Origin of the sequence: Streptomyces sp. CB02923, assembly GCF_001905005.1 — a bacterium.
Taxonomy (GTDB): Bacteria; Actinomycetota; Actinomycetes; order Streptomycetales; family Streptomycetaceae; genus Streptomyces.
Window position 1 is genome coordinate 1 of sequence record NZ_LWKZ01000015.1, and the last position, 42,428, is coordinate 42,428.

General features: G+C 73.2%; 34 protein-coding genes. 14 read left to right on the forward strand and 20 right to left on the reverse strand.

Features of this window, described 5'->3' with window-relative positions; translation table 11 throughout:
• Positions 1-223: 223 nt before the first annotated feature.
• Entirely contained in the window at positions 224-1,345 is a 1,122-nt protein-coding gene (locus tag A6A06_RS17900) for an ADP-ribosylglycohydrolase family protein (RefSeq protein ID WP_073762307.1), read from the reverse strand.
• 219 nt (positions 1,346-1,564) lie between these two features.
• On the opposite strand from A6A06_RS17900, the gene A6A06_RS17905 reads away from it, so the two are divergent.
• The gene (locus A6A06_RS17905; protein WP_073762308.1) at positions 1,565-1,825 is read left to right on the forward strand and encodes a hypothetical protein; all 261 of its coding nucleotides are present in this window, start codon (positions 1,565-1,567) and stop codon (positions 1,823-1,825) included.
• 37 nt (positions 1,826-1,862) lie between these two features.
• Here A6A06_RS17905 and A6A06_RS17910 read toward each other — a convergent pair whose 3' ends face one another.
• From A6A06_RS17910 to A6A06_RS17920, 3 genes are all read right to left on the reverse strand, one after another.
• Positions 1,863-4,859 carry a tetratricopeptide repeat protein gene (locus A6A06_RS17910; protein WP_073762309.1) on the reverse strand — a complete coding sequence of 999 codons (2,997 nt, stop codon included), beginning with the start codon at positions 4,857-4,859 and terminating at the stop codon, positions 1,863-1,865.
• An 83-nt stretch (positions 4,860-4,942) separates the two neighbouring features.
• Positions 4,943-7,630, reverse strand: a complete 2,688-nt coding sequence (locus A6A06_RS17915) for a bifunctional FO biosynthesis protein CofGH (protein ID WP_199930958.1) — start codon at positions 7,628-7,630, stop codon at positions 4,943-4,945.
• 201 nt (positions 7,631-7,831) lie between these two features.
• On the reverse strand, positions 7,832-8,656 hold the full coding sequence (locus tag A6A06_RS17920) for an LLM class F420-dependent oxidoreductase (protein ID WP_073762311.1): 825 nt from the start codon (positions 8,654-8,656) through the stop codon (positions 7,832-7,834).
• Between the two features lie 203 nt (positions 8,657-8,859).
• On the opposite strand from A6A06_RS17920, the gene A6A06_RS17925 reads away from it, so the two are divergent.
• On the forward strand, positions 8,860-10,404 hold the full coding sequence (locus A6A06_RS17925) for a CehA/McbA family metallohydrolase (protein ID WP_199930959.1): 1,545 nt from the start codon (positions 8,860-8,862) through the stop codon (positions 10,402-10,404).
• A gap of 48 nt (positions 10,405-10,452) precedes the next feature.
• Here A6A06_RS17925 and A6A06_RS17930 read toward each other — a convergent pair whose 3' ends face one another.
• Positions 10,453-10,812 (reverse strand): DUF6415 family natural product biosynthesis protein, encoded by a 360-nt coding sequence (locus tag A6A06_RS17930; protein WP_073762312.1) that lies wholly within the window; start codon positions 10,810-10,812, stop codon positions 10,453-10,455.
• 154 nt (positions 10,813-10,966) lie between these two features.
• Between A6A06_RS17930 and A6A06_RS17935 the strand changes: the two genes are divergently transcribed.
• The 3 genes from A6A06_RS17935 (at position 10,967) to A6A06_RS17945 (ending at position 14,180) form a co-directional block, all read left to right on the forward strand.
• Positions 10,967-12,313, forward strand: a complete 1,347-nt coding sequence (locus A6A06_RS17935) for a hypothetical protein (RefSeq protein WP_073762313.1) — start codon at positions 10,967-10,969, stop codon at positions 12,311-12,313.
• The gene (locus tag A6A06_RS17940) at positions 12,310-13,068 is read left to right on the forward strand and encodes a GntR family transcriptional regulator (RefSeq protein ID WP_073762314.1); all 759 of its coding nucleotides are present in this window, start codon (positions 12,310-12,312) and stop codon (positions 13,066-13,068) included. The genes A6A06_RS17935 and A6A06_RS17940 overlap by 4 nt, the downstream gene beginning before the upstream one ends.
• Positions 13,069-13,151: 83 nt before the next feature.
• Positions 13,152-14,180 carry an NAD(P)/FAD-dependent oxidoreductase gene (locus tag A6A06_RS17945; protein WP_073762315.1) on the forward strand — a complete coding sequence of 343 codons (1,029 nt, stop codon included), beginning with the start codon at positions 13,152-13,154 and terminating at the stop codon, positions 14,178-14,180.
• A 71-nt stretch (positions 14,181-14,251) separates the two neighbouring features.
• Here the strand turns inward: A6A06_RS17945 and A6A06_RS17950 are convergent, their stop codons facing one another.
• Complete coding sequence (locus A6A06_RS17950; protein WP_073762316.1) at positions 14,252-14,911, reverse strand: TetR/AcrR family transcriptional regulator; 660 nt, start codon at positions 14,909-14,911, stop codon at positions 14,252-14,254.
• A gap of 156 nt (positions 14,912-15,067) precedes the next feature.
• On the opposite strand from A6A06_RS17950, the gene A6A06_RS17955 reads away from it, so the two are divergent.
• On the forward strand, positions 15,068-16,225 hold the full coding sequence (locus tag A6A06_RS17955) for a serine hydrolase domain-containing protein (protein ID WP_073762317.1): 1,158 nt from the start codon (positions 15,068-15,070) through the stop codon (positions 16,223-16,225).
• A 62-nt stretch (positions 16,226-16,287) separates the two neighbouring features.
• Here A6A06_RS17955 and A6A06_RS17960 read toward each other — a convergent pair whose 3' ends face one another.
• The 8 genes from A6A06_RS17960 to A6A06_RS17995 all read right to left on the reverse strand — a co-directional run bounded on the left by A6A06_RS17960 (position 16,288) and on the right by A6A06_RS17995 (position 26,558).
• Complete coding sequence (locus A6A06_RS17960; RefSeq protein ID WP_073762318.1) at positions 16,288-17,865, reverse strand: APC family permease; 1,578 nt, start codon at positions 17,863-17,865, stop codon at positions 16,288-16,290.
• Positions 17,866-18,112: 247 nt separating this feature from the next.
• Positions 18,113-19,588 carry an aldehyde dehydrogenase family protein gene (locus A6A06_RS17965; RefSeq protein WP_073762319.1) on the reverse strand — a complete coding sequence of 492 codons (1,476 nt, stop codon included), beginning with the start codon at positions 19,586-19,588 and terminating at the stop codon, positions 18,113-18,115.
• A gap of 77 nt (positions 19,589-19,665) precedes the next feature.
• Positions 19,666-21,396, reverse strand: a complete 1,731-nt coding sequence (locus A6A06_RS17970; protein WP_073762320.1) for an N-acyl-D-amino-acid deacylase family protein — start codon at positions 21,394-21,396, stop codon at positions 19,666-19,668.
• A 35-nt stretch (positions 21,397-21,431) separates the two neighbouring features.
• On the reverse strand, positions 21,432-22,556 hold the full coding sequence (locus A6A06_RS17975) for an LLM class flavin-dependent oxidoreductase (RefSeq protein ID WP_073762321.1): 1,125 nt from the start codon (positions 22,554-22,556) through the stop codon (positions 21,432-21,434).
• A gap of 142 nt (positions 22,557-22,698) precedes the next feature.
• Positions 22,699-23,640, reverse strand: coding sequence for a TIGR03619 family F420-dependent LLM class oxidoreductase (locus A6A06_RS17980; RefSeq protein WP_199930962.1), 942 nt, complete (start codon positions 23,638-23,640; stop codon positions 22,699-22,701).
• A 177-nt stretch (positions 23,641-23,817) separates the two neighbouring features.
• Complete coding sequence (locus tag A6A06_RS17985; RefSeq protein ID WP_073762322.1) at positions 23,818-24,201, reverse strand: thiol-disulfide oxidoreductase DCC family protein; 384 nt, start codon at positions 24,199-24,201, stop codon at positions 23,818-23,820.
• Between the two features lie 145 nt (positions 24,202-24,346).
• The gene (locus tag A6A06_RS17990) at positions 24,347-25,150 is read right to left on the reverse strand and encodes an alpha/beta fold hydrolase (protein WP_073762323.1); all 804 of its coding nucleotides are present in this window, start codon (positions 25,148-25,150) and stop codon (positions 24,347-24,349) included.
• A gap of 181 nt (positions 25,151-25,331) precedes the next feature.
• Positions 25,332-26,558, reverse strand: coding sequence for an amidohydrolase family protein (locus A6A06_RS17995; protein WP_073762324.1), 1,227 nt, complete (start codon positions 26,556-26,558; stop codon positions 25,332-25,334).
• A gap of 352 nt (positions 26,559-26,910) precedes the next feature.
• On the opposite strand from A6A06_RS17995, the gene A6A06_RS18000 reads away from it, so the two are divergent.
• The 3 genes from A6A06_RS18000 to A6A06_RS18010 all read left to right on the forward strand — a co-directional run bounded on the left by A6A06_RS18000 (position 26,911) and on the right by A6A06_RS18010 (position 31,066).
• Entirely contained in the window at positions 26,911-29,853 is a 2,943-nt protein-coding gene (locus tag A6A06_RS18000; RefSeq protein WP_073762325.1) for an AfsR/SARP family transcriptional regulator, read from the forward strand.
• Between the two features lie 211 nt (positions 29,854-30,064).
• Positions 30,065-30,424 carry a laminin G gene (locus tag A6A06_RS18005; RefSeq protein WP_073762338.1) on the forward strand — a complete coding sequence of 120 codons (360 nt, stop codon included), beginning with the start codon at positions 30,065-30,067 and terminating at the stop codon, positions 30,422-30,424.
• Between the two features lie 351 nt (positions 30,425-30,775).
• Entirely contained in the window at positions 30,776-31,066 is a 291-nt protein-coding gene (locus A6A06_RS18010; RefSeq protein ID WP_073762326.1) for a hypothetical protein, read from the forward strand.
• 82 nt (positions 31,067-31,148) lie between these two features.
• Here A6A06_RS18010 and A6A06_RS18015 read toward each other — a convergent pair whose 3' ends face one another.
• Positions 31,149-31,580 (reverse strand): pyridoxamine 5'-phosphate oxidase family protein, encoded by a 432-nt coding sequence (locus A6A06_RS18015; RefSeq protein ID WP_073762327.1) that lies wholly within the window; start codon positions 31,578-31,580, stop codon positions 31,149-31,151.
• A gap of 176 nt (positions 31,581-31,756) precedes the next feature.
• On the opposite strand from A6A06_RS18015, the gene A6A06_RS18020 reads away from it, so the two are divergent.
• Positions 31,757-33,361, forward strand: coding sequence for a class I adenylate-forming enzyme family protein (locus A6A06_RS18020; protein ID WP_073762328.1), 1,605 nt, complete (start codon positions 31,757-31,759; stop codon positions 33,359-33,361).
• Positions 33,362-33,499: 138 nt separating this feature from the next.
• On the opposite strand, the gene A6A06_RS18025 is transcribed toward A6A06_RS18020, so the two are convergent.
• Together A6A06_RS18025 and A6A06_RS18030 are read right to left on the reverse strand one after the other, a co-directional pair.
• The gene (locus A6A06_RS18025) at positions 33,500-34,195 is read right to left on the reverse strand and encodes a hypothetical protein (RefSeq protein WP_073762329.1); all 696 of its coding nucleotides are present in this window, start codon (positions 34,193-34,195) and stop codon (positions 33,500-33,502) included.
• Between the two features lie 141 nt (positions 34,196-34,336).
• Positions 34,337-36,010 carry a FadD3 family acyl-CoA ligase gene (locus A6A06_RS18030; protein ID WP_073762330.1) on the reverse strand — a complete coding sequence of 558 codons (1,674 nt, stop codon included), beginning with the start codon at positions 36,008-36,010 and terminating at the stop codon, positions 34,337-34,339.
• 297 nt (positions 36,011-36,307) lie between these two features.
• Between A6A06_RS18030 and A6A06_RS18035 the strand changes: the two genes are divergently transcribed.
• From A6A06_RS18035 to A6A06_RS18045, 3 genes are read left to right on the forward strand one after another with little or no spacing between them, the layout of a single operon-like run.
• The gene (locus A6A06_RS18035; protein ID WP_073762331.1) at positions 36,308-37,459 is read left to right on the forward strand and encodes a lipid-transfer protein; all 1,152 of its coding nucleotides are present in this window, start codon (positions 36,308-36,310) and stop codon (positions 37,457-37,459) included.
• Positions 37,460-37,477: 18 nt separating this feature from the next.
• Positions 37,478-38,038, forward strand: coding sequence for a Zn-ribbon domain-containing OB-fold protein (locus A6A06_RS18040; RefSeq protein WP_443333756.1), 561 nt, complete (start codon positions 37,478-37,480; stop codon positions 38,036-38,038).
• A complete protein-coding gene (locus A6A06_RS18045; RefSeq protein ID WP_073762332.1) occupies positions 38,035-38,811 on the forward strand; it encodes an enoyl-CoA hydratase/isomerase family protein in 777 nt (258 codons plus the stop codon). The genes A6A06_RS18040 and A6A06_RS18045 overlap by 4 nt, the downstream gene beginning before the upstream one ends.
• A gap of 88 nt (positions 38,812-38,899) precedes the next feature.
• On the opposite strand, the gene A6A06_RS18050 is transcribed toward A6A06_RS18045, so the two are convergent.
• Together A6A06_RS18050 and A6A06_RS18055 are read right to left on the reverse strand one after the other, a co-directional pair.
• Positions 38,900-39,406 (reverse strand): hypothetical protein, encoded by a 507-nt coding sequence (locus A6A06_RS18050; protein ID WP_242440802.1) that lies wholly within the window; start codon positions 39,404-39,406, stop codon positions 38,900-38,902.
• A gap of 8 nt (positions 39,407-39,414) precedes the next feature.
• On the reverse strand, positions 39,415-40,011 hold the full coding sequence (locus A6A06_RS18055) for a hypothetical protein (RefSeq protein WP_199930960.1): 597 nt from the start codon (positions 40,009-40,011) through the stop codon (positions 39,415-39,417).
• A gap of 229 nt (positions 40,012-40,240) precedes the next feature.
• Between A6A06_RS18055 and A6A06_RS18060 the strand changes: the two genes are divergently transcribed.
• Complete coding sequence (locus A6A06_RS18060; protein ID WP_073762335.1) at positions 40,241-41,098, forward strand: hypothetical protein; 858 nt, start codon at positions 40,241-40,243, stop codon at positions 41,096-41,098.
• A gap of 80 nt (positions 41,099-41,178) precedes the next feature.
• Here A6A06_RS18060 and A6A06_RS18065 read toward each other — a convergent pair.
• On the reverse strand, positions 41,179-42,428 hold a 1,250-nt coding region (locus A6A06_RS18065), incomplete at its 5' end, for an outer membrane protein assembly factor BamB family protein (protein ID WP_199930961.1).

Here is a 42,428-nt window from a genome sequence, read left to right on the forward strand (position 1 = left end):
GCGGGCGGTCGGGCGGCGCGGGCGGTCGGGCGGCGCGGTTCCGGCGCGCCGCCCCTGGGTAACCCCCAGCCGGGGGGATGATTCCGTTCGATTCGCCCCGGTGGACGCGCGGTACGGACACGCGGTACGGACACGCGGTACGGACACGCGGTACGGACACGCGGTGCGGACGCGCCGTACGGACAAACGCCCCACCCCACCCCACCGCCCCGCCCGCCCCGCCTCAAGCCCGCGGGTACCGTTCCAGCCACCCCGGTGCGGAGTTCCCCGGTCCGTGCAGGGCCGGGCCCTGGGTCATCTCCATGGCGAAGTCGTCGGCGATCTGGAGGATCGTCGCGCGGCCCTCCACCTCGGCCAGCCACATGGGCGGCAGTGCCGTTTCGCCGTGCAGCGTGCCCAGGAGGTTGCCGCAGACCGCGCCGGTCGAGTCGCTGTCGCCGCCGTGGTTGACTGCCAGCAGGAGCCCGTGCCGTACGTCTTCGGCGACCAGCGCGCAGTACACGCCGATCGCCAGGGCCTCTTCGGCGGTCCAGCCCTCGCCCAGCGTCTCCACGCGGGCGGCCGTCGGCATGCCCTGCCGTACGGCGCCCAGCGCCTGCTTGAGCGCTTCGCTGGTCTCCTCGTGGCCCGGCCGGGTGGCCAGGTGGGCGAGGGACTTCTGCACGGCGCTGTCCAGGTCCTCGCCCCGGGCCAGCGAGTGGGTGATGACCGCGAGGGCGCCGGCCGCGAGGTAGCCGGTGGGGTGGCCGTGGGTCTGGGCGGCGCACTCGACGGCGAGCTGGAAGACCAGCTGCGGCTCCCAGCCGACCAGCAGCCCGAACGGCGCCGACCGCATCACCGCGCCGCAGCCTTTGGATTCGGGGTTCTTGGGCTGCTCCAGCGTCCCCATCACCTCGTCGCCGAGCCCGGACAGACAGGACCGGCCGGGTGCCCGCTGCGCGTACAGCCACTCCTCGCGCGCCAGCCAGCCGTCGTCCTTCTTGCGCTCGTCGGGGCCCCAGTCGCGCTGTGTCGCGGCCCAGCGCAGATACGCGCGGTGCACGTCGGTGGGCGGGTGCCAGGCGCCGGTGTCGCGCCGCACCTGGGCCCGGATCAGGCCGTCGACGGTGAAGAGTGTCATCTGGGTGTCGTCGGTGACCGTGCCGCGCCGCCCGAAGGCCGGTACGTAATCGGTCACGCCCTCCTGGCCGTGCGCGTCGCGGATCGTGTCCAGCGAGTCGAATTCGATGCCGGCGCCGAGCGCGTCACCGATCGCCCCGCCCAGCAGGCAGCCGCGTACCCGGCTGCGGAAGTCCTGCTGTTCGGTGCGGCCCCAGATGGCCGTGCCGCCTGCCGCTGCGCTCACTTCTGTCCCTCCCCGTGGCCCACCACATCCCTTACGGGGTCCTTACGCTCCCCCTGCCGCAGCACTGTAATCGACCAAGAAGGGTCAACTCCGGGCAAGGAACGCTATGCGAACAGTCACCCCGGAGGAGGCTTTTGATCACTACGGTCCCGATCAGCACAGTCGTGCCCCCCGCACACCGAGGCCATACGTCCCGCGCACCGGGGGAATGCTCCTTCCATGCCCGAGTTCGAGTGGGACCGCACCGCCATGGCCGTCGTGGCCTGCGCCCTGGCCGGTGACAGCGACGGCGCCGTGGAACTCCTCCGGCCGCTCTCCCAGCGCGACGTGTGCCAGATCACCGTCCGGCTCGCCGCGATGGCCGCCGATGCGCTCATCTCCGCCGCCGAGGACACCGGCGGCGACCGCGCGGAGGCACTGGCGCAGTGGCAGCAGTGCATCCTCCAGCACGAGGCGGAGACGGAGACGGGGGACGGGTGAGCGCCCGGCGGGGCGGGTGAGCGCCCGGCGGGACGGATCACGGTGAGCCGGGGCCCGCTTCGGCCATCCTCTGCAGGAGTACGCGGTGGAGGTCGGCCAATGGGCCGCCGCCCGGCACGTCCGGGTCCAGACCCGGCCCCGGATACGAGCCCGGCCCCGTATCCGGGCGCGGCTCCGAGCCCGCCCCCGGACCCGGCCGGAGCGCCGCCAGATCCCGCAGCCCGAACTCCGTCTCGGCCACGCGATCCCAGGGCGCTCCCTCGCCGAACAGAACGGTGAGCACGGTGTGGGCGCCGGTCCAGTCGGCGAGGGCGCAGCGGCTGACGAGCGCGACGACGGCGGGGCCCGTGGAGTCGTCGTCGCTGTCCGGCGGCCGGACCTCCCCGGTCTCGTCCCGCAGCGCCTGCCAGGCGGGTGCCGCGTCCCGCAGCCCGCGCTCGGCGCTCGCGAGCTGCGCGGCCTCGTACCGGACCGGCAGCTCTCCCGGCGCGAGTCCGGTGGCTTCCGCGACGGCTTCGCGTGCCGCGTCGAGCCTCCCTGACCTGCGCAGGCACCCCGCTCGCCCGGCCAGGAAGACGGCCCGGGGCGCGTTCGGCACAGCGGCCCGGCCGGCACCGGCACCGGCACCGGCACCGATGTCGGCGGCAGCGGCAGCAGCAGCCGCAGCGGCGCCCGCGGAAGCAGAAGCGGCGTCGGCAGCGTCCGCGGCAAGGGCCCGGTCGTAGTCGGCCAGCGCTTCCGCCTCCGCGCCCCGCAGCTGATGTGCCTTGGCGCGGCAGGCGAGATGCCACGGGTTCGCCGCCCCGAGGGTCACGGAGAGGGTGAGGTTCGCCACCGCGTCGTCGAGCCGGCCCGTGCGGAGGGCGATCCTCCCCCGCGCCGCGGCGGCCCACGCGTACCGCGGGTTGACGGCCAGCGCCCTGTCGAACTCGGCCAGCGCCTGCGTGTGCCGCCCCATCGCCGAGTAGGCCATGCCCAGCTCGGCCATCGCCCAGGCGTACCCGGGTGCGATCTCGACGGCGCGTTCCAGGCCCATCAGCGCCTCCTCGTAGCGGCCCAGGCGGCGCAGGCAGACGGCGCGGCTGCCGTGGGCCGGGGCGTGCTGCGGGAACAGTTCCAGCGTCCGGTCGAACATGGTCAGTGCCTGTTCGTACCGGCCCATGAGCCGGGTGACCTCGCCGATCTGGAAGGAGGCCACCACCTCACCGGGGTCGATGTCCAGCGCGCGGGTGTAGTCCTCGGCGGCGCGCTCGAAGTCCCGTACGTAGCGGTGCGTCAGTCCGCGGCCGACCAGCGCGTCCACGTCGTCCGGCGCCAGCTCCAGGCTTCGGTCGAAGTCGGCGAACGACTGCTGCCAGCGTTCCGCCTTGCGGTGCTCACGGCCGCGGAGCCGGTGGATCCTCGCCTGCTCCGGCACGTCCACGCCGGACCGGGCGAGCATCGCCGTCAGGGCCTTCACCAGGCCGTCCGGTGCGTCGAGGCCGGCGGTCAGCCGTGTGCCCCACGTACGGGTCTCGGCGGAGTCCGCGTCGTCGCCCGCCTGCCGGACGGCCTCCCCGACCAGGCGTACGGCGGCGGGTACGTACTCGGCGGTGGCCGTCGCCTCCGTCAGCGCCGCGGGCAGGAACGCCCGCGGGTCGGCGCACAGACCGTGGTAGATCTCCCGCAGCCGGAACTCCCGCCACCGCTCGTCCCGGCGGCACGGGCCCGCGCCCCTGCCGTCCGCGCACTCCTCCCGGCCGCGGCGCGCCGCCTCCGCCAGGCGTCCGTGCCGCTCGGCCCAGGCGCGTGGCGAGCGGTGGCGCTGGAGGCGCAGCATCGCCGTACGGACCACCTCGTGGTACTGCCAGCGGCCGTCGCGGCCGGTGACGAAGGGCAGCGTGCACAGCCAGCCGAACCGGTCGGCGGCGTCCGCGTCCACCGCGTCCCGGTAGACGTCCTCGTCCAGGTGGCGCGGCAGGGCGGCGGCCAGCGCGGCTTCCCGCCGTACCGGGTCGGTCTCCCACTTCAGGAAGCGTTCGACGGCGGTGTCGCTGGGGTCGTCGACGGCGTCCGCCGCGCGGGGACGGTTCCCGGCGAGCGTCGATACGAGCACCGGGAGGCCGCCGGAGAGCCGCAGGATGGCTGCGACCGTGTCGGCGTCGGTCACGTCCCGGGCCGCCAGGTACCGCCGCGCCTCGTCCTCCGTGAAGGCGTCGAGCGGTACGTCCGTGACGTGCTCCAGGTGGTCGGCCCAGCAGCGCCGGTCCAGTGGGTCCCGGCCGGAGAGGGTGACCATGACGTTCTGCGCCAGCGGCCCGTAGCGGTCGCTGAAGAGGATGTCGCGCAGCCAGGTGTCCAGCAGGGGCCCGGTCGCCTCGTACGTGTCGAAGAAGAGCGCCACTACGGGTGCGGCGTCGGCGGCGGCGCTCAGTTCCCGTACGAAGACCGGGGTCAGCACCTCGACCGGTGACAGGACCAGCTGGACGTCGTCGTGGTTGCGCAGCCGTGCGCCGATGCGGCTGCGCAGCCGGTCCGTGCCCCGGGCGAGCCGGGTGGTGTCCATCGCGCCGGCGAAGGGTGCGACGCCCGGGATCAGGCCGATACCCGCCACGCCCGCCTGCGCGATGATCATGCTGCCGGGTGAGGGCGGCGCGTCGTCACCCGGTTCGTCCGGCCCGGCCAGCGCCGCCTCCGCCTCCTGCCGCCGCTCCCGGTAGGTGGCCAGCAGCTTGTCGAAGGGCTTCAGCGGGCTGCCCTGGCGGGCCAGCCGGTCGCTGATCTCGGCCATCGCCTCGGGGACGCCGTGCACCGACTCGTCGGCGTACACGGTCAGCGCGCCGAGCTCGCGTGCCATCTGCTCGAACCGCTGCACCAGGGAGGTCTTTCCGACGCCTCCCTGGCCGTGCAGGTGGTGCAGGAAGCGGAAGTCGGGGTCGGCCGGGTCGCGGGCGAGGTTGCCCCGGAACGCGGCCAGTTCGTCCTCGCGGCCGACGAACCCGTCTCCGCGCCGGGCACGGATCAGCTCCTGGCGTGAGAGCCGCCTGCGGTCCACCGCTCACCTCCCGGCCCCGCGCTCCCCCGGCGGGCCTCCGGGCGCAACCGTAGCGGGAGACGGCCGCGCCCGGCCCCTCCCCGCTACTCCACCACCGGCAGCAGCTCCGGCAGGTGCCCGTCCGAGGCGAGCGCCGCCGCCTCGCGCTCCGCGTCGACCGGCCCGTACGTCGTCGTGCGGGCGCGCGACGGGCGGCCCGCGGCGTCCGCGATGGCGACGAGGTCCTGGATGGAGCGGTACGACCCGTAACTGGAGCCCGCCATCCGGGAGATGGTCTCCTCCATCAGGGTGCCGCCGAGGTCGTTGGCGCCGGAGCGGAGCATCTCCGCGGCGCCTTCCGCGCCCAGTTTGACCCAGCTGGTCTGGATGTTGGTGATGTGCGGGTGGAGCAGGACGCGGGCCATCGCCGTCACGGCGCGGTTGTCGCGGGTGGTCGGGCCGGGGCGGGCGATGCCGGCGAGGTAGACCGGCGCGTTGGTGTGGATGAACGGCAGCGTCACGAATTCCGTGAACCCGCCGGTCTCCTGCTGGATCTCCGCGAGCAGCCGCAGGTGGCCGAGCCAGTGCCGGGGCTGGTCGACATGGCCGTACATCATCGTCGAGGACGAGCGGATGCCCAGCTCGTGGGCGGTCTTGACGACCTCGACCCAGGTGGCGGTGGGCAGCTTGCCCTTGGTCAGCACCCAGCGGACCTCGTCGTCGAGGATCTCGGCGGCGGTGCCGGGGATGGTGTCCAGCCCGGCGGCCCTGGCCTCGCTCAGCCACTCGCGGATGGACAGGCCGGTGCGCGTCGCGCCGTTGACGACCTCCATCGGCGAGAAGGCGTGTACGTGCATCCCGGGGACGCGTTCCTTGACGGCGCGCGCGATGTCGAAGTACGCCGTGCCGGGCAGGTCGGGGTGGATGCCGCCCTGCATGCAGACCTCCACCGCGCCCACGTCCCAGGCCTGCTGGGCGCGGTCGGCGACCTGGGAGAGGGACAGGGTGTAGGCGTCGGCGTCCGTGCGGCGCTGGGCGAAGGCGCAGAAACGGCAGCCGGTGTAGCAGACGTTCGTGAAGTTGACGTTGCGGGTGACGATGTACGTGACGTCGTCGCCGACGGTGGCGCGGCGCAGGTCGTCGGCGATGCCGCACAGCGCGTCCAGTGCCGGGCCGTCGGCGTGCAGCAGGGCCAGCGCCTCGGCGTCGGTGAGCTTGGTCGGGTCGTCGGCGGCCTGCGCCAGGGCGGCGCGGACGTCCGTGTCGATGCGCTCGGGCGCCATGCCGGGGGCGGCGGCCTCGCGCAGCGCGTCCCAGTCGCCGTACACCTCGTCGAAGTCGTCGCGCCGGTCGGCGGTCCGGCCGTCCGTGTCGATGGTGCGGTGCAGGTCCGTACGGCCCGTGGAGCTCATCGAGAAGCCCTCGTCGGGCTCCTGCCAGGGGCGGCCCTCGACCTTCGCGTCCGGGCGGGCCAGCCCGGTCTCCGGGTCGGCCAGGGCCCGTACGTGCGGCAGCAGGCGCGGGTCCAGCCAGGGTTCACCGCGCTCGACGTACTCCGGGTAGACGGCGAGCCGCTCGCGCAGCTCGAAGCCCGCGGCGGCGGACTTCTCGGCCAGCTCCTCGATCCGGGGCCACGGCCGCTCGGGGTTGACGTGGTCGGGCGTGACCGGGGAGACGCCGCCCCAGTCGTCGATGCCCGCCTCGATGAGCAGCGCGTACTCGGAGTCGACGAGGTTGGGCGGCGCCTGGATGCAGCCGGACGGGCCCAGGATGTGCCGGGCGACGGCGACGGTGGCGGCCAGCTCCTCCAGCTCCGCGTCGGGCATGCCGCGCATCGCCGTGTCCGGCTTGGCGCGGAAGTTCTGCACGATGACTTCCTGGATGCCGTGGTAGGCCCGCTGCACCTTGCGCAGGGCGAACAGCGACTCGGCGCGCTCCTCGTGGGTCTCGCCGATGCCGATGAGCAGTCCGCTCGTGAAGGGGACGCTGGAGCGCCCGGCGTCCTCCAGGACGCGCAGCCGCACGGCCGGTTCCTTGTCGGGCGAGCCGTGGTGCGGGCCGCCGGGCTCGCTCCACAGGCGCTCCGCGGTGGTCTCCAGCATCATGCCCATCGACGGGGCGACCGGCTTCAGCGTCTGGAAGTCCGTCCAGGACAGCACGCCCGGGTTCAGGTGGGGCAGCAGCCCGGTCTCCTCCAGGATGCGGATCGCGATGGAGCGTACGTACGCGATGGTGGAGTCGTACCCCTCGGCCTCCAGCCATTCACGCGCCTCGGGCCAGCGGTCCTCCGGCTTGTCGCCGAGCGTGATCAGCGCTTCCTTGCAGCCCAGTTCGGCGCCGCGGCGGGCGATGTCCAGCACCTCGTCGGGGGACATGAACATGCCGTGGCCGGCGCGGCGCAGCTTGCCGGGGACGGTGACGAACGTGCAGTAGTGGCACTTGTCGCGGCACAGGCGCGTGAGCGGGATGAACACGCTTTTGGAGTACGTGATGACACCGGGCCGCCCGGCGGCCGCCAGGCCGGCGTCGCGCACCCGGGCCGCGGACGCGCACAGATCCCGCAGGTCGTCGCCGCGCGCCTGGAGCAGCACCGCGGCCTCGCCGACGTCGAGCGCGACGCCGTCGCGGGCGCGCTTGAGGGCGCGGCGCATGGCGTTGGCGGTGGGGGCGGTGGCGGAGGAGGGCGTGCCGGTGGGGGGCGTGCCGGTGGGGGGCGTGCCGGTGGGGGGCGTGCCGGTGGGGACCGCCACCCGGTCCGTCCCCTGCCCGGGTACCTGCGCGCTGCTAGTCATCCAACGAGCATACGAGCGACCACCGACAGTGCCGCAGACCGGACGGCCCGGGGCGGTGTGCCACTGATCACTTCAGACGGAGGTTCCCTCCGGGGTGCGGGCGGGCAGCCTGGGCGGGAGGAGTACGGCCGTACGGGAGAAGCGCGGCCGAACGGGAACCGGGCCGCCGCTCCTCACGGATACCGGCACCCGCACCACCCCTCACAGATACTGCGCGTACTCGTCCAGCACCCGCAGCACCTCCGCCTCCTCCGCCGACGGCAGCGCCACGACGACCTCCTCCAGCCCCAAGTCCCGCAGCCGCGCCAGCTTCCCGGCCGACGGCTGCACCGAGAACGGCACCACCACCGGGTCGCCGTCCCGGCCCGCCTCCGTCCACGCCTGCCGCAGGGCGGGCAGCGCCTCCTCCAGCCCCGCCCCGCCGATCGGCAGCCAGCCGTCCGCGTACTCCGCGGCGCTCGCGAAGAGCCGCGGTCCGGCCGCGCCGCCGAGCAGCGTGCGCGGCGCGCCCTTGGCCGGCTTCGGGTGCGCCAGGCTGGCCCGTACGGAAGCGAAACGGCCCTCGTAGGCGGTCGGCTCGTCCGCCCACAGGGCGCGCATCACCAGCATCCGCTCCCGTACCAGTGCGCGCCGCGTCGACCACTCGATGCCGTGGTCCGCCGCCTCCTCCACGTTCCAGCCGAATCCCACACCCAGCGTGAACCGCCCGCCGGACAGGTGGTCCAGCGTCGCGACCTGCTTGGCGAGGGCGATCGGGTCGTGCTGGGCGACCAGGGTGATGCCGGTGGCGACCGTCAGCCGCTCGGTCACGGCCGCGGCCTGACCGAGCGCCACGAACGGGTCGAGGGTGCGCCCGTACTCGCGGGGCAGCGGTTCGCCCATGGGGGCGGGCGTGTCACGGCTGGCCGGGATGTGCGTGTGCTCGGGGAGGTAGAGCCCGGCGAACCCGCGCTGCTCCAGTTCCCGGGCCAGCCGGTCGGGCCGGATGGACTCGTCGGTCAGGAAGATGGTGGTCGAGATCCGCATACTGGGCGTACCTCCGCGTCGGCAGTGCTCCCTTCCTACCGCCGGGAACGGGCAGCGTCCACGAGGCGCCGGGGCGGCGGCTCCGGAACACGCCACACGAGAGCGTTTCCGCCCCGTCCCCTTCCCTTGTCCGCCCGTTCACGCCTCAATACGAGGGTTCCACCACGCCGGTACCTCCACGCCGACCCCGGAAGCGGTGCCCCATGTGCGACGACGACACGACCAGCGGTCCGCCCGGACGCCGTGCGCTCCTGGTGACGGGAGCCGCCGCGGCGCTTACGTTGAACGGTGTGAGCTTCGCGGCGGCCGACGAGGACGGCGAAGGACCGGCCCAGGGCGGCGGCCGGACCGGTGAGACCACACGCAAGGTCACCGGACGGCTGCCCGTCGGCGCGCCCGACTACGTCTACGTGCCCGTCGACGTCCCCCAGGGCGTACGCGAACTGGCCGTCTCCTACACGTACGACCGCCCCGCCACCCCGCCCGGCACCGCGGGCAACGCCTGCGACATCGGCATCTTCGACGAACGCGGCACGGACCTCGGAGGCCGCGGCTTCCGCGGCTGGTCGGGCGGTGCCCGCACGGAATTCTTCCTCCGCGCCGACGACGCCACCCCCGGTTACCTCCCGGGCCCCCTCAACCCCGGCACCTGGCACCTCGTTCTCGGCCCCTACACCGTCGCCCCGCAGGGCCTCACCTACGACATCACCATCACCCTCCGCTACGGCCCCCCGGGCACCCCCCGCACGCCCGCTTACCCACCTCAACGCGCCAAGGGCCGCGGTCGTGCCTGGTATCGGGGCGACAATCACCTCCACTCCGTCTACTCCGACGGCAAGCGCACCCCTGCCCAGATCGCCGCCCTCGCCCGCGCCGCCGGCCTGGACTTCATCACCACCACCGAGCACAACACCACCGCCTCGCACCCGGCCTGGGAGGGCCTGTGGGGCGACGACCTGCTGATCCTCACCGGCGAGGAAGTCACCACCCGCAACGGCCACGTCGTGGCGATGGGCACCGACCCCGGCGTCTTCATCGACTGGCGCTACCGGGCCCGCGACGATGTCTTCGGCCGCTTCGCCCGCCGCATCCGCCGTGCGGGCGGCCTGGTCGTCCCGGCCCACCCGCACGCCACCTGCATCGGCTGCAACTGGAAGTTCGGCTACGAGGAGGTGGACGCGGTCGAGGTCTGGAACGGCCCCTTCACCCTCGACGACGAGGTGGCCATCGCCGAATGGGACAACGCCCTCGTGGCGCACACGCACGGCCGGGGCCCCTGGCTCCCCGCCGTCGGCCACAGCGACGCCCACCGCGACCCGGACGTGATCGGCCTCCCCCAGACCGTCGTCCTCGCCGACGACCTCTCCCGCGACGCGATCCTCGACGGCATCCGGGCGGGCCGAGCCTGGATCGCCGAATCCTCCTCCCTCGACCTCACCTTCACCACCACCGGCCCCAAGGGCGAGCACGCCACCATCGGCGACCGCCTCCCCGTATCCCCCTCAGCCCCCGTCACCGTCCGACTCCACGTCACCGGCGCACCCCCCAACTCCACAGCCCGCTTCCTCACCGACCAGGGCCAACTCTTCACCGCCCCCCTCACCACCGGAACAGCCACAGCCACCTGGCACACCACCCCCGCCAACGCCACCTACGTACGCGCCGAAATCCGCCACCCGGCGACGACACCGGGGGTGCCGGGGGCGATGGCGGCCATGACGAATCCGGTGTTCCTGGGGAGGGGGTGAGAGGGGTGCGGGGGCCAGGAAGCGGCCGGGGCCCCACGGGCCGGACGCTCACCCCTCTTCCGGAATCCGGTCCGGGAAGTAGCCCAACAGGTGATCGGCCACGTGGGCCACGTAGCCGAGGTACGTGATGCTGCTCCCCGTATGCGTCCAGGTCAGCGCCGTCCGGGCCCGCGCGATCGTGTCACGGCCCCGGTCGCGCTCCAGCGACGTGGACGGCAGCCGCCGTACGTACGCGTCAACCAGCGGAATCAGCCCGGCCAGGATCGCGCGCGCCTCGGCCATCAGGTGCTCCGTATCCTCCCTCGCCGGGCAGACCTTGATCCGAGCCTTGATCGCGCTCACGGTGCGCCGCGCCGCCTCGAAGTCGACACCCGACGGCGCCGGACTTCCGTACCCCTGCGCATCCATGCCCTCACCCCTGCTCTCTCGTTACCCGAGTGCCGTGCCGCCTCGGTCGTGGTGGCCCGTCCGTTCCACAGAGGTAACTCTCTGTGGCGTCCGCGCGAGTACCGTGGGAGGCGGGCGTAGAGATGAAAGCCATGAAAGCCGAAGGGAGTTGACCATGGCGAACAGTCGGCGCACACCGAACACGGACCTGGCCCGCCTGCTCCGGCAGGCCGCGTGGACCGAGCAGCAGTTCGCCAACGCGGTCAACCACGCGGGGACGGAAGCGGGGCTCACCCTCCGCTACGAGCAGTCGGCCGTTGCCCACTGGCTCTCCGGCACCGTGCCGAGGGAGCGGGTCCGGCCCGTCGTCCTGGAGGCACTGGCCAGGCGCCTCGGACGCCCCGTCACCCACGCCGAAGCCGGTTTCCCCCGCCCGCCGGGCCGGACCCGGCCGACCATGAGCTCAGCCGTCGAAGAACTCCTCGACATGAGCCGCCACGACCTGGACCCGTCCCGCAGGGGCGTACTCCAAGCGGGCCTGTACTCCGCCGCCCTGGCCGTACCGCTCTTCCCGGACCTCGCCGGGCGGGCCGACGCCGCGGAGCGGCCGGGCAGGACCGGCCGCGTCGGTCCGGCGCAGGTCGAGACGGTCCGGGCGGTGACCGACCGGGTGGCGGACATCCTCGACGAGTTCGGAGGCGGGCACGCACGCCCGATGGCGGCGGCGTTCCTGGTGAACTCGGTGGGCCCGTGGCTGACGGCACCCGCGACGGAGCGCGCGCACCGGGACCTGCTCGCGGCGGCCGCGGATCTGACGTACCTCACCGGGTGGATGGCGATGTACGAACGGGCGCACGGCCTCGGCCAGCGCTACTACGTCCAAGCCCTGCACCTGGCAGGCGAGGCCGGCGATCACCTCACGTACTGCCGCATCCTGCGCGGCATGTCCCTCCAGGCCTCCAGCCTCGGCTACGGCGAGAAGGCCCTGAACCTGGCCGACTCGGCAGCGGCCGCCGCCTCCGCCGCCGGTCCGCGCCTCGTGGCGTTCCTCCGCGGCCAGCAGGCACACGCCGCTTCGATGACCGGCGACCGGCACACGGCGATCACCAGGCTCCAGGAGGCGGAGACCGCGCTCTCCAAGGCGGACTCCCGTCGCGAGTCCATCGGCGGTTACGACGCCTCGGCGTACCTCTTCCACGTCTCCCACGTGCTGTACGAATTCAAGGACCTGCCCGGTTCGGTCAAGGCGTTGCACAGCTCACTGAAGGCCCAACCACGTCAGGAACGCCAGGGCCGCGTCCACTCCCACGCCCTTCTCGCCCAGCGCCAGTTCGAACAGGGCCACCTCGACGCGGCGTGCACGACATGGCACCGCTTCCTCGACGACTACACCGAAATCTCCTCCGCCCGCGGTGACGCCCACTTCGCCACCCTGCGCAGCCGCATCCGCCCGCACCACCGCACACGGTCCGTACGCACCCTGAGCGAGCGGGCGCGGGAGGTCGCGGCGATGAAGGTATGAGTACGGTGTCTCCCCGCTCCCTGCACGAACGCATCGCCGCCGACCTGCGCGACGAGATCATGAGCGGTGACCTCGCGCCAGGCGCCAAGCTGCCGTCCACGGCTCAGCTCAAGGAGCGGTTCGGTGCTTCCAACGCCACTGTGCAGAAGGCGCTGCACCTCCTCAAGGACGAGCAGTTGGTCGTCGGGCGGGCCGGTGCCGCCGTGACCGTGCGTGAGCACCGGCAGCGGACGATGCGGCCCGCCGCGTACATGGCGCCGGCGGAAGCCGGAAGGCCGTACCGCTGGCTCACCGAGGCCGCCGGGCCCGGCGAGCGGGCGCACAGTCGGCTGCTGGAGGTGGGGGAAGTGGTCCCGCCTGCGGACGTGGCCGAGGCGTTGGGGCTGGTGGACGATGGTACGGCGGTGCTGCGCCGCCAACTGCTGTGCATCGACGATGAGCCGGTCGAGCTCGTCGCGTCGTACTACCCGGTGGAGATCGCCAGGGGTACGGCGATGACCGAGTTCCGCAAGATCAAGGGCGGTACGCCCACGCTGCTCGCCGGGCTGGGCCACCCGCCCGTACGCAGCGTCGACCGGGTCTCCGCGCGAGTGCCCACGCAGGAGCAGTACGCGGTGCTCCAGTTGCCGGGGGATCTGCCCGTGCTGCGTACGCTGCGCGTCGTGTACGGAGCGGGTGATCGGCCCATCGAGGTCAGCGTCATGGCGAAGGCCGGGCACCTCTACGAGTTGCGGTACGAGTTCGTAGCCGAGTAGGCGGCGTTTGCTGTACTGGCAATGATGCTTGCCAAACGTGGGCGCCCGGCGCACTGTCTCCCCATACCTAGGAGGTGGTGCACATGACCGGCAGTGCGAAGCAGGGCGCCGAGGGCGGGCGTCGTTATGACGTTGTCGTGGTTGGTGGTGGGGCCGCGGGGCTGGCTGGGGCCTTGACGTTGGGGCGGGCTCGGCGGGACGTGCTGGTGGTTGATGCGGGGCGACCCCGGAACGCTCCGGCGGCGGCCTCGCACAATTACCTGACGCGGGACGGTGTGCCGCCCGGCGAGCTGCTGGCCGCCGGGCGGGCCGAAGTGGCCGGGTACGGCGGGGAGGTCGTGGAGGGCGAGGTGATCGCGGCCGAGGCGGTGGCCGGGGGTGGGTTCCGGGTCGTGCTGGGCGGTGGAGCGGCCGTGGAAGCGCGGCGGCTGCTCGTGACCACCGGGCTCGTCGACGAGCTGCCCGACGTGCCGGGGCTCGCCGGGCGGTGGGGGCGGGACGTGCTGCACTGCCCGTACTGCCACGGGTACGAAGCGCGCGACCAGGCGATCGGTGTGCTGTGCACCGGGCCGATGGCCGTGCGGCAGGCGCTGCTGTGGCGGCAGTGGAGTGCGGATGTGCGGCTTTTCCTGCACGACGGTCCCGAACCCACCGACGAGCAGTACGAGCAGCTCGCCGCGCGCGGCATCGCCGTGGTGGACGGTGAGGTGACCGGGCTGACGGTCGCCGGTGATGACCGGCTGGCCGGGGTGGAGCTGGCCGGCGGGACCGTGCTGCCCTGCGAGGCCTTGGTGGTCGCACCGCGTTTCGACGTGCGGGCCAAGGTGGTGGACAGCTTGGGGCTGGAGGTGGCGGGCATGGCCGCGGGGGACGGAACCGTGGTGGGGAGTTACGTGGTCGCCGAGCCCGGTGGCGCGACGGGCGTTCCCGGGGTGTGGGTCGCGGGCAATGTCGCCGACCCGATGGCCAAGGTCAGCGGTGCTGCCGCCGCGGGGGTCCGCGCGGCGGTGGAGATCAACTTCGATCTGGTCGAGGAGGAGACCCGGCGGGCGGTGCGTGAGCGGGAGGCGGCGTGCGAGCCGCGGGCGGCGCGTGAGCCGCGGGCTGCTTGATCACGCCGCCGGGCCGCCGAGCCGCCCCGCGGGCCCACCCCGGGCCTCCGGGCACTCCCCGCCGCCCGCCCTCAGCAGCGCTCCGCGCCCGGTTCCCGTGCCGGCAGCCCCCTCAGCAGGGCGCCGAGGAACAGCTCGAAGCGCGGGGCGCCGCGGCTGAGGAGGTCGAGTGAGCTCTCCTGGACGGCGAGCCAGCCGACGACGGTGGTGATGAAGATGTACCAGCTCTGCTCGGCCGGTTCGGGTTCGATTCCGGCGTTCGTGAAGGCGGTGACGACGTCCCGCCGAAGGCGTCCGAGGGCTTCGGAGCTGTGGCGGTGCGGCCGGGAGAGGCGGGTGGCGTAGCCGGGCACGGCGAGGTACTGGTCGTGCATGGCCCAGGCGACACGGGCGAGCCAGGGGCGCCAGTCGGCGCCGCGTACACCGTCCTCTCCGCCGGGCGGCCCCTCGGCGGGCAGGATGCGCTCGACCATCTCCTCGCTGATGAGGTCGAAGAGCTGGTCGCGGTTGCTGACCCAGCGGTAGAGCGCGCCGTGGCTGACGTCCAGGCGGGCGGCGAGTTCGCGCATGGTCAGGGTGTCGAGGTTCCCGGCCGAGATGGCCGCGTCCACGATGCGCGCGCGGCTGAGCCGCGCTGGGCGCCCCGGGCGCGGGCGCGGCCGGGACGCTGCGGACTCGGCCTCAGATTCGGACTCGGCCTCAGATTCGCACTCGGACTCGGGCTCGGGCATGGCCACGACTATACGGACCGGACAGGTGGCGGGATCTTGTGGCGGGGCCTCGGCGGGGCCTTGGTGGAATCATTAGTGACCAGTGGTTACTAATGGCCTAGGCTCGGACCGTGTCCGGCGCGGCCGGACGGTCACACAACGGCGTTGGAGGAAGCGATGACGAAGGACGACGTACTCCACGGCACCGTCGCCGACGGTTTCCGGTCGGTGCGGGAGGAGTTCGCCGCGGTCGCGGCCGAGGAGGGCGGCGACTTCGCCGCGCAGCTCGTGGCGTACCGGCACGGTGAACGAGTCGTGGACCTGTGGACCGGCCCGGAGGTCACCGGTGATTCGCTGCTCGCCGCGTACTCCGCGACCAAGGGCGCCGCGCACCTGGCCGTCGCGCTGCTCGTCCAGGAGGGCGCCCTGGACCTGGACCGGCAGGTCAGCCACGACTGGCCGGAGTTCGGCGTGGCGGGCAAGCGGGACATCACCCTGCGCGACCTGCTCGCGCACCGCGCCGGTCTGGTCGGCGCGGACGCGGGCTTCGCGCTCGACGAGCTGACCGACGACCAGGCCGTCGCCGAACGTCTCGCCGGGCAGCGCCCGTACTGGCGGCCGGGCAGCGCGTTCGGCTACCACGCGCTGGTCATCGCGGCGCTGAGCGGCGAGGTGGTACGGCGCGCCACCGGGCGGACCATTCAGGAGCACTTCGCCGAGCGCATTCGCGATCCGTACGGGGTGGATTTCCATCTCGGTCTGCCGGATGACCAGGAACATCGTTACCTGAGCGCGCAGCCGCTGGTGCCGACTCCCGAGCAGCTGGCCGAGCTGGCCGCGCGCGCGACCCGCCCGAATTCCCTGCCCGGCATCGCGTACAACCGCCATCACCCGCAGAACCCGGAGCTGTGGCAGCTGCCGAACTTCCGGGCGGTACGGGCCGCCGGGCCGGCCTCGTTCGGCGGTGTGGCGTCGGCGCGCGGCATGGCCCGGATGTACGCGGCCGCGACCGGCCCGGTGGACGGGATGGCGCCGCTGCTCAAGCCGGACACCGCGGCCGAGTTCGCGCAGCCCCACTCCATCGGCAACGACCTGGTCAGCCGCCAGTACAAGGCGTTCGGGCTCGGCTTCCACGCCACGTCCGAGGTGTATCCGGCGCTGGGCCAGGGCGCGTTCGGGCACAGCGGCGCGGGCGGCCAGCAGTCGTTCGCCGACCCGCGCAACGGCCTGGCCTACGGCTACACCCGTCGGCGGTTCCCGTTCCCCAACGGCCCGGCCCCGGAGAACGACCGCCTGATCCGCGCCCTGTACGCCGCGGCCGACGGACACCGGTAACCCATAGCGCGAACCCGCAGCCCGCAGCCCGCAGCTCGCAACCGCAGCCCGACCCGCCGCCCCTACTCCTCCACCACCATCGCCGGAGTAGACCGCGTCAGCACCTCGCCCCGGAAGAACGCCGGGCTGCGCCGCCGCATCACCAGCATGAGGGCGAGGCCGAGCAGCAGCAGTCCGACGCCGATGACGAAGACGGAGCCGACGCCGAGGACGGAGCTGCCGGAGCCGTAGGCCGGGTTCCACATGTCGGTGAGGGTCTTGGTGAAGACGGCGGTGAGGAGCAGGCCGCCGAGGGTGGGGAAGACGCCCTTGAAGAGCATGTCGCGGGCGGAGCCGCGCAGTTCGCGGCGGAAGTACCAGGCGCAGGCGAAGGCCGTGATCGCGTAGTAGAAGCAGATCATGAGGCCGAGGGCGTAGATCGTGTCGACGAGGACGTTCTGCGAGAGGAAGGTCATCCCGGCGTAGAAGACGCCGGTGGCGATGCCCGCGGCGACGGTGGCGCGGCCCGGGGAGCGAAAGCGCGGGTGGACGCGGGCGAAGGACGGCGGCAGGGCCTCGTACGCGCTCATCGCCAGGACCGTGCGGGCCACCGGGATGAAGGTGGTCTGGAGGCTGGCGGCGGCGGAGGCGAGGACGGCGACGAAGAGGAGTACGCCGAGGACCGGGCCCATGACGGGGGTGGCGAGGGCGGCGAAGACGTTGTCGGCGGTCTCGGGGTTGCCCAGGCCGGGGCCCTCGGTGCCGACGCCGGAGAACATCTGGGCGGCGACGGCGGTCAGCAGGTACGAGCCGATCAGGACGACCATGGCGAGCAGGGCCGCGCGGCCGGGGGTCTTGGCACTGCCCGCGGTCTCCTCGTTGACGGTCAGGCACGCGTCCCAGCCCCAGAACATGAAGATGGAGAGGGACAGGCCCGCGGTGAAGGCGGAGAAGGACTGGACGGAGAACGGGTTCAGCCAGGCGAGGGAGAAGTGGAGGGAGCCGGTGAAGTCGCCGGAGTCCGCTGTGGCGAAGGCCATGGCTATGAAGACGGCCAGTACGGCGAGTTGGAGGCCGACGAGCGCGTACTGGACGCCTTTGGTGGCGGTCATGCCGCGGTAGCTGACGGCCGTGGCCAGGGCGATGAAGGCCAGGCACGTCAGGACGTGGGCGGCCTTGTTGCCGTCCAGGGCGGCGATGGCGGCGCTGCCGGTGAGTTCGCCGAGCAGGAGGTAGAAGAACGAGGTCGCGACGCCCGCGAGGTTGGACAGGACGATGATCGTGGCGATCACCAGGCCCCAGCCGCACATCCAGCCGACGCGCGGGCCGAACGCCTTCACCGACCAGGTGAAGGACGTACCGCAGTCGGGTACGGCCTTGTTCAGCTCGCGGTAGGCGAAGGCGACCAGCAGCATCGGCAGGAAGCCCGCGAGGAAGACGGCGGGCATCTGGAGGCCGACCTCGCCGACGGTGGGGCCGAGCGTCGAGGTCAGGCAGTAGACGGGGGCGACGGTGGAGACCCCGATGACGGCGCTGCCGAGCAGGCCGACGGAGTTGCCGCTCAGGCCCTTGCCGCGGGTCGCGCCGACGCCGTCACCGGCCGTACCGGCGGCCCTCGTCACCGTGTCTCCGGCCTGGGGCCGGGGGTCTGCCTGAACCATGAACAGGACGTTAAGTGCTGCTGTTTCCGCATCGTGGGGCTGAAGATCCACCCTCGAAGGGAGGGGAAACCTTGGGTTCGGGGGTGGATGGCACCCATCGGCCGAACTTCGGAAGGCCGTTGTCGCGTTACGAGCGGTAACTTGAAGGTGGAACAGCACAGTTCCGGACTGCGGGAACCGCAGCCCTGTCCGCTTCGTCCCGATTCAAAATTTTCCCGTCCGGCCTCGCCCCGGTCTCACCCCGGCCTCACCCCGGCCACACCAGCGCCTGCACCTCGCTGTACGCGTGCAGCGCGTACGAGCCGACGTCCCGCCCCACCCCGCTCCGCTTGAAGCCGCCGAACGGCGCCTCCATGTTCCGGCCGACCGTGTTGACGCCGACGCCGCCCGCCCGCAGCCGCCCCGCCACCCGGAACGCGCGGGCCACGTCCCCGGACCAGACGTAGTCCAGCAGGCCGTAGTCACTGTCGTCGGCGAGCGCCACCGCCTCCTCCTCGTCGTCGAAGGGGAGGACGACGATCACCGGGCCGAAGATCTCCTCCCGGACCACCCGCATGCCGGGAGCGCAGTCGGCGAAGAGGGTGGGGGCCACGTAGAAGCCGCGCGGGAGGGGCGGGCGGTCGCCGCCTGCCACCAGCCGGGCCCCTTCCTTCCTGCCCAGTTCGATGTACGACTCGACGCGGTCGCGGTGCGCGGCGGAGATCACCGGGCCGACGGCCGTGTCCGCCGAAGCCGGGTCGCCGACCTTCAACCGGCCGGCGTACGCGGCCAGCCGCTCCACCAGCCGGTCGTGGATGCCGCGCTGGGCCAGCACGCGCGTCGGCGCCGTACAGATCTGCCCGCTGTAGAAGGAGTACGTGGTGCCGATGCCGGCGACGGCCGCGTCCAGGTCTGCGTCGTCGAAGACCAGCGCGGCGCCCTTGCCGCCCAGCTCCATGAGCTGGCGTTTCATGCCGCGGCCGGACACCTCGGCGATGCGCTGTCCGACGGCCGTGGAGCCGGTGAAGCTGACCATGTCCACGTCCGGCGCGTCGACCGCGGCCTCGCCGACCGCCGGGTCCCTGCCGGTCACCAGGTTCACCACGCCCGGCGGCGCCCCGGCCTCGTCCAGCGCCTCCTGGAGGGCCTCGGTCAGCCGGTGGACGGAGAGCGGGTCCTGCGGCGCGGGCTTGATCACGACGGTGTTGCCCATGGCCAGGGCGGGCGCGATCTTGCCCGCCGGGTTGGCCCAGGGGTTGTTGTAGGAGGTGATGCAGGTGACGACGCCGACGGGGCGGCGCACCGCGAGCGCGCCGAGCACGGCCGCCTTCCCGAACGGGCCCGCCTCGTTGACCTGCGGGGGCAGCGGGGTTTCGACCGGTTCCAGCGCGCCGCGCGCGTACCGCTTCAGACGGGCGACGGCGACGCCCACCTGCATCGCGCGGGCCGTCCCGGCCGTCGCGCCGGTCTCCGCGCGGGCGAGCCGGGCGTACGGGCCGAGGTGGCGCGTCAGGGTCTCGGCGGCGCGTTCCAGCACCCGCGCCCGGGTCGCGGGCGCCGTGCGCGACCAGGGCCCGAACGCCTCGCGCGCCGCGCGGGCCGCCTCGTACACCTGGTCGCGGCCCGCCTCCGCCGCCAGGCCGACGGGCTCTTCGGTCGCCGGGTCGATCACCTCGTAGTGCCCGTGGTCGGGGGCCACCCACTCGCCGCCGATCAACAGCCGCTCGGGCTCGCCGCCGGTCAACAGCCGCTCAGGCGGCCGGGGCGAGGACGAACCCGAAGGCGACCCCGAAGACGAACCCGAAGACGCGCCCCCCGCACTCACCGCGTCCGCACCGTCTCGGTGTCCCGCCCCGACCGCAGGACCGTCCCCGGCACCGCCCCGGTCACCGCCCCGTCCCGTACCGTCTCGACGCCGTTGACCCGTACGCTCACGATCCCGGCCGCCCGCGAGTCCAGCCGCGGGCTGTCCCCCGGCAGGTCGTGCACGAGCGTGGCCGGTCCGGCGTCGATCCGCTCGGGGTCGAAGAGGACCAGGTCGGCGTGGTGGCCGACGGCGATGCGGCCGCGGTCGCGCAGTCCGAAGAGCCGGGCCGGGTCGTCGGTCAGCATCCGTACGGCCTCCTCCAGCGCCACCAGTTTCCGGCCGCGCAGGCAGTCGCCGAGGAAGCGCGTGGTGTACGGGGCGCCGCACATCCGGTCCAGGTGGGCGCCCGCGTCGGAGCCGCCGAGCAGGACGTCCTCGTGCTGCCAGGTGCGCTGCCGCAGCTCCCAGCTGGCCGGGTCGTTGTCGGTGGGCATCGGCCACAGGACGGTGCGCAGTTCGTCCGCGGCGCAGACCTCGACCAGGGTGTGGAAGGGGTCCTGGCCGCGTTCGGCGGCGATGTCGCCGACGACCCGGCCGGACAGGCCCTGGTTGGCGGTGGAGTACGTGTCGCCGATGACGTACCGCCCGAAGTCCGCCAGCCGCCGGAAGACGCCCGCCTCCTTGCTCGCCGCGCGCCGCAGCATCTCCTCCCGTACGGCCGGGTCGCGCAGCCGGGCGATGCGCTCCGGTACGGGCAGGGCGAGGATGTCGCCCCAGCCGGGGATGAGGTTGAGGGCGCAGAAGGTGCGCAGGGACATGTTCATGGGGGTGAGGATCGGCATGGTGAGGGCGACGATCCGGCCGCCTGCCTTACGGGCGCGCTCGCTGGCCTCCAGCTGCCGGGGTACGCGTTCGGGTACGGCCGCGTCGATGGTCAGGACGTTCCAGTTCAGGGGGCGGCCCGCGGCGGCCGACATCTCGACGAGCAGGTCGATCTCCGCGTCCGCGAACTGGTCGAGGCAGCCCGCGACGATCGCCTCCAGCTGGGTGCCTTCGTGGTCGGCGACCGCGCGGGACAGGGCGAGCAGTTCGGCGGGGCGGGCGTGCCGGGAGGCGACGGGTGCGCCGTCGCCGTCGGAGTGGGTCGAGGACTGGGTGGTGGACAGGCCCCAGGCGCCCGCGTCCATCGCGTCGTGGAACAGCCGCAGCATGGCGTCGAGCTGGGCTCCGGTGGGCTGTCCGCCGATGGCGTCCGGGCCCATGACGTGGCGGCGCAGCGCGCAGTGGCCGACCATGAAGCCCGCGTTGACGGCGGTCCGGCCGTCCAGGGCGTCCAGGTATGCGCCGAAGGTGGACCAGTTCCACGGCGCGCCCTGTTCGAGTGCCGCCAGGGACATGCCTTCGACGCGGCTCATCATGCGGCGGGTGTAGTCGGCGTCGGCGGGGCGGTCCGGGTTGAGCGGGGCGAGGGTGAAACCGCAGTTGCCGCCCGCGACGGTGGTGACGCCGTGGTGCATGGAGGGGGTGGCGTAGGGGTCCCAGAAGAGCTGGGCGTCGTAGTGGGTGTGCGGGTCGACGAAGCCGGGTGCGAGGACGAGGCCGTGGGCGTCCTCGGTGGTCCTGGCGGGGTCGGCGATCCGGCCGACGGCGGCGATACGGCCCTGGTGGACGGCGAGGTCGGCCTCGTACGCGGGGGCGCCGGTGCCGTCGACGACGGTGGCGCCCTTGATCAGGTGGTCGAGCATCCCGGGAGGTTCCCTTTCGCTCGGGGGCGGGCTCTTCAGGCGGCGCCCTGCCGGAAGCGGGCCGTCCGGTGGACCGGGTCCGTGTCGATCTTCGGGATCACGTGCTCGCCGATCAGGCGGATGGTGGTGAGGGTGTCCTCGGGTGCGACGCCGATGGGCAGGCCGAAGGAGAGCTGGTCGGCGCCAGCCTGCTCCCAGCGCTTGCACTGGCGGAAGACCTCGTCCGGGTCGCCGCAGATCATCAGCTCCTCGGCGATCAGCAGCTCGATGATCTCCTCGGTGTACTCGGGCAGCAGCTCGGGCCACTCCGGGATGCCCTCGGGGCGCGGGAAGGTGTCGTGGTAGCGGAACAGCAGCGACTGGAGGTAGTTCAGTCCGCCGCCGACCGCGATCTCGACGGCCTTCCGGTGCGTCTCGGCGCAGATGGCGGTGGAGGTCACCATGACGTTGTCGTTGACGTACGCGCCGACCGGCTCGGCGTCCTTCACGGCCGTCTTGTACGACTCGACGACCCACTCCATGTCGGCGACCTTCTGCACGCTGAAGCCGAGCACGCCCAGGCCCTTCTTCCCCGCCATCGCGTACGAGGACGGCGAGCCCGCCGCGTACCACATCGGCGGGTGCGCGGCCCCGTACGGCTTGGGCAGGACCTTGCGCGGCGGCAGCTGCCAGTGCTTGCCCTGGAAGCCCTGGTACTCGTCCTGGAGCCACATCTTCGGGAATTCGGCGATGGTCTCTTCCCACAGTTCCTTGGTGTGGTTCATGTCGGTCACGCCCGGCATGAAGCCGAGGATCTCGTGGCTGCCCGCACCGCGCCCGGTGCCGAACTCGAAGCGCCCGCCGGAGAGGTGGTCGAGCATGGCCGCCTTCTCGGCGACCTTGACGGGGTGGTTGACCGGGGCGAGCGGGTTGAAGATGCCGGAGCCGAGGTGGATGCGCTCGGTGGCGTGGGCGAGGTAGCCCAGGTAGACGTCGTTGGCGGAGAGGTGGGAGTACTCCTCCAGGAAGTGGTGCTCGGAGGCCCACGCGTACTTGAACCCGGACCGGTCGGCCTGGATGACGTACTCGGTCTCCTCCATCAGTGCGTGGTGCTCTGCCTCGGGGTCGACCTTCGCCCGCGCGGCGGGCACATATCCCTGTACGAACAGCCCGAATTCCAAGGGGGTTCACCGTCCCTCGTCCGCCCCGGCGCCATGTCCTGACGCCCCGACCTGACGCCTCGTCAGCTCGCGACGACTGTCGCACCGGGGCGCGGGAGCGTCAATACCTGACGATCCGTCAGGCATCGGCCGCCGGACGGTCTCAGCTGTCGAGGTGCGGCGCCACCTCGGCGCCGAACGCCGCCATCTGGTCGGTCAGTTCCGTACGACTCCGGCTCCGGAACCGTACCTGGATCTGCCGCACACCCATCGCCCCGTACTCGCGCAGGGACTCCGCCAGCCGCTCGGGCGCTCCGGCGAGGGTGCGCCGGCCGACCTCCCACCCGGGCTCGCCGACGTACAGCGGTTCGGTGAGGGCACCGGCCTCGGCGGGCGTACGGATACCGGCCTCCTCGCGCAGCCGCCGCAGCTTCGCGAGCTGCGCCGGGAGCTGGTCCCGGCGGTCGCCCTGCGGCAGCCAGCCGTCACCCCGGACGGCCGCCCGCCGTAAGGCGGCGGGCGACGAGCCGCCCACCCAGACGGGCGGGCGCGGTACCTGTACGGGGCGCGGGCACTGCCCCAGCCCCTCGAAGGCGAATCGTTTCCCCTGATACGAGGGGAACTCCTCCGGCCCCAGAGCCGCCTTCAGCGCGTCCACGGCCTCGTCCAGCAGGGCGCCGCGCCGCGTGAAGTCCACCCCGAGCGCGTCGAACTCCTCCCGCACATGCCCGGCGCCGACACCGAGGATCAACCGCCCGCCCGACAGATGGTCCAGCGTCGCGTACTGCTTCGCGCTGATCAGCGGGTGCTTGAGGCCGACCAGCGCGATGTGGCTGAGCAGCCGTACGCGGGTGGTGGCCGCCGCCAGGTAGGCGAGGGTGGCGACCGGGTCGTACCAGACCGTGCTCATGGCGGCGGCCAGCCGGCGCGGAATGCCGATGTGCTCGCAGCAGGCGAGGTAGGCGAAGCCGTGGCGGTCGGCGGTACGGGCGATCTCGACGAGGTCGGCGGGACCGGCCCCGGCCTCCCACGGCTCCGTGTAGAGGGTGCTCTGCGACTGCACCGGGAGCTGGATGCCGTAGGCCAGCCGCCCTTCGGGCAGCACCCGGACCCCGTCACCGGCGCCGTCACCGCGTGCGCCGCTCCCCGTACCGCTCTCCGCGCCCGTGTACGCGTCCACGTCCACCCCCACCGCGCCCGGCCGGCGGCCCGTCGCCGACGGCTGCCGGTCATGGTGTGGGCTGACGGCCCATCAGGCAAGGGGGCCGGGGGGCCGCGGGTGTCAGGGCCTGCGGTGGGGCGGCATCGAGCAGGCCGCCGTGCCTCCGGGCATCCGGTGCCGGTTGTCGGCGATCAGGCGGTAGACGGCGCGGGCGGCCTGCCGGACCAGCGGCAGGGTCAGCAGCGCGCCGGGCACCGCCCAGCCGCCCCGCGCGCTCATCAGCAGCTTGGCGACCGCCTGCGCGCCGCCGTACACCGTGCCGGCCGGGGTGATCCACAGGACCTCGTGCCCGGCCCGCTCCTCGGTGACGCCCAGCGCCGCCAGGTCGGCGAACTGCCAGGCCGTGATGGTGCAGCGGGGGCGGATGCGGCGCTCGGCGAAGCGCACGCAGGTGGTGCAGAAGCCGCAGTCCCCGTCGTAGACGAGTACGGGTCGGGTGCTCATGCCGTCATCATGCCGGGACGTGCGGGGCGGACCGTCGGCACCCCGGCCCGCCCCGCGCGTCCCGGGAGGGCGCTGTGCCCCGCGCACACCCCGGACGGGCACCGCGCCCCTCAGGGAGGCCCCACCCCACTCAAGAAGGCCCCCCTCAGGAAGCCGCCCCGATCCGCTCCCCCTCGTCCGCCGCCGCCCGCAGCAGCAGGTCCGCCAGTTCGCCGGGGCGGGACAGCATGGGCCAGTGCCCGGTGTCGAGGTCGAAGAAGCCGACCCGGGGGTCGGCGAGCGCCGCGAAGCGCGGGTCCCCGGTGGCCACCAGGGCGCGGACGGCCGCGGTGCTGGTGACGTTGCGCGTGCAGAAGATGCCGGTCGTGGGCAGTCCGGCGGCGGCGCCGGTCAGCCGTACCGGCTGGGTGAGGGTGGCCAGCGGCTGCGGTGCGGCGAGGCGGGCCAGCCGGTCCATGCCTTCCTTGGAGATGCCGTCCAGGCTGCCCCAGATCTCCGTCTCCTCGAACGCGGGCGGCGGCAGCCGCCAGCCGTCGCCGTGTTCCTGGGCGCGGCGCCGCAGCCGTTCCCGTACGGCGGGGTCGGGCAGCGCGTCGAGGACGGCGTCGCCGTCGTGGGGCAGGCCCGCGTCCACGAACACGATGCGGGCGATGCGGTCCGGGTCGCGGTCGGCGGCGGCGAGGGCCGGGTAGCTGCCGTAGCAGTGGCCGACGAGCACGGTCTCGCCCGCCTCGTCCGGCTCCCCCGCGCCCACGTGGTCCAGTACCTGCACCACGTCCTCGATGTGGGTGTTCAGGTCGGTGCCGGGGCCCGACAGGTGGCGGCGGTCCCCCATCCCGGTCAGGGTCACCGGATGCGCCCGGTGTCCCGCCGCGCGCAGGTGGTCCGCCACCTCCTGCCAGATCCACCCTCCGGTGTACCCGCCCGACACCAGCACGAACATCGTCATGTGCGTCACCTCCAGGCCCCCGCGGAGCACGTCCCGTGCGGCGGCGTGCCGCGCGCGGCACGGACCGTGCGGGCGGCCCGTTCGTGGCCGCCCGTCCCATCGTGACCGCCCGGCCGCCCGCGCGGGGAGGTTCCGGGCATACGGATCGCCGCGCCGCGGGGCCGGGGCCGCCGGAGGCGCCCTACGCCCCCGTGCCCGCCCACAGTCCGTCTGGGGTCAGCCCGAGCAGCTCGATGGCGTTGCCGCGGACGATCCGCTCGACCACGTCGGGCGCCAGGTGGCCCATCTGGGTCTCGCCGACCTCCTTCGACCGCGGCCAGGTGGAGTCGGAGTGCGGGTAGTCGGTCTCGTACAGGACGTTGCCGACGCCGATCGCGTCCAGGTTGCGCAGGCCGAAGGCGTCGTCGAAGAAGCAGCCGTACACGTGCCCGGCGAAGAGTTCGGACGGCGGCCGCAGGACCTTGTCGGCGACGCCGCCCCAGCCGCGGTTCTCCTCCCAGACCACGTCGGCGCGCTCCAGGATGTACGGGATCCATCCGATCTGCCCCTCCGCGTACATGATCCTCAGCCGGGGGAAGCGGTCGAAGGCTCCGCTCATCAGCCAGTCGACCATCGAGAAGCAGCAGTTGGCGAAGGTGATCGTGGAGCCGACGGCGGGCGGCGCGTCGGCGGAGGTGGACGGCATCCTGCTGGAGGAGCCGATGTGCATGGCGATGACGGTGCCGGTCTCCTCGCAGGCGCGCAGGAAGGGGTCCCAGTCGCCGGTGTGGATGCTGGGCAGCCCCAGATGTGGCGGAATCTCGCTGAAGCAGACTGCCCGTACGCCCCGTTCCGCGTTCCGGCGCACCTCCCGCGCGGCCAGCTCCGCGTCCCACAACGGGACGAGGGTGAGCGGTATGAGGCGTCCGCCCGCCGCCGGGCCGCACCACTCCTCCACCATCCAGTCGTTGTACGCGCGCACGCCCAGCAGCCCCAGTTCGCGGTCCTTGGCCTCGGTGAAGGTCTGGCCGCAGAAGCGCGGGAACGTGGGGAAGCACAGGGCCGACTGGACGTGGTTGACGTCCATGTCGGCGAGTCGCTCCGGGACGCTGAAGGAGCCGGGGCGCATCTGCTCGTAGGTGATGCCTTCGAGCCTGATGTCGTCGCGGGCGCAGCCGACGGCGGTGTCCAGGCGGGTCAGCGGGCGGTGGAGGTCCTCGTAGACCCACCAGTCGGCGAGCGGGCCCTCGTCTCCCGGGCGGCCCATCTTCGGCGCGAACCTGCCGCCGACGAACGACATCTCCTTCACCGGTGCCCGGACGATTCGGGGACCGATGTCGTGATATTTCGAGGGGAGACGGTCCTGCCAGACCCGAGGGGGCTCCACCGTGTGGTCGTCCACCGAGATTATCTTCGGAAAACTCTCCATGTTTTTACCGTAGCGCCGAACTGACGGTCCGTCAGCAAAGCTGGGGCGTGAGGGGTACGTGCAGGTAACACCGTTCCGCATCCTGGCCGGGCGCCACGCGGCCGCGCAGGCGGCTGAGCAGCGAAGCTCGCTCCCGCGCCCGCGCCCGGACCGCGCACGGGCAGCTGCACGCGCATCCGCACGGGAATCCACACCCGTCCCCGGCCCGGCTCCCCACCCGCCGCACAGCCGAACACCAGCCCGAACACCGGGCGTGGAGAGACCGTGCTGAGACTGGACCCCTACTGACGTAAGGGGCTACGACAAGGCAGACTGGCCGATGCGAACGAAGTGCACAGGGCAGGGGGACACCATGGACGACGGTCCGGGGCAGGGCCAGGAGCGGCTCCGCTTCACCGTGCTCGGTCCCGTACGGGCCTGGCGCGGTGCGACGCCACTGGCGGCCGGCTCCCCGCAGCAGCGCGCGCTGCTGGCCGCCCTTCTCCTGCGGGGCGGACGCACCGCCACCGCGTCCGAACTCGTCGACGCCCTCTGGGGCGATGAACCACCGCACGCCGCTCTCGCGGCGCTGCGCACGTACGCCTCACGCATCCGCAAAGCACTCGGCGCCGACGCGGACACCCTGGTCAGCGAGTCCGGCGGCTATGCGCTCCGGCCGGTGGACAGCCACCCGCTCGACCTGGACATGGACCACGCCGAGCAGTACGCGGCCGAGGCCGAGAAGGCCAAGGCGTCCGGTGACCGCTGCCACGCCCGGGACCTCCTGGACTCCGCGCTGGCGCTGTGGGACGGCGAGCCGCTCGCCAGCCTCGCCGGGCCCTACGCGGAGAACCAGCGCACCCGCCTGGAGGAGTGGCGCCTGTCCCTCATGGAGACGCGCCTGGAGCTCGACCTGGAACTGGGCTGCCACGGCGAGGCCGTCTCGGAGCTGACCGCGCTGACCGCCGCGCACCCGCTGCGCGAGCGGCTGCGAGAACTCCTCATGCTCGCGCTGTACCGCAGCGGCCGGCAGGCCGAGGCACTCGCCGTATACGCCGACACGCGGCGTCTGCTCGCCGATGAGCTGGGAGTGGACCCCTGCGCGTCGCTCTCCGAACTCCAGCAGCGCATCCTGCGCGCGGACACGGAGCTGGACGCGCCCGCCATGCCGCCCGACGCCCTGGCCCCCGGCGAGCCCGTCTTCGTACGTCCTCAGCAACTTCCGGCCACCGTCGCCGACTTCACCGGCCGGGCCGCCTTCGTCACGGAACTGAGCGAGCAGCTCGCCACCGCCGAGGGCCGGGTGATGGCCGTGTCGGCGCTCACCGGCATCGGCGGCGTCGGCAAGACCACCCTCGCCGTCCACGTCGCGCACGCCGCCCACACGCACTTCCCGGACGGCCAGCTGTACGTGGACCTCCAGGGCGCCGGGCACTCCCCTTCCGACCCGGAAGCGGTGCTGGGCGCCTTCCTGCGCGCGCTGGGCACGCCGGGCGCCGCCATCCCCGACGGCATCGAGGAGCGGGCCGCCCTCTACCGCTCGGCCCTCGCCGGACGCCGGGTGCTCGCCCTCCTCGACAACGCCCGCGACGCCGCCCAGGTCCGCCCGCTGCTGCCCGGTACGGACGGCTGCGCGGCGCTGATCACCAGCCGGGTCCGGATGATAGACCTGGCCGGCGCGCACCTGGTCGACCTGGACGTGATGAGCCCTGACGAAGCGTTCACCCTCTTCGCGCTCATCGTCGGCGAGGAGCGCGTGAACGCCGAGCGCGAGGCGTCCCTGGACGTGGTCGGCGCCTGCGGCTTCCTGCCGCTGGCCATCCGTATCGCCGCGTCCCGGCTCGCCGCCCGCCGCACCTGGACCGTCTCCGTCCTCGCCCGCAAGCTGGCCGACGAGCGCCGCAGGCTCGACGAGCTGCGCGCCGGCGACCTCGCCGTGAACTCCACCTTCGAGCTGGGCTACAAGCAGCTGGAGCCCCGGCAGGCACGGGCCTTCCGGCTGCTCGGCCTCGCCGACGGACCCGACATCTCGCTCGCCGCCGCGGCCGCGCTGCTCGACATGGAGCCCGACGACGCCGAGGAACTCCTCGAAACGCTCGTCGACACCTCCCTCCTGGAGTCCGCCGCCCCCGGCCGCTACCGCTTCCACGACCTCGTCCGCCTCTACGCCCGCTCCTGCGCCGAACGCGACGAACAGCCGCCGGAGGAGCGCCAGGCGGCCCTGTCCCGGCTGCTGGACTTCTACCTGGCCACCGCCACCCACATGTACGCGCTGGAGCGCCCCGGCGACCGGCTGTCCGACCACACCGAGACGCCGCAGTACCCCGGCCTGATCTTCACCGACCGCTCCGAGGCACTGAGCTGGCTCTTCAGCGAGACCCGCTGCCTGATCGCCTGCGCGCTGCAGAACACCGGCGAGAAGGTGCTGCGGCGCGCCGTCGACCTGATGCTGCTGACCCGGGACATGGCCGAGTCCGGGGCCAACAACCGCCAGTACGAGCAGGCCGACCTCACCCTGCTCGCCGCCGCGCGCCGGGCCGGCGACCAGCACGCGGAGGCCCGCGCCCACTGGGCGCTGTCGCCCTTCTACCTCCAGTCCGGCCGGCTCGACGAGGCCGACGAGCACGCGAAGCTGGCCACCCTGCTGGGGATCGCCGCCGGTGACTCTTTCTCGGCCTCCAACGGCCCGAACGACCGGGGCATCATCGCCAGCATCCAGCAGCGCCACGAGGCGGCGGAGGGCTACCTGAACCAGGGACTGCTCGCCTTCCGCGAGACCAGGAACAAGCAGTCCGAGGCGAGCGCGCTGTGCAACCTCTCGCGCCTGCACCTGGACACCGGGCGCGTCGAGAGCGCCATCCAGCTCGCCGAGCAGGGCGCCGCCTGCTACCAGGAGGCCGGGGCCTCCCGCCGCCTCGGCAACGGCATGTACGCGCTCGGTATGGCGCTGACCCGCGCCGGCAGACTCGACGAGGCCACCCAGCAGCTGACCGAGGCGCTCGCCATCTTCCGTGACAGCCGCCAGCGGTTCTGGGAGGGCATGACCTACCTCCGGCTCGCCGAGGTGGACCTCGCGGCCCACCGCCCGGCCAACGCGGCCAACTACGCCGAGCAGGCGCTGTCCGCCCTGCGGGGCCTCGGCGGCGGCCGCTGGCGGGCCGACGCCCTGACGACGCTGGGGCACGCCCTGAACCAGATAGGGCACACCGGCCGCGCGAAGGTCTGCTGGCAGGAAGTCGTGTCCATTCACGAACAGATGGGCCTGCCCGTGGACGGCGAGATACACCATCACACCGCCCCTGTCGCGCTGGTATAAAAGCCGCCCCGACCGCGGGCTTCAGGCGTTTATCGATCGTTCATCGCGAGGGGCCACTCTTCTAATTACCGATCCGCCGCCTCGGGGGGCAAGCGGCTCGGTGACCAGGCCCCACCGCAAGGTGCACGGCCATGGTCCACCCGTCCGGCGACCCACGGGGGAGTTGCCGGCCGGGTGGGCCGACTGCGCCCACACAACGGAGTTGATCACCGTGAGCTCTCAGAATCAGGCTCGAAAGGACGACGACAGGGACATCGTCAAACCGCTGGACAGCACGCGTCCCATTCAGCCGCAGGACAGCACGCGTCCCATTCAGCCGCAGGACAGTAACCGTCCGATTCAGCCCATGGACACGAACCGTCCTATCCAGCCCCAGGACAGCAACCGTCCGATCCAGCCGCTGGACACCAACCGACCGATCCAGCCGCCGGACACCAACCGGCCCGCGCCGCCCCAGGACGGCAACCGGCCCATCCAGCCGCTGGACACCAACCGGCCGATCCAGCCGCCGGACACCAACCGGCCGGTGCCGCCTCAGGACGGCAACCGGTCCATCACCGAACCGAAGTAGCGCAGCCTCCCGTACGGGCGGGCCACGGGGGAACAGAGGGCCCGCCCGTGCGGAGAGCACCACCTAAGACCCACTGCGGTATCGGCGGTCCGGGGGATCGGGGGATCCGGGGGGACCGCTGAACCGGGGATCGGGGGATCCGGGGGGATCCGGGGGATCGCGGGGGCCGGTTTCGATGGCACCGAGGGGGAGCCATCGAAGCCGGTCCCCGCGGCATACCCACAGCACGGCCACAGCACTGCCACAGGTAATTCCCCCAGTTTTACGGCTGGTTACAGCCGAGGGGATCGAACACACGCCTCACCAGAAGTTAGCGTCACTCACAAGGGATTCCCCCACAGAGGAGTTGTCATGAGCCCTATCAAGCGCACCCTCGTCGCGCTCGCCTGCACCGCTGCGGTGGCGGGCGCGGCGGCGTCTCCGGCACTGGCCGCCGGCCGGGCCGCCGACGGACCCGCCGGTGTCAGCGTTCAGGACAACAACCGGCCGATACCCGGCAACCGTTCCGTGGCCGCGGACAACAACCGCCCCGGCCCCTCTGAACGTTCCGTGGCGCCGGACAACAACCGGCCCGACGCGGCGCAGGACAACAACCGGCCGACCACCGGTGCTCTCGTGGCCTCGGACAACAACCGCCCGTGACGGCCGGCCCGTTGCGGGCCGGAGCACGGACGCCGGGGGCCGGGCCGGGTGGGGCCGGCCCCTACGGCGTCCCGCCCCGCTGTTACTCGCCCGGCCCCATGTCCGCCGACAGCCAGCGCCGCGGCCGCAGCCGGATGGTCACCTGCGGACCGAACGTGGGCTCCACGTTCGCGCGGTACGCCTGCGCGGCCTCCGGCGGGAGATAGCGGTCGACCATCGCGCGCTTCTCCTCGTCCGTCGCCGGTTCGATCGAGATCACCTCGCCCTCGACCGACACGTACCGGACCGTCGGCGTGAGCCGGTCCACCATCAGCGAGAACCGGCCCGCCGCCGCGATCAGCCGGGCCTTGCGCGAGTCCCGCTCGGTGGTGAACCACAGCTCGCCGCCCGGCTCGTACCCGTACCAGACGGGCACGGTGAGGGGGCCGCGGTCCGCCTCGCCCGATTCCACCGACAGCGCTCCGATGTGCGGTTCGGCCAGAAAGCTCTGACGCTCTTCCGTGCTCAACGGCATGGATGTCTCCTCGCGTGCTCGTGCTGGTAGGGACACTGCGCCCAACGCCGCCGCGATCGGGGATGTTCCGCCGCGCCACCCGCGCCGGCGCCTCCTCATATGACCCGCACCGGTGCCTCGTCATATGAACTGCCTTCTGCTACCGTCGCGCGCCCCGCTCCCCTAGGAGGCGCGACGTGTTCGAACCCGATCGTGTGCGTTCGCTCTGGGAACTGATGCAGTACCGGGCCGAGGTGTCCCCGCGGGCACCGATGTTCTTCGACGAGAGCACCGGGGGGTCCGGCCGGGCCGTCCCCTTCGGTGAGGTACGGGACCGGGCGCTGCGGCTGGCGGCCGGGTTCCACGGGGCGGGGGTCGGGGCCGGCACCCGTGTCCTGTGGCAGCTGCCCAGTTGGCCCCTGACCGTCGAGGTGTCCCTGGCGCTGGCCCGGCTCGGCGCCGTGCAGATACCGGTCCTGCATCTGCACCGGGAGCGCGAAGTGGGGTACGCGCTGCGGGAGTCGGCTGCCGAGTACGCCGTCGTGCCGGGCGAGTGGCGCGGCCACGACTACGCGGGCACGCTGCGGAAGGTGGCGGACGGCGGTGTCCGTGTGCTCTCCGTCGCCGACGGGCTGCCGGAGGCGGCGCCCGAGGGCGTGCTGCCGGAGTTCGTACGGCCGGGCAGCACACCGACGTGGATCTACTACACCTCCGGCACCACCGCCGAGCCCAAAGGCGTCGAGCACACCGACGGCTCGCTCGTCGCGGGCGGTATCGGCCTGGCCACCGCGCTGGGCATGACGGAGGCGGACACCGGCTCGATCGCGTTCCCGTACGCGCACATCGCCGGGCCCGACTATGTCATCGCGATGCTGCTCAGCGGCTTCCCGGCCGTGGTGCTCGACACGTTCGAACCGGCGGCGGCGGTCGAGGCGTACCGGCGGCACGGGGTGACGATGGCCGGTGGCAGCACGGCCTTCTACCAGGCGTTCCTGGACGAGTCCCGACGGCGCCGGGGGTCAGCGGGGTCGGGGCCGGAGTCGGAGTCGGGGCCGGGGACAGGGCCGGGGCCGGGGCCGGGGCCGGGCAAGCTCATCCCCACGCTGCGGCTGCTCTCCGGAGGCGGGGCGCCGCTGCCGCCCGGCCTGTGCCGTGCGGCGGGGCGCGAGCTGGGGTGTGCCGTGGTGCACGGGTACGGGATGACGGAGTGCCCGATGATCGCGATGGGCACGCCGTACGACAGCGACGAGCAGCTGGCGCACACCGTGGGCAAGCCGGTCACCGGGGCCCGCATCCGGATCGCGCGCCCGGACGGCACCGAGGCGGGGCCCGGCGAGGCGGGCGAGGTCACGGTACGCGGGCCGATGGTCTGCCGCGGCTACACCGATCCGGCGCTGACGGCCGCGGCGTTCGACGCGGACGGCTACTTCCGCACCGGTGACCTGGGGCTGCTGCGGGCCGACGGGCACCTCGTCCTCACCGGGAGGCTCAAGGACATCGTCATCAGGAAGGGCGAGAACATCTCCGCCCCCGAGATCGAGGAGCTGATCCGCGGGCATCCGGCGGTGGGCGACGTCGCGGTGATCGGCCTGCCGGACCGCGAGCGCGGCGAGCGGGTGTGCGCGGTGGTCAGCCTGAAAGGCGGGGAGGCCCTGACGCTCGGCGCGCTCACCGCCCATCTGCGCGGGGCCGGGCTGATGCCCCAGAAACTGCCGGAACAGCTGGAGGTGCTGGACGCGTTGCCGCGGGGCGGGCCGTTGGACAAGGTGCTCAAGGGGGTGTTGCGGGAGCGGTTCGGGTAGGGGCGGCGGGCGTGGTCCGACGGCAGGTGGTGACCGGCCCCCGGGGACGCCGGATGGTGACCGGCCCTCCCCTGGACGGATCGGCGAAGCCCCCGGCCGGGGGTGCCGGGGGCTTCGCGTAGGGGGGTGCGCAGTGGTTTACGGGTGGTAGTGCTCCTCGACCTTGGTGGCGATGCCCCTGTGGATCGTGACGCGCACCTTGACCTTGCCGTTCTGGGCGGCCGTGTCGAGTTCGTCCTTGGTGCAGGAGGTGGTGCCGTAGCTGTCGCTGCCGATGGTGACGCTGCCGTCGGGGCCACCGCAGATGGTCGTGGCGCCGAGGACCTTGGTGTCGTCCGCGACGAAGAACGCCCGCTCCATGCCGGCCTCCGGGGCGATGGTGAGCTTGCCCGGGGCGAGGTACTTGAGGGTGCCGACCACGGTGGAGCCGGTGCCCTTGCGGCCGGTGCCCGTGTTGGTGCCCTTGCCGGCCCCGGTGGAGCCCTCGCCGGTCGTCGTGCCGGTGCTGCCGCTTCCGGTGCTGCCCGTGCCGCTTTTGCTGTCCTTGCCCGTGCCGCCGGTGGACGCGTCCGACCCCGCCGACCCCGCGGTGCCCGACGCCGCGTCGCCGCCGGTGGAGCCGTCGCCCGAGCCCGTACCGCCGGTCGCGCCGGAGCCCTCCGCCGAGCCGGACGTGCCGCCGCCTTGGGCTGCTTCGCTCGCGGCGCTCTTGGCCGGGCCCGTGTCGCCCGCGGAGGCGTTGCAGGCGGTGAGCGAGAAGGCCGCGACCGCGATGACCGAGGCGGCGGCGAGGCGGCGGCCTCGGCGGAAGACTGCGGTGGAGAGGCTGGGCATGCGGGTCCCCCAGGGTCGTGTCCGTGTGCGTCCGGGCCCGGGTCCGGCCGCGCCACGGCGTCGCTCGCGCGCCGTCGGCGGCCGGGCGTCCGGCCCTTCGTTGGTACGTACACAAAGATGCCGGGCGCGGCTAACACCCGGCTAACGCGTCGGTAACCGGCTGCCGGTGCCCGCTCCGGGCCCGCCCCGGCGCAACTCCCCTTTGACCACCTTGCCGCTCGCGTTGCGCGGCAGGGCCGCGACGAACGCGACCTCCCTGGGCACCTTGTAGTTCGCCATCTCGCGCCGGGCCCAGGCGATCAGTTCGCCGGAGGTGAGGACGGAGCCCGGACGGCGGACCGCGTACGCCTTGCCGACCTCGCCGAGCCGCGGGTCGGGGATGCCGACGACGGCCGCCTCGGCCACGTCCGGGTGGCGGGCGAGCAGTTGCTCGATCTCGGCGGGGTAGACGTTGAAACCGCCGACGATGAACATGTCCTTGAGACGGTCGGTGATCCGCAGGTTGCCGTCGCCGTCCAGGACGCCGATGTCGCCGGTGCGCAGCCAGCCGTCCGGGGTCAGCACCTCCGCGGTGGCCGGCGGGTCCTCGTAGTAGCCGGACATGACGTGGTAGCCGCGCACCAGGACCTCGCCCGCCGTACCGGCCGCCACCGCCCGGCCCTCGGAGTCGGCGATCCGTATCTCCGTGCCGGGGACGGCGCGCCCGGACGTCGCCGCGACCGTTTGGGGCGGGTCGTCGCGGCGGCACATCGTGGCGATGCCGGAGCTCTCCGAGAGGCCGTAGGCGGTCAGGACGGTGGCGACGCCCAGTTCGGCGCGGAGCCGTTCGACGAGTCGCAGCGGTACGACGGCGGCGCCGGTGACGACCAGGCGCAGGGAGCGGAGGTCGTACCGGGCCCGTTCGGGGTGGTCGAGGAGCTGCTGGTGGAGGGTGGGCGGGCCGGGCAGCACGGTGACGCGCTCGGCGGCGATGTGGGCCAGGGCCGTGGGGACGCCGAAGACCGGCTGCGGGATCATCGTGGCGCCGCGCAGCAGGCAGGCGATGATCCCTGCCTTGTAGCCGAAGGTGTGGAAGAACGGGTTGACGATCAGGTAGCGGTCGCCGGGCGCGAGTCCGGCGAGGGCGCTCCAGACGGCGTAGGCGCGGAGCGTCTGGGCGTGGGTGATCACAGCGCCCTTGGGGCGGCCGGTGGTTCCCGAGGTGAAGATGATGTCCGAGGGGTCCGTGGGACGCACCGCGTCGGCTCGCGCGCGGACCGCCCCGACGGGCACGGCCTCGCCCGCCGCCAGGAACTCCTCCCAGGTGACGAACGCTTCGGGGGCGTCGCCGGAGAGGACGACGACCTGTTCCAGGTGCGGCAGTCCGGGGAGCGGGCCGCGGCCGGTGCCTTCCCGGGCCGCGCGGCGCAGCGAGGCCACGTAGGACGTGCCGAGGAACGTGCCGGTGACGAACAGCAGGCGGGCGCGGGTGCGGCGCAGCACGTCGGCCGTCTCACCGCCCTTGAAGCGGGTGTTGACCGGGACCAGGACGGCGCCCGCCGTCACCGCGCCGAGTGCGGCGGTGATCCAGTCGGTGGTGTTGGGGGCCCAGAGGGCCACCCGGTCGCCGGGGGCGACACCGGCGGCGACGCAGGCCGCCGCGGCCCGTTCGACCCGCTCCCCCAGCTGCGCGTACGTCAGGCGGTGGCGCCCTTCGGCGACCGCCTCGGCCGGGCCGTACCGCTCGGCGGCCGCGCGCACCAGGCGGGGGACCGTGCCGTACTCCAGGTCGGCGCGGGGGTCGGTGGCGTCGGGCCGGTCCAGGTCACCGCGCATCGCACAACCTCCCGTGAAAGAGCTGACTACCCGTCAGGTTAGCGGTAGCCTCCTCGGCTGTCAGCACGGTTGTCCGCGCCGACGCCGCAGGGACGGAACGGTTGTCCGCGCCGACGCCGCAAGGACGGCACGGTTGCCCGCGCCGACGCCACAAGGACGGCACGGTTGCCCGCGCCGACAGCCACAGGGGCCAGGACACAGGGACAGCACTCAGGAACAGCACGCAGGAACAGCGCACATGAACGGCACACAGGAGCGGCACACAGGTCCGTACGACGGCCGACCACGGAGGTGGCGATGGGGGCGACCCTCAAGGACGCGGCGGCGATAGCCGGGATAGGCCGGACGGCGTTCGCCAAGCGGCTGCCGGAGTCCGAACGCACGCTGGCCTGCCGCGCCGTCATCGCGGCCCTGGACGACGCGGGGATCGCGCCGTCCGAGGTGGACGCGTTCGCCTCGTACACCATGGAGGAGACCGACGAGGTGGAGGTCGCCAAGGCGATCGGCGCCGGGGACGTCACCTTCTTCGCCAAGGCCGGTTACGGCGGCGGTGGTTCGTGCGCCACCGTGGCCCACCTGGCGGCGGCCATCGCCACCGGGCAGGCGAGCGTGGGCGTCGCCTGGCGCTCGCGCAAGCGCGGTTCCGGGCCCCGGCCGTGGCGGAACACCGCTGTCCAACTGCCCACTCCGGCCCAATGGACCCGGCCTTTCGGGCTGCTGCGCCCCGCCGACGAGATCGGCATCCTCGCCCGGCGCTACATGCACGACTACGGCGCCACCCGCGACCACTTCTTCAACGTCGCCCTCGCCTGCCGCAACCGGGCCAACCAGAATCCGGCCGCGATCATGTACGAGCGGCCGCTGACCCGCGAGATGTACATGACCGCCCGCTGGATCAGCGAGCCGCTCTGCCTCTTCGACAACTGCCTGGAGACCGACGGCGCGCTGGCGTGCGTGGTCGTCTCCGCCGAGCGCGCCCGCGACCTGCGCCACCGGCCCGTGTACGTCCATTCCGTAGCGCAGGGCCTGCCCGCCCAGCACCACGGCATGGTCAACTACTGGACCGACGACCCGCTCACCGGCCCGGCCTGGACCGCCGCCCGGCAGCTGTGGAAGCAGGCCGACTTCGGGCCCGCGGACGTCGACGTCGCGCAGATCTACGACGCGTTCACCCCCCTGATCCCGCTCTCCCTGGAGGGGTACGGCTTCTGCGGGCGCGGCGAGGGCGCGGCCTTCACCGAGGGCGGCGCCCTGGAGATCGGCGGCCGGCTGCCCCTCAACACCGCGGGCGGCGGGCTGAGCGAGGCGTACGTCCACGGCTTCAACCTCATCACCGAAGGTGTCAGCCAGCTGCGCGGCACCAGCACCGCCCAGGTCCCGGACGCCGCCACCTGCCTGGTCACGGCGGGTGAGGGGGTCCCCACGTCGGCCCTGCTGCTGAGGAGTTGAGTGCTCATGTCCACCAGCATGAAGGCGACCACTGACAACGGGCCCCAGCCGGACCCGCACCCGGCCCGGGAACCGGCACCGGAACCGGGACAGGCATCGGGAACGGCCCAGCAACCGGCCCCCGATCCCGATCCCGATCCCGACCCCGCCCTCCTCCTCCCCGTAATCGACGACGACGGCGCCCCCTTCTGGGAGTACGCCGCCCGCCACGAACTCCGCGTCCAGTCCTGCGCCGCCTGCGGCGAACTCCGCTTCCCGCCCCGCCCGTGCTGCCCGCACTGCCAGTCCTTCGACCACAACTGGCGCAGGATGTCCGGCCGGGGCCGCGTCTGGTCCTACGTCGTGCCGCACCCGCCGCTGCTGCCCGCCTACGCCGCGCAGGCCCCGTACAACGCGGTCCTGGTGGAGCTGGCCGACGCCCCGCACATCCGCCTGGCCGGAAACCTGGTCACCGCCGCGGACGCCCCGCTGAACTCGGTCGACCCGGCCCGCATCCGGATCGGCGCCGCGGTGAAGGTGGCGTTCCGCGAACAGGCGCCGGGCGTGACCGTGCCGCGCTGGCTGCTGGAGCGGCCGTGACGGCGGCTTCCGTACGGGTGGAGACGGCGCCGGACGGCGTCGCCCTGGTCACGCTCGACCGGCCCGGCCGCCACAACGCCGTGGACCTGGAGACGGCCGGCGCGCTCGCGGACGTCTGGCGCCGGTTCCGCTCCGACGACGACGTGCGTGCCGTCGTCCTGACCGGTGCCGGGCGCACGGCGTTCTGCACGGGCTTCGACCGCTCGGCGGACGTACCGCAGCCGTCCTCCCCGTACTCGGCCGACGACCCGCTGCTCGGCATCGGCCCGAAGGCGAACGACCTGTGGAAGCCGGTCGTCGCGGCCGTCGAGGGGATGGCCTGCGGCGGGGCGTTCTACCTGCTGGGCGAGTGCGAGTTCCTGGTCGCCTCCGAGGAGGCCACGTTCTTCGACCCGCACACGACGTACGGGATGGTCAGCGCGTACGAGTCGGTGTTCATGGCGCAGCGGATGCCGTACGGCGAGATCGCGCGGCTGGCGCTGATGGGCACGGCGGAGCGGCTCGGCGCCCGCCGCGCCTACGACACGGGCCTGGTGTCGGAACTGACGCCGCCGGGCGGCGCGGTGGCCGCGGCCCGGCGCGCCGCCGCCGTGCTCGCCGCCCAGCCGACCACGGCGGTGCAGGGCACCGTACGGGCCCTGTGGACGTCCCGGGAGGCCGCGCGGGCGCAGGCCCTGGCCCATGCCCCGCAGCTCATCGCGCTGGGCAACCTGCCGCCGGAGCGGCAGGCGGAGCTCTTCGCGGCCCGTTCCCGGAGCTTCCGGGTCCGCTGACGCGGGTCCGCTGACGCCACGGCCAACCGGCGGCACCGGGGCACCGGCGGCACCGGCTCACCGGCGATGCCGGGGCACCGGCCGCCCGTCACAGCTCCGACTTGCGCGCCCTGCGGATCTCGCACTGGAACCACAGTTCCCGCGTCGAGGTGTTGGTGTAGCTGTACGTGGCCGTGTACGTCTCGGTCTGCCCCGGCCGTACGACGATGCTGCGCTGGTGCAGCCCGAACGCCGTGCCGTCGGCGGGCCGCGCCTTCATCCAGTTGACCGCCATCTCGTACGTGAAGGTCTTGGTGAGCGACGGGTTGGTCACCGAGACCGAGTATTCGAGGCGGCGGGCCGACTGGTCGTAGCGGCAGTTGTTGCCGCGGGCGTCCGAGCGGCCGTCCGGGTCGTAGGTCTCCTCCGGCGTCGGCGACGGCGAGTAGGACGGCTCGTACGACGGCGAGGAGCTGTACCCGGTGGGCGGTGGCGGCGGCGGTGTCACCCGGCGGGCGTGGCCGCCGGGCAGCAGGGCGCCGCAGCCGACGAGTCCGAGCGTGCTGGCGGCGGCCATCCCGGATGCGACGGCGGCCCGGCCGAGGCGCCTTCTCATGGCGGCCATCAGGAGAGCGGGGTGCGCTGGACGTCGGTGACCGAGCAGCGGAACGTCCCGCTGGTGGCGGCGTCGGACGGCACGTACTGGATCACGTCCAGGGAGTCGGTGCGGCCCGGCATCACGGAGGGGATGCTCGGGTGGCGGGTACCGAGGTCCTTGCCGCCCGGCGCGGTGAACTTCACCGTCAGCCGGTAGGTGTACCTGGTGCCCGACGCGCTGTTGGTGGCGCTGACCGTGGTCTTCACGCTCCCGGACCCGTTGTACCGGCAGCCGTTGATCTTGATGTCGCCCATGGCGCTGCGGCTGCTGCCGGAACCGCCGGTGGTGTAGCCGGAGGTGCTGCCGGTGCTGCCGCCGCTCGTGGAGCTGCCGCTGACCGAGCTGCCGCCGGTGCTCGTACCGCCGTCGTAGCCACCGGTGCTCGCCTCGTAGCCGCCGCTGGTGCTGCTGCCACTGGTGCCGGTGCTGCCGCCGACGCTGCCGGAACCGCCGTCGCTGCTGTGGCTGCTCCCGCAGCCGCCGCCGTGCGAGTGCCGGGCGCCGGTCAGCGCGACCAGGACCACCCCGGCCGCCGCGACCGTGCGGACATGACGGAATTTCATGTTGTTGTGCCCCCGTTGACCCCGTTGAAAGGACCGCGCAATGTCCGCGCGGCCCCTCTCGTCCTTATCTTTTCTTGACGAGTGCACGGCAGACTAGCAACCTCCTTGCAGTACCCAAAATCCCTTCCTGACCAGGTAAAACGCAGAGGTCTGGCGCGCGCGTGCAGTCGGGCGTAGCGTCGGTTACAGAGGGAAACGGGACGAATCAGCGACCGGAGAGGCGACGCCTGTGGTGCGCAACGTACTCGGATCCGTACTGGCCCTCGCCGGAGCGGCGGCCGCCGTCTGGAGCCCCTTCCGTGCCTGGTACGACGGCCGCCCCGGACGTGAGATCCGTATCGAGGACCTGTTCCAGGGCATCAGCGGCGAGCAGGCCGACCTGCTCGGGTCGGTCTTTCTGCCGATGGCCTTCGCCGCGCTCGTCACCCTGATCGGCATCGTGCTGCGCTCCCGCCTGCTCGTCGCGGTGGCAGGGCTGGTCGTGCTCGGCTTCACCATCCTGTGGATGGTCCGTCAGGGGCAGGAGACGGGCAGCCTCACCGTGGGCGAGAACCCTGACCAGGGGCTGGGCATCGGCGTGGCGACCGCGCTCGGCGGAGGCGCGCTGCTGTGGCTGGCGGCGCTGGTGATGAGCGGCCGCCGCGGTGTCCGCTCCCGGCGCCGCGACACCGGTTTCGAGGAGCGGGACAGCCGGTACGGCGAGCCCGCGCCCTACGGCGCACCCGGGCCCGAGTGGGAGCCCGGCCCGATCCGGGGCGGCGACACCCCGCCGCAGGGCGTACCGGCGTACGGCGCTTCGCCGCGTGCGACGCCCCATCAGCAGCCGCCCGTACGGTGGCCGGGCGCCGGGCACCCGCCGCCGGATTCGGAGGAGCCGCCCGCGGACGACCGGCCCACCCGGGCGGTGCGGACGCCGTCGGCCTCGGACGCCCCGGGGCAGCCGCCGCCCCGGCCCGACGACGAGACGCGGCCCATCCGGACGACGCCGCCCCCGGAGCGGCCGGCACAACCGGAGCGGCCGGCCCAGCCGGAGCAGGCCGGGCAGCCCCCCGCGGACGAGCACCCGCGCTGGGACAAGGACCGGTAGCGGGCCGTCCCCGTCAAGAGACCGGTAGCGGCCCGCCCCCGTCAGGACCACGGACAAGGACCGGCAGCCGCCCGCCCCCGTCAGGTCCGCCGCGCCAGCCCCGTCCCCTTCGCCGCGTCCAGCGCGTACACGCAGCGGTCCTTGCTGCACGCGTAGACGACGCCCCCGACGGCCACCGGTGTGCCGGTGATCTCGCCGCCGGTGGCCAGCTTCCAGCGCAGCTGCCCGCCCATCGCGTCGAGGGTGTACAGGCAGTGGTCGGCGGAGCCGAAGTGCACCCGGCCGTCCGCCACGACGGGCGCGCCGATCACGTCTCCGCCCGCCTGGAAGCGCCAGCGCGGCGTGCCCGTGACGGCGTCGAGCGTGTAGAGCGCCTTGCCGCTGCCGAGGTGGACGGCGCCGTCCGCGACGAGCACCGGTTCGGTGGACTGCCGGGCCTCGGTCGCGATGCGCCAGCGGTCCCGGCCGTCGGCGGCGTCCAGGGCGTAGACGGTGCCGAGGTAGTCGGCGAGGTAGAGGCCGCCGCCGGTGACCGCGGGGCCCGGCGCGAACGCGGGGCGGCTGAGGAACGCGGCGGGCGCCTCGAAGTGCCAGCGCACCTCGCCGCGCGCGATGTCGATGGCCAGCACCCGCGTCCCGGCGGTGACGTACACGGCGCCGTCCGGTGCGGGCAGCAGCCGGACGGGGACGCCGCCGCAGGAGGCCGCGTCGCCGACCGGGTACGACCAGCGCTCGGCGCCCGTACGGGCCTCCAGGGCCTTCAGCCGCCCGTCGGCCCAGAGGAAGACGGTGCCGTCGTGCAGGACCGGCCCCAGGTCGGCGGTCTCGAAGTCGGTCTGGACGCCGCCGGTCTCCCAGAGCCGTTCGCCGGTGGCGGCTTCCCAGGCCTGGACGCCGCCGCCGCGGGTGCCGGTGACGACGGTGCCCCGGTCGGCCTTGAGGGCGTAGATCCAGCCGTCGCTGCCCAGGCGCCAGCGTTCGGCGCCGTCGGCCGCGTCGAGCGCGTACAGGCTCGGTCCGTCGGAGGCGTGGATGCGGCCGTCGGCGACGGCCATGCTCCAGGCGACGTCGCGGGTCTTGAACTGGCGCCGTCCGCTGGCCACGTCGAGGGCGTGCACCTCGAAGGACGTGACGTACAGCAGGTCACCGGCGACCGTGGGCGTGCCCCACACGTCGTTGGACATGCGAAAGCGCCAGGGGCGCCAGCGGGCGGGCGCGGCACCGTCGGCAGCGCCGCCCGCGCCGGTGGCGGCGGGCGCCCCGGAGCCGTGCCCCGCCGCGCCGCCCTGCTGCGGCAGCGGCCCGGCCGGGTCGTGGTCGTGGGCGCCGT

Excerpts from the sequence above, each read along its gene's own strand:
- A6A06_RS17925 (WP_199930959.1), top strand. The coding sequence starts at position 8,860 with ATGTGCGACGACGACACGACCAGCGGTCCGCCCGGACGCCGTGCGCTC.
- A6A06_RS17915 (WP_199930958.1), bottom strand. The coding sequence starts at position 7,630 with ATGACTAGCAGCGCGCAGGTACCCGGGCAGGGGACGGACCGGGTGGCG.
- A6A06_RS17905 (WP_073762308.1), top strand. The coding sequence starts at position 1,565 with ATGCCCGAGTTCGAGTGGGACCGCACCGCCATGGCCGTCGTGGCCTGC.
- A6A06_RS17935 (WP_073762313.1), top strand. The coding sequence starts at position 10,967 with ATGGCGAACAGTCGGCGCACACCGAACACGGACCTGGCCCGCCTGCTC.
- A6A06_RS18035 (WP_073762331.1), top strand. The coding sequence starts at position 36,308 with ATGGGGGCGACCCTCAAGGACGCGGCGGCGATAGCCGGGATAGGCCGG.
- A6A06_RS18025 (WP_073762329.1), bottom strand. The coding sequence starts at position 34,195 with ATGCCCAGCCTCTCCACCGCAGTCTTCCGCCGAGGCCGCCGCCTCGCC.
- A6A06_RS17940 (WP_073762314.1), top strand. The coding sequence starts at position 12,310 with ATGAGTACGGTGTCTCCCCGCTCCCTGCACGAACGCATCGCCGCCGAC.
- A6A06_RS17920 (WP_073762311.1), bottom strand. The coding sequence starts at position 8,656 with ATGCGGATCTCGACCACCATCTTCCTGACCGACGAGTCCATCCGGCCC.
- A6A06_RS17945 (WP_073762315.1), top strand. The coding sequence starts at position 13,152 with ATGACCGGCAGTGCGAAGCAGGGCGCCGAGGGCGGGCGTCGTTATGAC.
- A6A06_RS18015 (WP_073762327.1), bottom strand. The coding sequence starts at position 31,580 with ATGCCGTTGAGCACGGAAGAGCGTCAGAGCTTTCTGGCCGAACCGCAC.
- A6A06_RS17960 (WP_073762318.1), bottom strand. The coding sequence starts at position 17,865 with ATGGTTCAGGCAGACCCCCGGCCCCAGGCCGGAGACACGGTGACGAGG.
- A6A06_RS17990 (WP_073762323.1), bottom strand. The coding sequence starts at position 25,150 with ATGACGATGTTCGTGCTGGTGTCGGGCGGGTACACCGGAGGGTGGATC.
- A6A06_RS17955 (WP_073762317.1), top strand. The coding sequence starts at position 15,068 with ATGACGAAGGACGACGTACTCCACGGCACCGTCGCCGACGGTTTCCGG.
- A6A06_RS17950 (WP_073762316.1), bottom strand. The coding sequence starts at position 14,911 with ATGCCCGAGCCCGAGTCCGAGTGCGAATCTGAGGCCGAGTCCGAATCT.
- A6A06_RS18050 (WP_242440802.1), bottom strand. The coding sequence starts at position 39,406 with ATGAGAAGGCGCCTCGGCCGGGCCGCCGTCGCATCCGGGATGGCCGCC.
- A6A06_RS18040 (WP_443333756.1), top strand. The coding sequence starts at position 37,478 with ATGAAGGCGACCACTGACAACGGGCCCCAGCCGGACCCGCACCCGGCC.
- A6A06_RS18055 (WP_199930960.1), bottom strand. The coding sequence starts at position 40,011 with ATGAAATTCCGTCATGTCCGCACGGTCGCGGCGGCCGGGGTGGTCCTG.
- A6A06_RS17930 (WP_073762312.1), bottom strand. The coding sequence starts at position 10,812 with ATGGATGCGCAGGGGTACGGAAGTCCGGCGCCGTCGGGTGTCGACTTC.
- A6A06_RS17995 (WP_073762324.1), bottom strand. The coding sequence starts at position 26,558 with ATGGAGAGTTTTCCGAAGATAATCTCGGTGGACGACCACACGGTGGAG.
- A6A06_RS17985 (WP_073762322.1), bottom strand. The coding sequence starts at position 24,201 with ATGAGCACCCGACCCGTACTCGTCTACGACGGGGACTGCGGCTTCTGC.
- A6A06_RS17970 (WP_073762320.1), bottom strand. The coding sequence starts at position 21,396 with ATGCTCGACCACCTGATCAAGGGCGCCACCGTCGTCGACGGCACCGGC.
- A6A06_RS18000 (WP_073762325.1), top strand. The coding sequence starts at position 26,911 with ATGGACGACGGTCCGGGGCAGGGCCAGGAGCGGCTCCGCTTCACCGTG.
- A6A06_RS18030 (WP_073762330.1), bottom strand. The coding sequence starts at position 36,010 with ATGCGCGGTGACCTGGACCGGCCCGACGCCACCGACCCCCGCGCCGAC.
- A6A06_RS18010 (WP_073762326.1), top strand. The coding sequence starts at position 30,776 with ATGAGCCCTATCAAGCGCACCCTCGTCGCGCTCGCCTGCACCGCTGCG.